The sequence below is a fragment of the Bacteroides caccae genome, assembly GCF_002222615.2.
Lineage (GTDB): Bacteria > Bacteroidota > Bacteroidia > Bacteroidales > Bacteroidaceae > Bacteroides > Bacteroides caccae.
This window is the reverse complement of sequence record NZ_CP022412.2, coordinates 2,537,547-2,595,217: the sequence shown is the minus strand read 5'-3', so window position 1 is coordinate 2,595,217 and position 57,671 is coordinate 2,537,547. Positions and strand designations below refer to the sequence as shown.

Sequence of the window (57,671 nt, the reverse complement as noted above, 5' to 3'; positions counted from 1 at the left end):
TCTTTTCAAGGACATAATATACACATGGGATAACCATCAAACTCATCAAAGTAGAAGTTATCAGTCCTCCAATCACAGCAATAGCCATTGGCGAACGAAGGGAAGCACCTTCACCAAATCCGAATGTCATTGGAAGCATAGCCAGAATCGTAGTCAACGTAGTCATTATGATAGGACGGATACGTTGCTGTCCTGCTTCTACAATGGCGTCAGTCAACTCCATTCCTGCCTGGCTAAGTTGGTTGATACGGTCTACCAGAATAATAGAGTTATTAACGGCAATACCTCCCAACATCACGATACCGATAACTCCCATCATATTAATCGTGGTTCCAGTAATGAAGAAAAGCAAGATAGCACCCACCACAGCCAGCGGAATAGTCAGCAGAATCGTAAAAGGATGTAACAACGATTCAAACTGTGAAGCCATGACCATATAAACAAGTACAACAGAAAGCAATAAAGCAAACAATAAGCTATGCATAGACTCCTGCCGTTTTTCTTCTTCTCCGGTCACTGTGATACTATAATTAGCAGGCAAATCAATATCTTTAACAGCCAAACGCACTTCTGCCGCCACTTTATCAAGTGATTTGCCAGTGTCCATATTAGCCATTATTTTACCTATACGGCTCTGATTGCGACGTAGAATCTCTTTAGGTGCCTGCCCATGAGTAATACTAGCGATCTCGTCCAACAAAAACTCTTGTGTACCACTTCTGATAACAAGTGATCCGAGAGCTCCTAAAGATATATCCGGTACTTTAATCACGATATCACGCATCTCACCGCGATACTCCATTTTACCGGCTTCCTTACCACTCAACTGTTGTTTCAACTGTTCAATCACTGTAGCAACACTCAGATTATTGATCCCGGCTATGGTACGGTCTATTGAAATCACTACTTCCGGAGCACCGTCTTCAATAGAAGTTACAACGTCATACACCCCATCCACTTCCTGCATTCTTTCCTTTACTTCTCCGGTAATCTTCGCTATTTCGTCCAACTCCTCTCCTTTCACTTCCACTACAATAGGAGCTCCTTCACTACCCAACAGAGAACTCAAAGAATTTTCATCCTGACGGATAGATAATTCCAGACCATCGGGATTCTTCGCTTCTTCAAGGAACCGGGCAATTACATTTTCTGGAGAAAGAATACACTCCGGAAAAAGAATAATTTTCATCATCGCCGTATTTTCTCCTTCAAATATGGCATTTTCCGAACCGCTTCCCTCTCCGACATGACTATATATCGTACACAGAGAATCGCCTCCGACAATAGTATATAATAAATCTTCGAGATTACCCACAGCCGCAGCAGTACGTTCCATTTGCGTACCTTCAGGCATTTTCACAACAGCAGTAAAAGCCTTACTTTCCGCCCTCGGCATAAACTCCGTACCAATGAACGGAGTCAGCAAACCTGTAACTACAAGTAATAACACTGCCATACCAATTACCCACCAACGATGTCGAACCAACTTGCGAAGTATCTTGCTATATCTAGTAATACGGATTGATTTCACTTCTTCCATTTTTACTTTCTTACCGGAAAGTTGAGTATATAACATCGGAATCACTAGGATAGCAACAAACAAGGAAGATACAAGTGAGAAAGTAACTGTCCAAGCCTGATCTTTAAACAGTTCACCCGAAGCTCCATGAAGATAAACAATCGGAAGAAATACCACAATAGTCGTCAAAGTAGAAGCAATAACCGCATTTGCCACCTCCGCAGTTCCGGTGACCACTGCCTCCTTAACACTCACTCCTTTTTCCTGATTCCGGAAAATACTTTCTATAACTACAATGGCATTATCTACCAGCATACCCGCTCCGAGAGCCAACCCTCCCAAAGTCATAATATTCAGCGTAAGCCCATTGAAAAACATCAAATTGAAAGTTGCTACAATAGAGATTGGAATAGAAAGACTGACAATCAACGTTGTTCCCATTCGACGAAGGAATACAAACAATACAATGACAGCAAGGACAATACCCAATATAGCACTGCTTTTCACTTCACCGATAGCACTTTTTATAAAAGTCCCCTGATTGGAGATTACCTGAAAATGATAGCCGGGCAAAGCATCTTCTATCACTGCCAACCGACTAGTTACTTCGTCTACCACCTTCACCGTATTGAAACGCATTTCCTTATAAATAGACAAACCGATACTACGTTTTCCATTAATACGTACAATGTTTTCGGGACGTGCATTCACAAACTGCACAGTAGCTACTTCTTTCAAAAAGACGGGAGCCTTGTTGAGATCTGTCACAGTTTCAGAAGAACTATTCCCTGAAGTCTCCTGCTGTACCGGTTTATATCCGACGATCAAATTTTCAAAATCGGCTTCTGTGGAAAACAGACTCGAACTTTTCACTAAATACTGCAATCCCAATTCACTTACCCGTCCTCCGGATATGCTCTGATTATTAGACTCAATACGCGAAGCGATATCCTCTATCTTTAATTGGAAAGCATTTAATTTATAAGGATCAGTCTGAACGGTAAGGGTAGTCACTTCCTCTCCCGAAAGAGTCACTTCGGCAACACCTTCCAAGCGAATCAGCTCGTTACGGATATAACTTTCCGCAATCCTTCGCAATTCCGCCATATCCGTAATATTCTGATGAGACATCCCCACCAGGACAACTGGCGACAGATTCGCGTCGTGTTGCGTTATTTTTAGTTCCGTAATCTCCTTATTCTGGGCAAACGGATTCATAGCTTTCTGCAAATCGAGAAAAGCTTCATCCATATCCTTTGTCCAAGTATATTCTACGGTAATCCGTGCCGTTCCCGCTTTAATCACCGAAGACACCTGTGTAACGTCACTCTGCCGAATAGCCATGGATTCCATGTTTTTCACAAATTGTTTTTCGATCTCTTCAGGAGGACGTTCTCCTACCTTTAGTTCGATAAACAAGCGGGGATTATTCAGATCAGGCAATAAGTCGACACTCAACTGATCGTATGACACCTTTCCCAACAATAAGAGGGCAAATACAATCATACAAATTGTAACCGGATTGCCTACTGCAAATTTGACTATATTCTTCATAAGTATTTCCTATTTTCAAAAGGCACGTTTATTCGTCATACGAATAATTTACTTTTGAATTTTTACTTTAGCATCTTCCTTCAATGTTTCAAACCCCTTCACTACCAGATTGTCATTTACTTTGAGTCCGGATATGATTTCAATGTTATATTCATCCTCTAAGCCTGTTTCTAAATTACGTATCTTTGCGGTATTCTTCTCAACGACATATACATATTTGCGACGACGGTTCGACAGAATCACGTCCTTGGGGATAATAATGGAGCTGTCTGCTCTGTCTACCACAATATCTGCTTTAGCAAACATACCCGGACGCAATTTTAGTTGATTGTTATCAACTAAAACCTTTCCTTTATAGGTACGCGTTTCCGAACTGATTGCGGGAGATAATTCGCTGATTTTCCCTCTCAAAGTATCACCCGGTATGGTGTAATGAGTAATATATACCGGTTGTGCTTCCTTGACATAGCGGATGCTGCTCTCCGGCAGATTGATATCCATATACATTTTATCATAAGCCATTAGACTTACTACCGGCTTACCCTGCTCTACCCTGATATCAGTTGTATAATGGGGCAGGTCAACAATCACACCATCAAACGGAGCTTTTACCTTCATTTTCTCCAAATTGAGTTGTGCGTTTTCATAATCATAACGGGCATTCGTCACCTTAACTTCCGTATTCCGCATCTCACTCATCGTCACCCCTCCCTTTTCATAAAGCGCTTTTTGTTTCGATTGCTCCTGTTCGGCTATTTCGAGACTGAGCTTTTTAGCGTCGATAGCAATGCCGTTTTCATATTCTTTGTCTTCCAACCGGACAATTATCGTACCTTTACTCACCCTATCTCCCATTTTGAAAGTTTTTCCTGTCTTCGGATTAATTTGAAGTTTATAAAAGCCGCTCATTTCAGAGTTCAGAGACACCCCATAAGTAGGCTGTACTGTTCCTGTTGTATTTATCAGTTTACTGATCGAACCTTTTTTCAGTTCGACAACAGATACCGGAGTAGCAATGTTATTGGGTGCGTTTTGTGGTCTGTCACCACAGCTTGTCAAGCCTATAGTTGCTAATAAAGAAAATGCTATTAAAATGTGATACTGTTTCATGGTCTGCTTATTTTTTATCGATTATATCTTTCATCGGAACAATAGGAATATTCTTGTCGAAGTCATACAATGAAAGAATTTTAAGATTAAGTAATTCTATTCTGTAGTTGATTAATGCTTGCGTATAAGTGATTTTCTTATTTGAAAGTTGTGTCTGGAACTGACTCATTTCCATACCGGTAATATCGCCTTCCCGATAACGTGTCTGGTTCAGATCATAAGTTAATTGAGCATTTTGCACATTCTGCTCGGCAATTTTGATCTGAGTACGGAGATTCTCAAGACTACGCCATACCTGACGGATATTCAGTTCAATATCTACCTTTTCTTCATGAAATTCAAGTTCATTAATTTGTTGTGCAACCTTTTGTGCTTTGATTCGTGCTCTCTTTTCTCCCCAATCGAATATAGGAACAGTAAAACTGATAGAAACACGTGGATTTTGTGTCGGATTATTAAACATTTTATTCAAATGACGGTTATCTCCCATTAATCCGAATGACAAAGAGATATCCCCTTTGAACTCATTCAATGCTTTCGTCTTAATCATTTCAAACTCAAGTTCTTTACTTTCTATTTCACGCTGACGAAGTTCCAACCGTGAGCCTAATCCATGTGTGATAGCTTGTTCCAAATCTACTTGAATAGGTTTAATATCAACTTCGGCAAATACTAAAATATCCTCATCCAATCTCATTCCAAGTGTTTGTTTCAACTTATCTTTCGCATTTTCCAAACTCACCTTACTCTCGTCTACCGACGAACGAGCTGTCGCTAGATTCAACTCAGCCTGAAAAAGTTCGTCTTTGGCTGCTAAATCCGCTTCTACCTTATTTTTTATAATATCATAGCTTTGCTGGGCATTGATTAGTTCCTCACGGCTGATTTCCAAATTACTTTGCGCCATATAAACAGCATAAAATTGGTCTGTTATACTTTTTTCCGTATTCAACCGCTGCAGAGCATAACTAATATCAGCATTTTCATAATCATATTCAATCTGTTTCAATTCCATTTTCCGCTTGTTGTAAGTGAAGATAGGTTGAGTCAATTGCAAATAGAGGTCATTGCTGAATGCCCGGTCGCTGGTTTTATTCCCTTCCAAAATGGAATTATTGTCTTGCCAACCGAACTTGTTGATTAACGAAATCGTACCGTCCGTCCATAAGATGGGTTGCTCAATTTGAAAAGTCCCACTACTGTTGAGCGTTTCATTAGTATACCATTGCGACAGCCGGTTATCGAAACGCCTGTTTTTGTTATAATCTAACGGATTCAGGTTTAACGAGAACCGCGATTTCAACGAAGCCTTCTGAGCAATCAGGTTCTGTTTATACCTTTCCAAATTCATATAGGAACGGCGGAGAGAAGGACTGTTTTCCTGCGCAATTTCCATAGCCTTGTCAATCGTTAAGGGAATTTGCCCTTGCGAGGGTAATGTAATTCCCATGAAAACAACAATTGCCAGTAGCATTCTTTTTAATAGTAGTAAGTCAATTTGCATATAGTTTGCTGTTTTAATTAATATCGTTTCACTATTTTCACTGCGTCGGCTGTTACAGACCGCAGTTTACATTCATCTGTCAGTACCACCCGGACCGTATCTGAGTCAAAGTAGTAACTACCCAGTTGTTCCCACCCCTCATTTGCTTTTCTCAGGTTAACATAGGCATCTTCTACCTCACTGCCATACTTTACTTTAAAATGATATTCCCCCTGAAGATTATTGTTCCAACGAAGTTCATCATCCTTGAATACATGATAATACAAGTCATACTGACCGACTTCCGGTACAGGTACTTTCCATGTAGCAGTCTGGCTGCCGTCCCCACTTTTAATCACAAAAGCCGAACGAATATATTTTCCATAATATCTGTCATTGGTAGTAGCCGTCCATTGTAAAGGCGGACGCCACCAGGATATACCCGAATATTTAAAAGGTGTTTCCTCCACTTCGTCCAACCACTTAGGCAAGAGCCCCACAATGGGAGGAGCGGAAAGAATAAAAAGAGTAGAATCTTCATTATCCACAATAATTTCCCCCGGCAAATCGAACGAAGATTCCGGCAATATATAAATACTGTCTTTGACTATTTTGTTTCGTTCCTGTTTGACATTATTTATGTCTTGACTAATTATATTCGGAAGATTCCCCGAAACCATAGTATTAATCTCAACATTACGGATCTGATCTTCCCAAACCGAAACAAATTCCTTACTGGTATGAGCAGGCATCTCTATTTTTGTTTTGGCTCTGGGGTCTTCCAAAGGCTGATACCACCAACCGTCTTTACGAATATCCATGTGAATAATCCCATCATAATCCGAATTATTACTTATCAGCATTTTCAATACAAAAAATTCTTCTCCACCCTTATTGGTAATTTTAGTCAATGTTGGTTCCCCTAACGAGTAAAAAGGAAGAGGTGTTGTTTTTTCCCATTCTCCCAACAATGAACGAATATCTGTCCGACTTATCTCTCCCAATGTATCGAGCATATTTTCAAACTTTATATTCAAAAAAGTATTACGTTTCAGCAATGAATATAATGAGTCCCTAAAGGCTTCTACGCCCATATTTATTTCTGCCCTGGCAAAAAGACGGCTTGCTTCCTGTCCGACGATATTATTCTGCAAGTTGCGCAGTTCCATATCGACCAGCAATTCTTTAAATGTACGCTTCTCCAGCAACAGAACAGCCTTTTCATTATTACTAATACCATTAATCTGACGCTCCCAACCTCCATTCTCTGATTTTTTTTGCAAATACAACTCAATCACCCGGTTGGCAACAGGCCATTCCGAAGAAAAAATATTATACCGGAAATTATAGATTTGTGGAAAAAGAAAATAAGGATTTGCCTCTGACGAAAGATTACCTTTTCCCCTGCTACCGGATGAAAAATTATAATTTCCTTCCGTTTGCGCAAATCTCCAGATAAAATTATTGAACGTACGCATCTGTGCTTCCTGCAAACTGATTTCATTCCTGTCTCCATATCTCGACCAACGTATATGGTTTTGAACCTGTTTCTTCATATCCATATCATCAAACAATGCCCCTTTTTCCGGAAATAAGACCATTTCCGGTTGCACGGTTTCCTGTGCTTGCGACCAAGCACGTTCATAACCCACAAATTGTATTGGTACTTCTATCAACGAAAACCGTTTGAAAGGATAATCCAATTTATAGTTTCGAGCCAGTTGGTCTTTAACATTACGTATTAATGAAGGGATCGTATCGTGGATAGAATCCAAAGCTGCCGAAAAGAAGTCATGTCCTTTCAGATGCCAGATACTATATAGGATGCTGTCTGCAGATATACTTTTCTGCTGATAATCTCCTATGGCCAGTGATATTGTTTGAGACGGAAAATCTCCCTTAAACGTATAAACCCCATGTTCATCGCTCTTACCTTCGCCTTGGGAAAGCGGAACCAACCCTGCTAGAGGCTTCACTTTCAAATGGTAATTGCTGAAATAAGTTTGTTGCCAGTCCGGATTTTCATCACTATAACCAGTTCCGGCACGAGGATACCAATATGTTTCGGGAGTAAGCAATAAATAATCCTTTGTCTGGAAACAGTATTGTTTATCAATATTGAACAGAAATTTCTTTTTAGAAGCCTGTAACACTTCCGGAGGAATATCCAGATAACAAAACGAATTATCTATTTGTCCATCATACTTAAATGTCACTGAGGCAGTGTCTCCCTTTGCCAGATTCGTACCGAAATCCACTAATACGATTTGCTTGTCACGCTTGAATTTAAGTGGTTGTCCATCCGAATCAACGGAACGTACGGTCAGCCCCGGATTCAGGCAAAACGTAAATACGGCAGACGAGTCCAAAGCTACCCCCCTCATGGTTACTTCGGATAGAAAGTCATCAAGACGTTGTTCTACCGAAAAATCATATTGATGAATAAACAGCTTCGGAGTAGCGACATATTGGTTGTTAACACGTGTATATGCAGCCCGTATATCGCCCTGATACAAAATGGAATGCACATGCCAATATCCGCAAGCTAAACTCAGCAAGAGTGTACACACAGAAAGAAAGACCCATGGATAATTGCTACGCGACGAGTGAGGCAGACGCCGGAATAGAGAGATAGTGAAAAAGACAAATGCCAGGCCGGCGAGAAAATAGATAGCCCGGTGATTCAAAATTACTTCCCAATTGGAAAATCCAACAATAGTAGATTTTACTAATGGGAGACTATACGCCATATAATCGAAAAGGTAATAAAACTTATCCTCAATATAAAAAACAGTCAATCCGATATACCCCAACAGAATAACAAAAGTGAGTGCCTGATTCTTCAGCACCAACATCAGAAAGATAGACAGGCCAATAATAAAAACGAGCGTAGGTACACTAATCAGCAGAAAATATAATAAATAAGCTATCCAGTCCACTTCTCCCACTGTCAGATTGAATGCCATTGTAATGCCCATAATAATAAGATTGAGCAGCAGAAAAACACGCAGATTCCCCCAGATCTTACCAATCACGTACTCGGCATTACTTAACGGACGGACATAAAAGACTTCCGACGTATCCAGTTTCTTGTCCCTTTTCAGAAAATCAGAGGCAAGAAAAATAGCAATGACAGCCTGTCCTGTATTCAGCAATAGCAGAATTAGATAAGGGATATTCGACGGAATGGACATAGCAATCCAAAATCCGTAAGTATCCTCCGATACAAATAGGAGAAAATTAAAAAGAGTAGTGATACCTATGGCGAGCACTGTAAACACCCGGAAGAACCAACTTCTTATTAATAACTTGCTTTCATACTTTGCTACCGATTGTATATTAGATAAAAAGGTCATATCAGCATATCGTGTTTAGTCGTTTGTCCAAAGGTTTAATTGATTCTCCATATAATATACATAGGCGTGTTCAAGATTAGGAGGAAATGGCTCCGCTTCGTATCCTTCTACTTTATCGGCAACCACCTGTACCTCCCAAGCTGTCCCTGAGGGAATAGTAGATATGACCGGATATTTTTTATCAATCTCATGCAATTGATCGCCACCGGCTCTGATCCTCCACACCTTGCCTTCGGCTTTCTTCAACATATCTTGCGGAGACCCATAGAAAGAAACTTCCCCCCGGTTCATCAACGCCATATTGTTACAAGTACTGGAGATATCTCCTACAATATGGGTAGATAAAATAATAGTGACGTCATTTTCACTAACTTCGGAAAGAAGGTTACGGAAACGAATACGTTCTTCGGGGTCAAGCCCGGTAGTAGGTTCATCTACAATAATTACTTTAGGATGATGTATCAATGCCTGCGCAATTCCCAACCGACGCTTCATGCCTCCTGATAATTTGTTAGCATACCGCTCACGTACATCAAACAATCCTACATTTTCGAGCATTTCATCCACAGCCTGCTTTCTTTGCCTGTTTTGAGTCATTCCCGACAGACGGGCTGCATAGTCCAAAAACTCATACGTTTTATATTTGGCAAAGAAACGAAAGTCCTGAGGGAGATATCCTAAAATACCACGAATTTCTTTCCGTTGTTTCATCAAATCGTATCCACAGATTTCAACCTGTCCGGAAGTTGGCTCCATTAGAGCTACCAGAATACGCATTAAAGTAGATTTGCCGGCACCGTTGGGACCCAATAAGCCAAACATCCCCGTAGGAATCTCCAGATTGACATCTTTCAATGCATGGTTTCCATTTGGATAAATCTTATTGAGGTTTTTAATAGTTATGCTCATGACATTTTGTTAAGCCTATGTTGTATTGGCTGATAAAGATAGGGTTTATTTATATTACAAGAAGCACAATTGTAAAGATTAACTTATATTAGCAGTCAATAGAAGATACTGGATTCATTCAAATGCAAAAGAGGAAGCCGCTTCACAGTGACCTCCTCTCTCTATACTCTATATGAATATGCCCCAAAGGGTTTATTAAAAAAGGAGCATACACAAAAGGGTTTTATCTTAAAAAATTAATTATTAAAAACTTATTCTACTGACTTCAATCAGACAGATAACATCAAAATCATATCAACGATCTTCACAGACAGTTGATATTAAGGGGAAATGTGCATCAAAATAAAATCTGATGCGTAAGCTAGATTAGATAAGATGTACCTCTGTACTTTTCCTAACCAGCATAGTAAAGTAGGGATTCACACGCTACGAATAAATCTAAGCCCCTACTATATATCTCAAATAAATATCTTAGATACTACCTCCCTTACCACCGCTGTGAGTAGGATTATAAGTTACCGTCTTATATTGCTGATCAGCACCTGTATAACGTATCGCAGAGACAGATATTGTTTTTTCGCTTCCGCCATACACTACTGTTGTAGATAATGTAGTTTTACGAGTCTTGGCATAACAAGTATAGTTCATCTCAGTATAACCATTTACATTCACTGTATTGTATGTACGTTCAGTTTCGGTTACTCCAGATGTTGTTCCCATTAATGAGTACATACGAGTTTTAAGATAAGCAGCCATTGCGTTTAGTGTATTTTCGGGAACGCTACTTCCTAATGCTTCTTTTATAGCCTCAACTACACCTCTACCTTTCTCGTAATCCCAACCTGTTTTTTCTTTATACTTCAACACGATACCTGTCAAGGCCTTTGCATTCTCGCTATTGTCACGACTTTCCTGTCCAAGGATTTCGTCTTTCTGAATTACTTCTTTTTCTACTTTACTATTTACTTGATTCTCTATAGCATAAGCAGAGAAGTGTGTAACAGGAGCTTTATAATTAGCCTCACCCACTGTAACTTCAGCAGCCTGTACTTCCCATTCCCCGTTATCCGGATTCAGATAGGAAAGTTGCATAGTTGCTTTAGGGAAAGTTACCCCCGGAATAGGATTAGGAATAGAAATATTTACAGGTTCGCTAAACTGCAAACCTGTCGGCTGAAATTGAGCAGCAGCCAAAGGTATACTTTTTACAGCTTCTACGACCTCAGTAGGCTTAACTTCAGTAACAACCTCTTTAGGAGCAGGAACAAATGTAGTTACACTGATATCAACTTTACCGTTTTTCACAAGGGTCGGATCCTCCTGCGCATCTTCTTTAATTACACCTGCCGGGATCACAATTTCCACTTTCGCAAGAGGCATATCTTCAACAACTTTGTCCGGCTCAACCTGTCCAAAGTCTTCTGTGGTTGTAGGAATCGCCTCATTTGATGTACTTTCATCCTCTACAGTAATTGGATCTGTCATTTCATCCAATACCACTTCTTTTACCGGACTTACTTCCGTCAAGGCAAAAGCAACTTTTACTACACTACGATTCTCAGCATTATCAGCAATTTTCACAGAAGTTTTCTGAGAAAGATAACCATTAGGAGCAACAGAAACCTCATAAGTTCCCGTATTACTTTCCGTTACAGAAAACTCACCTTTCGAATCCGTTATACAATCTTTATCGCCAACTTTCACTTTTACCCCACTTTTTCCTTCACCTTTTACAGTTACAGCACCTTTAATGTAATACTCTACCACCGGTTTCGGAGTTTCAATTACTTCTCCTTCTGCCGGTTTAGGATCGTCATCATCGTCATGACATGCAACTGTAGCAAAAGACAACATACCAAAGGCTATCGCCATGGCACTCACATACATCCATTTTACACTTTTCATAATGTTTCAAATTTGTTAAAATACTTATTCATATCAATCATGTTCAATTCTCACTCGTCCTAATTAAATAATAGCGAATATGATCCGGTTGCCAGAAACGTGAATTCTCGACAGACCTAGGCTCGGTATTATAACTTTCCCCCAAAGAACGGTGGGCGTATTCATTCCCACTACGCATATCATACTGAAAAGCAAAATATTCGGGAAGCATAATCCGCAATGCATGCCGTTTGCGTTTCTTCCCCGGCAACGGAATAGAGAAGTTAAACCCTGCATTCTTTGCCCCGTCCGTATACATACCATATATACCCACAATATATTCGCCGAAATAACGTGAAAGAGTTCCGCGTATTCCATAATCTCCATAAATAAAACGGGATCCTTCCACCTTCACCAGCGTGTTCACTTCCGGCACATAATATCCCACACTAAGCCGTCCATTGATTCTTTTCCACTTACTCATCTCCCACTTGCTACCGTAGAAATGAGAAGAACCGGTAATTCCTCCTTCACCTTCTACCGTCCACCGACCATTTGCAGAAAAATAACCGACTCCCGCAGCAACTCCCATACGATCATCTGAGAAATTACCGCCTGTCAGGTATCCTTTCCAATGATTAGCCAAACGAAAATCCTGACGTAAAGTCATGAATCCCAAGCGAACACAGTCCCACTTTCCTTCTTCATTATTTACGATAGGCAGACTGACTTGCATCCGTAGCGAAGCCCCCTTCCATAATTGCATTTCCAGAGCGGGTTGCAGATCAAGAGCCGCCTTATATAGTTTATAAGTTACATTATTGACTAACATCACACCAGGATATAACACCAAATCCACCTTACCGAAAGTACTGTCTTCCCTTTTTATTCCTTTCAAACGACGCATGGCGGTTCCTGTAGAAGTCGTCATCTCCATATTACGATATACCTCATCCAACGTGTATTCACCGGACTGATACTGTTGAACCAGTTTTGCCGGGAGAGTTATACACAGCTGGGGTAACGCATTATCTAATATAACCAATTGTAGAGTCGGCATTTCTGGCATAGCAACCAAATGACGTATGGCAATACCGATCCCATTATAAGCTCCTCTATACACAGAAGTCTCAAAAGCCGCTGTTATCGTGTCACTTTTCTCTACAACCGAGATATTCTCCATTTCCAGTTTTTTCAAAGTTTCGATCACACGAACGGACTGTGCATGTAACGAAATTCCCCAACAGAGAAAAACATATACTATACCAACTATTCTTTTCATCTTCATTTAATGTATTAATGTACATTCATACCGTAAACCGGCAGACACACATGTAAATTCGCGGGTAAACACGTTGACGGATAGATGCTTCCAAAAGCGCATAGCAGCACCAATGTTCCAACCATGCGTATCATATTCCGCCATGAATTTCAATTCCCGACAAAAAGAGGGAGTATAACGAACTCCGCCGAAAGGTCCTTTATTATATACAGGCTTATCACCCTGATGAAAATACCAACCCGCCGTAATTGCCAGTTGATGTCCCGAACGGAATCCGATTGTTTTAGTAAGCACACCATAGTAGGCACCCCAATATGGAGTTTTTCCTTCAGTCAGAAGATCATCCCCCCCAATCACAACAGCCGGAAAATAACGGCTTTCTTTTAACGGACGAATACGAATCGTATTGGAACGGTCTTGATTGTGATAACCTGTTCTTCCCGTAGCCGTTGTCATTTTGAGTAATGTCATTCGATAAGTAAATTCAATGAAAGAAAACAGTGTCATATCCACGAAATAATTCATTGTAGGAAAACTGAAAACAGAAGGGGTAACTTGCTCGGGTAGGTAGTTTGCTCCTCCTATAAACGTACCGGTTTCCTGCATCTCGGCAGTAGGTATCATTAATTGTCCTGTCGATCCCAAGGAGTATTGTGCACGAACCAAACTGGTCGTCAATATGAAAATCAGAAGTAGAATAATGCCTTTCAATAAAATAAATGGCTTATTCCTGAAAACAGCTTTAGTTTGTTCCATCTCAATTTGTATATTGTTCCCCAATAGCAATTTTCTCAAAGAATTGATTAATCTGCTATTTTTACTATTCATATTTCTGTTACTTCTTAGGTAACAGAACACACACAATCGAAACTAAGCGGAATGAAAATAGAGAAAAACATCGACAAATGTGGTACCAAAGGGCTTTCTGGCTTTAGTGAAAGAGGAAATCCTTTTGAATATAAACAAATTAGCAACAGAGCATGAAGACAATATTATTTCATGTTCGGATATTTTTTTGCCCTATGTTTCAGATAAAACGAAAAAAAATGGAGGATTATTTGTTTGCTATTTCTTTTTTTGTCTATCTTTGCGTCAAATTTAATTCTGTTACCTAAGAAGTAACACACATACCTCACTGCTTATTATCAGCATTTTACCTATTTACCCCTAGTTACATAGCAATTTCTAACGTAAGATAAATTCATTTTATTTACTTCTGTACGTTCTTGCAGATTGAAACCTTTCAGATAGATTTGTGTTGTTTTTATAGATTTGTGGCCTAATGATTCACTTATCATTTCAATAGGAACTCCGCGATATTTAGCTGTTGTTGCCCAAGAGTGACGAAGAGTGTATGAAGATACAGGCGAATTTAGATGAAGCACTCTTGCCAAATCCTTCAAACGATTATTAAACTTTCGAAGTGCAGACTGATATTCCCGATAAGCTCCTTCATCTTTCCGTTTTTTGTCGCCAGACAGGATATCAAACAGATAATCGGGACAGTCAGAAGGAGTCACTTGGTTACTTCGAAGCTGATTAATCATTTCCTTCGCAGTATCAAGTACTTCCACACTCATAGGAGTCTTAGTCTTGATACGATTATATCGTAGCACATTACTGTCTAAGGACGACTTTTCCAAATGAGCCAAATCGGCAAATGACATTCCACAAAACTGAAACATCAAAGCAGCAATAGTTTGTGTATGACGCAAGCGCTCCGATTTGGGATCATCATACAAAAGCCTGTGAAGCTCGGCAACCGGCAAGGCTTTCTTTTGCCGGATATCCACCCCTGTATAGACATCGTGAAATAATCGGTGCACATAAGGGGCACTCCCCGATTCTACTCCTCTATTATAAATGCTGCGAAGCATACGCATATATGTAGAAACCGTATTAGGTTTCAAGCCACATTCATATAGGTACTGCCCATAACAACGCAAACGTCCCCGGGTCACTTGCCTGAACGATACATTGAACGTACCGCAAAACGTAGTGAAAGATAAAAGGGCATTCTTATAGACATGCGCCGTAGAATACCGTCCTTCTTTCCGTAAACGCTCGATATACATCTCTGCACATCGGCTAAATCCATTTTTATTCATTTTTTGCATCACAAATAATTTTATAAATAATATAATGTATGAGAAAGAACAAAAATAAGCTACTTTATGATTTCGACCACTATAAAAATAAAAAGATAAAGGCTCGAATAATGTTTTTTCGATTATTTATTCGCACAAATCAAAGAAAGTGCCTATCTTTACCACAAGTATTTTTTATTATTCACCATTAAATGTAAAGATTATGGCAAGTAGAAGAGAACTAAAGAAAAACGTAAACTATATCGCAGGAGAGTTGTTCACCGAGTGTTTAATCAACAGCATGTTTATCCCTGGAACAGATAAGGATAAAGCAGATGAGCTGATGTCTGAAGTATTGAAGATGCAGGATGAATTTGTGACCCGTATCAGCCACACAGAACCGGGCAATGTGAAAGTTTTTTATAAAAAATTCCGTGCTGATTTTAATGCAAAGGTAAACGAGATTATTGAAGCTATCGGAAAATTGAACTAAAAACAGAATGAAGAAAGCAATTTATAGCTTTATCTATTACCGCCTGTTAGGGTGGAAAACAAACGTTACGGTACCTAATTATGATAAATGCGTGATATGTGCCGCACCACACACAACGAACTTTGATTTATTTATTGGAAAACTATTTTACGGTGCTTTAGGCCGCAAGACAAGTTTCATGATGAAAAAAGAATGGTTCTTTTTTCCATTAGGATTAATTTTCAAAGCTGTAGGCGGGATTCCCGTAGATCGTGGACGGAAGACTTCATTGGTAGACCAAATGGTTCACCACTTTAACGAATGCAAAAAGTTTCATCTGGCCATTACCCCCGAAGGAACCCGGAAAGCCAATCCAAACTGGAAAAAAGGATTTTATTATATCTCCCTCAAAGCGCAGGTGCCTATCGTATTGATTGGCATCGACTATGAAAAGAAGACGATTTCGGCAACCAAAGCCATTATGCCTTCGGGAGATATTAATAAAGACATGAGGGAAATCAAGCTCTATTACAAAGATTTCAAAGGAAAACATCCTGAGAACTTTGCTCTTGGAGAAATATGATTTAAGTATTAGACAATAAGTACTAACCATAATGGATTCCATTCGAGTTTCTATCATACAAACCGATATCGTTTGGGAAAATAAACAAGAAAATCTCCGTTTGCTCCACGAAAAGCTACAAAGCCTCCGTGGAACAACGGAGATTGTTGTTTTACCGGAAATGTTCTCGACAGGGTTCAGTATGCAAAGCCAGACATTAGCAGAGCCCAATTCCGGCAAAACAATCTCTACTTTGAAACAATGGGCATCCTTATTTCAACTGGCTATCTGTGGAAGCTATATTGCCACTGATAACGGACAGTTTTATAACCGTGCTTTCTTCCTCACTCCCGAAGGAGAATACTATTTTTACGATAAACGCCATTTGTTCCGCATGGGACGTGAAGCCGAACACTTTTCCGCAGGTAACAAACGGATCATCATTCCCTATCATGGGTGGAATATCTGCCTGCTTGTATGTTACGATCTCCGTTTTCCTGTGTGGAGCCGGAACGTCAAGAATGAATATGACTTATTAATATATGTAGCAAACTGGCCTATCCCCCGTCGCCTGGCTTGGGACGCTTTGCTCCGAGCACGTGCTTTGGAAAATCAATGTTATGTATGCGGTGTCAACAGAACAGGCATGGACGGATATCATCTTAAATATAATGGAGGAAGCAAAATCTATTCCGCTTTCGGAGAAGAAATAACCTCATTGCCGGACGAACAGGAAGGAATAGCTACGACAAGCCTCCAACTGGGTGCTCTCAACCGGCTCAGGGAAAAGTTTCCGGTTTGGAAAGATGCAGACGAATTTCATCTTTAGTATTTGCTATAAAACAAATGTTAAAAACGGCTTGATATAGCAACAATACCTAGATGTTAGTAGTTAAACATATAGACTTCTTTTGTATCTTTGTCGTGAAAATACAGTCGTAAGGACGCTAATCTTACATAACTTAATAAACAACTTTATGAAAACAAATCTTAGTTCTCAAATCAGCCTCCACCGGGTCTCCCCCAGATACTACAGACCGGAGAATGCATTTGAAAAATCAGTCTTGACAAGACTCGAAAAAATCCCTACGGACATCTATGAATCTGTAGAAGAAGGGGCTAACTATATTGCTCGAGAAATAGCACAGACCATCCGCGAAAAACAAAAAGCAGGACGTTTCTGCGTATTAGCACTTCCCGGAGGTAATTCACCCAGCCATGTATATCAGGAACTGATCCGTATGCATAAAGAAGAAGGCCTTAGCTTCCGTAACGTGATTGTATTTAATATGTACGAATACTATCCGTTATCTTCTGATGCAATCAACAGTAACTTCAATGCATTGAAAGAGATGTTGTTGGATCATATTGATATTGACAAACAGAATATATTTACTCCTGACGGAACAATCGCCAAAGATACAATCTTCGAATATTGCCGGTTGTATGAACAACGCATTGAAAGTTTCGGAGGAATTGACATTGCTCTGTTAGGTATCGGTCGCGTAGGCAATATCGCATTCAACGAACCGGGTTCCCGACTGAATTCTACCACCCGCCTGATTTTGCTGGATAATGCTTCACGCAATGAAGCATCTAAAATCTTCGGAACGTTGGATAATACGCCGATCAGTTCTATCACAATGGGAGTATCAACTATTCTCGGTGCAAAGAAAGTCTATTTACTTGCGTGGGGTGAAAATAAAGCAGCTATGATTAAAGAATGTGTAGAAGGACCTATCTCTGATACCATTCCTGCATCTTATCTGCAAACTCACAACAATGCCCATGTAGCCCTTGACCTCTCGGCTGCTATGAACTTAACCCGTATCCAACGCCCTTGGCTGGTTACTTCTTGCGAATGGAATGATAAATTAATCCGCAGCGCTATCGTTTGGCTATGCCAGTTGACAGGTAAGCCTATTTTGAAATTAACAAATAAGGATTACAATGAAAACGGTCTGAGCGAACTTCTGGCATTGTATGGTTCGGCATACAATGTGAATATTAAGATATTCAACGATTTGCAACATACTATCACAGGTTGGCCGGGTGGCAAACCGAATGCTGACGATACTTACCGTCCGGAACGTGCCAAACCATATCCGAAACGTGTGATTATCTTCTCTCCGCATCCAGATGATGATGTAATCTCCATGGGTGGAACACTCCGTCGTCTGGTAGAACAGAAACATGAGGTGCACGTAGCTTACGAGACTTCCGGCAATATTGCCGTAGGTGATGAGGAAGTAGTTCGTTTCATGCATTTCATCAACGGATTCAACCAACTCTTCAACAACAGCGAAGACCAGGTTATCAATGAGAAGTATGCAGAAATACGTAACTTCCTGAAAGAAAAGAAAGACGGTGATATGGACAGCCGTGATATACTTACTATCAAAGGCTTGATTCGTCGTGGTGAAGCACGTACCGCTTGTACTTATAACAATATACCACTAGAACGTTGTCACTTCCTCGACTTACCATTCTACGAAACAGGTAAGATTCAGAAGAACCCAATTAGTGAAGCGGATGTGGAAATCGTACGTAACCTGCTTCGTGAAGTGAAACCTCATCAGATTTTTGTAGCCGGTGACCTCGCAGATCCTCACGGAACACACCGTGTATGTACGGACGCCGTATTTGCTGCCGTCGACCTCGAAAAAGAAGAAGGTGCAAAATGGTTGAAAGACTGCCGTATCTGGATGTATCGTGGTGCATGGGCTGAATGGGAAATTGAAAACATTGAAATGGCAGTGCCTATCAGTCCGGAAGAACTTCGTGCAAAACGTAACTCTATCCTGAAACATCAGTCACAAATGGAAAGTGCTCCGTTCCTGGGTAATGACGAACGTTTGTTCTGGCAGCGCAGTGAAGACCGTAATCGTGGCACAGCTACTTTGTACGACCAGTTAGGTCTGGCTTCTTACGAAGCTATGGAAGCATTCGTAGAATATATTCCGCTATAAATAGAAAAGCTCTTAATTAAGAGAATATAAAACAATGAAAGAAGAGTGGGAAGTTTCGATACTTCTCACTCTTTTTTGTTTATTTTTGCGGGGAAAACCTAAAAGCATTGAATGATGAAAAAAATAATAGTGTTCTTCATATATCTGACAATGGGGATTAATATTCTTTTTGCCCAAGACATCGAAAGTAATATAAAAGAGCGGCTAACGGATTATTTCAATAAATATACCGCAACTGCCAAAATCAGCACCCCAAAACTGAATAGCTTCGACATTGATTATGACCGCAAAACAATTGCTGTTTATGCCTCTGAAAGCTTTGCCTACCAACCTTTTCGGTCGGAAACCGTAGAGACTATTTATAATCAAGTAAAAGATTTACTTCCCGGTCCGGTTCATTACTACCAGCTCACTATTTATGCAGACGGCAAGCCGATTGAAAATTTAGTGCCCAACCTTTATCGAAACAAGAAAAAAGATAAGGAACGGATGTCTTTGGACATTGATTATAAAGGAGTTCCCTGGGTGAAAAACATCTCACGCCCCAATGAAGTATCACGCGGGTTACAAGACCGCCATATCGCTGTCTGGCAAAGCCACGGTAATTATTTCAAAAACGATAAAAACGAATGGGGCTGGCAACGCCCCCGCTTGTTCTGCACAACAGAAGATCTGTTCACTCAATCTTTTGTTCTTCCTTATGTAATTCCGATGTTGGAAAATGCAGGCGCCGTTGTCTACACGCCTCGCGAACGGGATACGCAAAAGAATGAAATCATTGTGGATAATGATACGCCTAACGCTTCTCTCTATCTGGAGGTAGGCAGTAAAAAAGCTAAATGGGACAGAGCCTCGGTAAGAGGATTCGCCCAAAAGAAAACAATCTACCAAGATGGGGAAAATCCTTTCGCAGACGGTACTTGCCGAATGATCTCCACAGAAAGAAAGAAAAAGAAGAACAAGGACCAAGCTTTTGCCGAATGGGTACCTACCCTGCCGGCAACCGGAACATACGCTGTTTATGTTTCTTATCAGACATTACCCAACAGCGTAAGTGACGCCAAATATCTTGTCTTTCATAATGGAGGGGTTACGGAATTTAAAGTAAACCAAAAGATAGGCGGAGGAACTTGGGTATACCTCGGCACCTTTGAATTTGACAAAGGCAACAACGATTATGGCATGGTGGTATTGAGTAATGAAAGCAGCGAACATGGTGTAGTATGTGCCGATGCGGTGCGTTTCGGTGGAGGAATGGGTAATATTTCCCGCGGAGGAAAGATAAGCGGATTGCCGCGCTATCTGGAAGGGGCACGCTACTCTGCCCAGTGGGCGGGAATGCCTTACGATGTATATGCCGGGCGTAAAGGCGAGAATGATTATGCGGACGATATCAACACACGCTCCAATACAATCAATTATCTATCGGGAGGTTCTGTTTATAATCCTACGCAACCAGGGCTAGGAGTACCATTGGAAATGACAATGGCACTTCACAGTGATGCCGGATACAGCAAAACGGACGAAATCATCGGTTCGCTCGGCATTTACACTACTGATTTCAATAACGGCAAACTGAATATGGGAACGGACCGGTATGCTTCACGTGATTTGGCGGATATTCTGCTCACACAAATTCAAAAAGATATTCGTTCAAGCTATAATCTCCCTTGGACACGGCGCAGTATGTGGAACCGGAATTATAGCGAGACACGGCTTCCGGCTACGCCTTCCACCATTATCGAGCTGCTTTCACATCAGAACTTTGCCGATATGCAGCTCGGCCATGACCCCAACTTCAAATTCACGGTAGGACGCGCCATTTACAAAGGAATTTTGCAGTTTATTACCAGCCAACATGATAAAGATTATGTGGTACAACCGCTTCCTGTTAGCAACTTTGCTATTCGTTTCGGCAAAAAAAAGAATACGCTGGAACTTTCGTGGAAAGGAGAAGATGACCCGCAGGAGCCTTCAGCACGTCCACGGGAATACATTGTATATACACGCATTGGTTACGGAGGTTTTGACAACGGAACTTTAGTCAGCAAGTCTTCATACACTGTTAAGATAGAGCCGGGACTGGTTTATTCATTCAAAGTAACGGCCGCAAACAGAGGTGGAGAGAGTTTCCCTTCTGAAATACTCTCAGCCTACAAAGCAAAACGTGAACGTGAAAAAGTTTTAATCATCAATGGATTTGATAGGATCAGCGGTCCGGCCGTCATCAATACTCCGGATAAAGCAGGATTCGACTTAGAGCAGGATCCGGGAGTTCCGTATCTGTCGAATTTCTCATTCTGCGGAGTACAAAGCGGATTCGACCGCACACAAGCGGGGAAAGAAGGGAAAGGAAGTTTGGGGCACAGCAGTAGTGAATTGGAAGGAATGAAAATAGCAGGAAATACATTTGATTATCCATTCATTCATGGGAAAGCGATTCAGGCAACCGGAAAATACAGTTTCGTATCATGCAGTGACGAAGCGGTAGAAAACGGAATCGTCACGTTGGAAGATTATCCGATTGTAGATTATATCTTAGGACTTGAGAAAGAGGATGCGTCAACTAAGGCTTATTACAAAACATTTTCTTCGGCAATGCAACGCATTATCTCCAGTTATTGCCAATCCGGCGGAAATATACTTGTGAGTGGTGCATACGTAGGCAGTGACATGAATGGCACGCAAGGAAACAGGGAATTTACACAAAGAGTTCTGAAATATGGGTATCAAGGTAGTCTGACGGACAAAAATTCTAATCGGATCAACGGACTCGGACGCACAATCAGTATTCCCCGATTGCCCAATGAGAACAACTATGCGATCCCCGCTCCGGATTGCATTGTCCCGGTAGATTCCGCATTTCCGGTATTTACTTATGCGCCTGGCAATCAAAGTGCAGGTATTGCCTATAAAGGAAACTATCGTACCTTCGTACTGGGTTTCCCTTTTGAAAGTATCCTGTCGGAAGCAGACCGTGCAATCGTTATGGCAGGCATATTGGGATTCTTTACTCAAAAATAAGAGTTCATTGCAGGGAAACAAAAAATATCCCTTTTTATAGCCTGTTTTTCATTTTAAATTCTATCTTTGCAAGAAACAATAACTCTTAAAACTAAAGAACAATGTATACTATACAAGCAAATCCCAGCGGTACACGCAGCATAGAGGTATCTACTGAAAATCTAAGAACAATTGAAAAATATTCTCTGTTCCGTCACCTGATTGACAGTACAGGTATTGTAGACGAACCGGTGCTGGACAAACTGAAATTGAATGTCCGCTCTCTTATCGCCAGTCAGGAAGAAGACAGTAAAGATTTGCTGGATCTTTGTATTGATGTGATTTATCACAATAATATGAAAGCGTTCGGCCTGCAACAGCTTATCAAGCTCTATCTGACCTGGCTCTCCAGTCCGGAAGCAGAAGAAGAGGAGGAAGAATGATTACGGTGGATACCCGGGGAACAACGGCATACAGTCCGTTAATTCCCGCAATCAAAGCCATGTGTAACGCTGTTCCCGGCGAAACGCTAGAAATCATCATGAACCATGCCGACGCATTTCAGGATTTAAAAGAATATCTGTCAGAGCAAAGCATCGGCTTTCGTGAGATCTATGACGGCGAACAGTTGACTGTGCAATTTACAATCGCAAAGAAATAACTACAAAGCGATAAAGCATAAAGTTATAAGGTGATAAGAGGCGTGGCTGAACTTTATAGCCCTATCATCTTATAACTTTATAAGTTTATCCGTATCTTTGCGGCATGAAAGATTTTCGACTGACTGACTGGTTACCTACAACAAAAAAAGAAGTAGAACTTCGCGGCTGGAATGAATTGGACGTCATTCTTTTCAGCGGTGATGCATACGTAGACCACCCTTCCTTCGGAGCGGCTGTTATCGGACGTATCCTCGAAGCAGAAGGATTAAAAATTGCTATCGTTCCCCAACCAAACTGGCGCGATGACCTGCGTGACTTCAAGAAATTGGGACGCCCCCGTTTATTTTTCGGCATTTCCGCCGGAAGCATGGATTCAATGGTCAATAAATATACTGCCAACAAACGCTTGCGCAGCGAAGACGCTTATACACCGGACGCCCGCTCGGATATGCGCCCGGAATATCCTTCTATCGTTTATAGCCAAATTCTGAAAAAGCTATATCCCGATGCCCCCGTAATATTAGGAGGTATCGAAGCAAGTATGAGACGCTTGAGCCATTACGATTATTGGCAGGACAAAGTACAAAAAAGCATTTTATGTGACAGTGGCGCAGACTTGCTGATCTATGGTATGGGCGAAAAACCTATTGTAGAATTAATCCGCAAAATGAAAAACTTGCTCCCCACAGAACAAGCCACGTTGACAACCAACGAATTTAAAACGATCGTCGGAACAATTCCTCAAACAGCCTATCTTTGCCGTGCAGCAGAATGGACGGCAGCCGAAGAAGACATTCAACTTTATTCTCACGAAGAATGCCTGGCAGACAAGAAGAAGCAGGCAAGCAACTTCCGGCATATTGAAGAAGAATCCAACAAATATGCAGCTTCACGCATCACACAGGCGGTAGGAAACAAAGTGGTAGTAGTCAATCCTCCATACCCTCCGATGAGTCAGGAAGAACTCGACCATTCGTTCGATTTGCCTTATACCCGGCTGCCTCATCCCAAATACAAAGGGAAGAGAATTCCTGCGTATGATATGATTAAATTCTCCGTCAATATTCACCGGGGCTGTTTCGGTGGCTGCGCATTCTGCACCATCTCGGCACACCAAGGGAAATTCATTGTCAGCCGTAGTAAGGCATCTATCTTGAAAGAAGTAAAAGAGGTGATGCAACTACCTGATTTCAAAGGATATTTAAGCGATCTCGGCGGTCCTTCTGCCAATATGTATCAGATGAAAGGAAAAGACGAGGCGATTTGCAAGAAGTGCAAACGCCCCTCATGCATACATCCTAAAGTTTGTCCGAACTTAAATTCAGACCACCGTCCCCTATTGGATATTTATCATGCGGTAGACGCTCTGCCCGGTATTAAGAAATCCTTTATCGGCAGTGGAGTACGCTATGACCTGTTACTACATCAAAGCAAAGATACGGCAACCAATCGCAGTACGGCCGAATATACCCGTGAATTGATAGCCAGTCACGTCAGTGGGCGGTTAAAGGTAGCTCCGGAACATACAAGCGACCGTGTATTGTCCATCATGCGCAAGCCTTCTTTTGAACAGTTTGAAACATTCAAGAAGATATTCGACCGCATCAACCGGGAAGAAAACCTGCGTCAGCAGCTCATTCCCTATTTTATATCTTCACATCCCGGATGCAAAGAAGAAGATATGGCGGAGCTTGCCGTTATCACCAAACGCTTGGACTTCCACTTGGAACAGGTACAGGACTTCACCCCTACTCCTATGACAGTAGCGACTGAGGCTTGGTATACCGGATTTCACCCGTACACACTGGAACCTATCTTCAGTGCTAAAACACAGCGGGAAAAACTTGCCCAACGACAATTCTTCTTCTGGTATAAGCCCGAAGAACGGAAAAACATTATCAATGAGTTGAGACGTATCGGACGTCAGGACCTGATAGATAAATTATATGGAAAGAAGAAATAATTCTTCTTTCCATATAAACAAAAACGATTAAAAGAGTTCCTCATTAACAATATATCATTCTTTCACCGGCAACGCCACAACTTCTTGCAACACACTCACCGCAGTTTCCACATTAGTCACATCTTTTATCAGCATACTTCGCTTGCCGTTCTGTTCACGCAGGTCACAACGGCGGGTATATTTCATCATATAATCTATCACTTTACCGAAAGCCTGACTTTGATAGAACGGACTATCCGGGTTGGAGACAAAGAACAACGTCATCCGACCACCTTTCAGGAAGATCTTCTCCGCTCCCAAGCGTGCTGCCAGACGGCGGAGAGGAACAATACGAAGCAATTCTTCCGTTTCCGGCGGAACAGGTCCGAAACGGTCCTCCAGACGGGAACGGAATGCCTCTACGTCTTTATCCAGCATCAAACCGTCCAATTCACGATAAAGCAACATACGTTCGCTACTGCCCGTCACGTAATTAGCAGGCAATAACAGTTCAAGGTCACTTTCCACCTGACATTCATCCACAAAACCTTCACCGCTAATCTGCCCTTCACCTTTGATTTCATCCGCATACAAATCTGCAAATTCATCATTCTTCAATTCGTGAACAGCTTCGGAAAGAATCTTTTGATACGTTTCATATCCCAGGTCGGCGATAAATCCGCTTTGCTCGGCTCCAAGCAAGTTACCGGCACCGCGAATATCCAAATCCTGCATGGCGATATGGATACCACTGCCCAAATCACTAAAATTCTCAATTGCTTGTAACCGACGGCGTCCCTCTGCTGTCAGGCTACTCAACGGAGGAGCCAACAAATAACAGAACGCTTTCTTATTGCTGCGCCCTACACGGCCACGCATCTGATGAAGGTCACTCAAACCAAAATTCTGCGCCTGATTGATGATGATCGTATTGGCATTCGGAATATCAATGCCACTTTCAATAATAGTAGTTGCAAGGAGTACGTCATAGTCATAGTTGACAAAATCAAAAATGATTTTCTCCAGTTCGGCAGGTTCCATCTGCCCGTGTCCAATTGCCACACGACAGTCAGGGATATGGCGTTCAATCATCGCTTTTAATTCGGGCAGGTTTGCTATCCGGTTGTTGACAAAAAACACCTGTCCGTTACGACTCATTTCAAAGTTGATAGCGTCCGTTATCACTTCTTCATTAAAGGTATGCACTTCGGTCTGAATCGGATAACGGTTAGGCGGCGGTGTAGAGATCACACTCAGGTCTCGCGCACCCATTAATGAGAATTGCAGCGTCCGGGGAATGGGCGTGGCAGTCATAGTCAATGTATCGACATTTACCTTCAACTGACGTAACTTCTCCTTGACGGAAACACCGAATTTCTGTTCCTCATCAACAATCAGTAATCCTAAATCCTTGAACCGGACATCTTTTCCCAAAATACGATGAGTACCGATAAGTATACCGACATCACCTTCCTTCAATTCTTTCAGCACCGCTTTTGCCTGTGCGGCCGTACGTGCACGGCTCAGATATTCCACCCGGCAAGGCAATCCCTTCAAACGTTCGCGGAAGGTCTGGAAATGCTGATAAGCAAGCACCGTGGTCGGCACCAGAACTGCAACCTGCTTATTGTCCGCCACCGCCTTAAAAGCTGCCCGGATAGCCACTTCCGTTTTTCCAAAGCCTACATCCCCACAGACGAGACGGTCCATTGGGCGGTCACTCTCCATATCGGTCTTCACATCGACAGTAGCTTTGCTCTGATCGGGTGTATCTTCATAAATAAAAGACGCTTCCAACTCACGCTGCAAGAAACTGTCGGGACTATAAGAAAAGCCTTTCTCCTGACGACGTTGCGAATACAACTTAATCAAATCGCGGGCAATATCCTTGATTTTGGTTTTTGTACGCTCTTTCAGTTTCTCCCATGCCCCCGTTCCCAACTTATTAAGGCGGGGAGCTTCGCCCTCCTTACCTTTATATTTAGAGACCTTATGCAAAGAATGAATCGAGACAAACACCACATCCTCATTTTGAAAAACCAGTTTCAGAACTTCTTGCGTAGTATCTCCATTCGGAATACGCACCAATCCGGAAAAACGTCCGATACCGTGGTCCGTATGCACCACATAATCACCCGGAGTAAACTGATTCAGTTCTTTCAAGGACAGGGCCACTTTACCTGAACGAGCCTTATCGCTTTTCAGATTATATTTATGGAAACGGTCGAACAACTGGTGATCTGTAAAGAAACAGAGACGCAATGTGTTATCAACAAAACCTTCATGCACAGTACGTTCTACAGGAGTAAATTTGATCTTATCCCCTCGGTCTTCGAAGATTGCCCGGATACGATCCGTCTGCTTCATGCTGTCACTACAAATATAAAGGGTATATCCTTTTTCCAAATACTCCTTGAAAGAGCCGGCTACCAAGTCGAAGTTTTTATGAAAGATAGGCTGTGCGGAAGTATCAAAAGTGACGCTGGCATTCGGAGTACCGGTCGGCTTGTTACCAAACTCCAGCCGGCGGAAATCAAGTGCACGCACGGTAAATTCACTGCCGTCTATCAGTTTGCCTTCCAACGTAATACCGCCATTTTCTTCGACTTCCTGTACGGCTATCGCCTGCGGTGTCAACGCCTCATCGTGCACGACCTGAATCCGTTCACGCAACCAAAGGAAGTCACGCATTGCCAAGGTAGTCTCTTTCGGTATGAAATCCAAAAACGAGGTAGTAACATCTCCCGTCACAGCCAAATCGGGCACGATAGACACTCCTTCTTTCTTCTCCCGAGATAGCTGGGATTCAACCTCAAAGGTACGGATACTCTCTACTTCGTCTCCAAAAAAGTCAATGCGGTAAGGATATTCCGAAGCAAAAGAAAAGACGTCGATGATGCTACCACGAACGGCATACTGCCCCGGCTCATATACATAATCCACATATTCGAAACCATAACTATGCAACACATCCGTGATAAAGGTCGTGTCTACCTTCTCGCCGACATTCAGTTTCAGAGTCTTATCGCTCAATTCTTTACGGGATACGACTTTCTCCGCCAATGCATCCGGATAGGTGACGATGCACAAGCCCTTCTCCCCTTTCTGCAAACGGCTCAATACTTCCGTGCGGAGAATCTCATTTGCCGCATCTTTTTGCCCGTACTTAATGGAACGGCGGAACGAAGAAGGAAAGAAAAGTACAGTTTCTGTCCCCAACACTTGCGTCAAGTCGTGATAAAAATACCCCGCTTCCTCCAGATCGCCCAGAATAAAGACAAAAGGACAACCTCCCTCCTGCACCAATATAGAAGAAAAAAGCGAAGCAGCAGACGCATATAATCCTCCACAAAAAATAGTTTGAACAGAAGTATCCTTCAACAAACGCTTCATCATTGCCATGTTAGGATGGGCAGCATATAGTTGTTGCAACTCAGTTATCGTCATACCTATAAAAATTTCCCCGCAAAAGTACAAAAATAACGCGAGCACCTTGTACATTACCGTTAGAAATTAAAGGCAGTACCGCTTGAATTTAATTCTATTTCCCCATTCGTTTACTTCTCAATATACTATCCTTTATTCGTTTGACAGCTGTTGAGTTTTCGTCTAACAGCTGTCAAACGAAAGTTCAACAACTGTCAAACGCAAACTCAACTATTGTCAGACAAATAGAATCTTGCATAAAAGAACTTAGTCCTTAAGGGCAAAAACATCTAAATACTAGTACTAAAAAGCTAAACTTACCATATACTTCCACGTTAAATTATCCTTAGTCCGTTCGTAACTAAAGGAAAAGAACTACTTTTGTTTCTAAAATTTATAGTATTTATATGCAAATATCGGATAGCATTGTAATTATCCCTACCTATAATGAACGGGAGAACATAGAAAATATCATCCGTGCCGTTTTCGGACTTCCTAAGATATTCCATATTCTGGTAATAGAGGACGGTTCGCCGGACGGAACGGCAAACATCGTCAAGACTTTGCAACAAGAATTTCCCGAACGTCTTTTTATGATTGAACGCAAAGGAAAGTTAGGGCTGGGCACTGCCTATATCGCCGGATTCAAGTGGGCACTGGAACATTCGTACGAATATATTTTTGAAATGGATGCTGATTTCAGTCATAATCCGAATGACTTGCCCCGTCTGTGTCAGGCGTGTGCGGAAGCAGGAGGAGATGTAGCTGTCGGCTCCCGCTACGTCAGCGGAGTGAATGTAGTCAATTGGCCTATGGGCAGAGTACTGATGTCTTATTTCGCATCCAAATACGTGCAGTTCATTACAGGTATTCCTATCCACGATACCACTGCCGGATTTGTTTGTTACCGCCGACAGGTACTCGAAACGATTGATCTAGAACACATTCGTTTTAAGGGATATGCCTTCCAGATCGAAATGAAATTTACCGCTTATAAATGTGGTTTCAAGATTATCGAAGTTCCCGTTATCTTCATCAATCGCGAGTTGGGTACTTCGAAAATGAACAGCAGTATCTTCGGAGAGGCCGTATTCGGAGTGATTAAATTAAAAGTAAATAGTTGGTTCCACAAATTCCCCCAAAAGAAATGAAACGTACACTGATTCAAAATGCCGTTATAGTCAACGAAGGAAGAAAAGTTCTGGGTTCGGTTGTTATCGAAGGCGAGAAGATTGCCGAAATACTGACCGGAGAAGAAAAAACAACTACACCTTGCGATGAAATCATAGACGCAACCGGATGTTATCTTTTGCCGGGCGCAATTGACGAACACGTGCATTTTCGTGACCCGGGACTGACTCATAAAGCGGATATAACTACCGAAAGCCGTGCTGCGGCCGCCGGAGGCGTTACCTCTATCATGGATATGCCGAATACGAATCCGCAGACGACAACGTTAGAGGCTCTGGATGAGAAACTTACTTTATTGGCCGGGAAGTCGGCCGTCAACTATTCCTGTTACTTCGGGGCAACCAACAATAACTACCCGCAGTTTGCCCAACTGGACAAACACCGTGTTTGTGGCGTAAAACTATTTATGGGATCAAGCACAGGCAATATGCTGGTAGACCGCATGGCGAGCCTGCGCAATATATTCGGCGGAACCGATTTACTTATCGCCGCCCATTGTGAGGACCAGGGAATTATCAAAGAAAATACAGACAAATATAAAAAAGCATACGGGGACGATGTGCCTTTGACCCTTCATCCGGTTATCCGTTCGGAAGAAGCTTGTTACCGTTCCTCCGAACTGGCAGTACAACTGGCACGTGAGGCAAATGCCCGCTTGCACATCATGCATATTTCCACAGCCAGAGAACTGGATTTATTTTCCGACGCTCCTTTGATAACGAAGCGAATTACGGCGGAAGCTTGTGTTTCTCACTTACTTTTCACGGAAGATGATTATCAGACTTTAGGCGCACGCATCAAATGTAACCCTGCCATTAAAACAGCCGAAGACCGGAAGGCTTTGCAGGAAGCTGTCAACAGCGGTCTGATCGACGCCATTGCGACCGATCATGCCCCGCATCTGCTAAGCGAAAAAGAGGGAGGCGCTTTGAAAGCGATGTCCGGAATGCCAATGATCCAATTCTCTCTGGCCAGTATGCTGGAACTTGTAGATAAAGGTATCTTCTCTATCGAGAAAATAGTAGAAAAGATGTCTCATGCGCCTGCTCAAATGTATGAAATAAATAATCGCGGATTTATCCATAAAGGTTATCAGGCAGACCTTGTATTAGTACGTCCCAACTCCAAATGGACAGTAACAACGGATTGCATTGTAAGCAAATGCCAATGGAGTCCGCTGGAAGGTCATACCTTCAACTGGAAAGTGGAGAAAACATTTGTGAACGGTCACCTGTTATACGATAACGGAAAAATAGACGAAACTTATCGTGGACAAGAATTAAGATTCAGATAAATATAATTCGTCATCGGCAAACTTATGAGCACTATTCTATCTTATAAAATACATACCGTTACCCCCTACATCAATTGGATTTACTTTTTCCATGCCTGGGGATTCCAACCTCGCTATGCAGCTATCGCCAATATTCATGGTTGCGATGCCTGCCGTGCCATGTGGCTGGCCTCCTTTCCGGTAGAGGAACGTAACAAGGCTTCGGAAGCCATGCAACTGTTCAAGGAGGCAAACCGTATGCTGGATGTACTCGACCGGGACTATGAGGTCAGAACAATCTTCAAGTTGTGTAAGGCAAACTCCGACGGGGATAATCTGGTAATTGAAAAAGCAGAGAATCAGTTCATGGTCTTTCCCTTACTCCGTCAGCAAACACCTAAGAAGGACGGAAGTCCTTTCCTTTGCCTGAGTGACTTCATCCGTCCGCTTTCTTCCGGCATTCCGGATACGTTGGGAGCTTTCGCTTCTTCCATTGACGCAGACATGGAAGGACTATACGAACAGGATCCTTACAAACATTTGCTCGTACAAACCCTTTCTGACCGACTTGCGGAAGCAGCCACAGAAAAAATGCACGAGTATGTGAGAAAAGAAGCGTGGGGATACGCGAAAGACGAAAATTTAGGCATGGCGGACTTATTAGTCGAGAAATATCAAGGCATCCGTCCTGCCGTCGGTTATCCTTCTTTGCCGGATCAGTCCGTCAACTTCCTGCTGGACGAACTGCTGGACATGAAACAGATCGGCATTTCACTGACTGAAAACGGGGCAATGTATCCTCATGCATCGGTGTGCGGCCTGATGTTTGCACATCCTGTATCCGAATATTTTTCTGTCGGAAAGATCGGAGAAGACCAACTCGAAGACTATGCCCGCCGCCGGAGAAGAAGTATTGAAGAAATGCGCAAATTCCTGGCAGCCAATCTGCAATAGCTTGCATCTTCGTGTGATTTTTCTCCTTTTCTCACGACTAACTAACCAGAAAAGCAATCCTAAAATCCATGAGAGAACCAACAACAGAGGCAAACAACCCTATTGAGCAAGAGTTCTTGTCGGTTATACGCGAATATGAGCGGGTAATCTACAAAGTATGCTATCTGTATACTCATCCCAACGCTCCGCTCAACGACCTCTATCAGGATGTAGTACTGAACCTCTGGAAAGCTTATCCTAAATTCAGGAAAGAATGTAAAATATCGACATGGATTTACCGTATCGCCCTGAACACTTGTATCAGTTTTTATCGTAAAGAGAAGAATGTACCGGAAATTATCAGCCTCACCAAAGACATTGACCGGACAATAGAAGCACATGACCCTATCAATGAAATGCTGAAGCAACTCTACCAGATGATTAACCAACTGGGACAACTCGACAAGTCAATCATCCTGCTATACCTTGAAGATAAAAGCTACGAGGAAATAGCGGAAATTACCGGCTTGACGGTGACTAACATAGCTACCAAACTAAGCCGTATCAAAGACAAACTTAAAAGAATGAAAAAGGAGGAATAAGATATATGGAACTGGAAGAACTGAAAAAATCATGGAACGCCCTCGATGAGCACTTAAAGGACAAAGAACTCATCAAAGAAGACGAACTTGAAAGGCTGATAGGACACGCCGACAAAGGTATCCATGCCATTGCCCGCCTGAACATCAGGCTAATCCTGATTTCCCTGCCGATATTAATCTTATTTTTGACGGAAGTGATACTGCACAACAGATTAAACCCGATCTACATCATTATCCTTCTGGCATGGATTCCCGCTCTTTGCTGGGATATCGCCACCACGCGATTTCTTCAACGGACTCAAATAGACGAAATGCCTCTTGTGGAAGTGATTGCCCGTGTCAACCGCATTCATCACTGGACAATCAGAGAACGGCTGATTGCCACCGCTTTCCTCCTGATACTTGCCATTCTTTCTTTCGTCTACTGGCAGATATGGCAATACGGAATAGGTATGATTCTGTTCTTCATCCTGTTGTGGGGAGGAGGTCTTATACTCATTCTATGGATTTATCGCAAGAAATTCCTGAACCGTATCCACGAAATCAAAAAGAATTTAAGTGAATTAAACGAATTAATGTAAATATCCATTATAACTAAAGACACATATGTTGCAACGCTTATTTATATTCCTCCTACTTTTTCTGGTACTTCCGGACCTCTATCTTTACTTGAGATTCATTGTTCGTCTCACCGCAAAATGGTGGTTACGCGTTCTTTACTGGGTACCCAGTTTCTTGCTAACCGCAGGGCTTCTTTACTTGGTTTACTTTGCCAACAATGCTTTTGCGGAACGCCATACACAGGACATCGGGTGGTTCTCTATCATCTTTTTCCTGTTTACAGCTCCCAAACTATTGCTGGTCTTATTTACCGTACTCGGAATCCCTTTTCATAAATGGCTTCGCTGGCCGCGCACACCGTTTATATGCACCGGACTGACACTGGCCGTACTTAGTATTGTTATGATTCTCTACGGCTCTTTTGTCGGACGAACCCGGTTTGAAGTAAAAGAAGTCACTTACACCTCTCCCCGACTCCCGCAGGCTTTCGACGGTTATCGTATTGTACAGTTATCCGACCTTCATATCTGCAGTTGGCAAGGAAACACTCCTGCTATTCGGAAGTTAGTGGATTTAGTGAATGCCCAGCAACCCGACCTGATTGTTTTCACCGGAGATCTGGTAAATCACCGGGCTGTCGAGCTGAATGATTTCCAGGAAATACTAGCCGGCCTGAAAGCCGGAGATGGAGTTTATTCCATACTTGGAAACCATGATTACGGACCTTATTTTCATTGGAAAAGCAAACAAGATCAGGACAATAATCTGATCGAACTTAAACAAAGGCAGGCAGCTATGGGCTGGAAGTTATTAAACAACGAACATACATTTCTGATTCAAGGCAATGACAGCATCGCCCTTATCGGAGTAGAAAACCAAGGAGAACCTCCCTTTTCGCAACATGGCGACCTTCCAAAAGCGAAAGCAGGAATCGAAGGAATGTTCAAGCTACTTTTAAGCCATAACCCGACACATTGGAGACGGGAAGTACTTCCGGAATCGGATATAGATTTAATGTTGGCAGGACATACCCACGCCATGCAGTTGCAACTGGGCAATTATTCCCCTTCCGTTTATATTTATCCGGAATGGGGAGGGATGTATTTGGAAGGTACTCGCGGGCTTTACGTCAATGTAGGAATCGGCTACGTGGGATTACCTTTCCGTTTCGGCGCCTGGCCGGAAATCACTGTGCTTACCCTACGACGGTAAGCACGCTCTTTCCATTGACTTTCTTATGCACCTGCACCTGGACGGAGATCCGTTCACTCATTTCCTGTACATGAGAAATTACTCCTATTTTCCTTCCTTGCATCTGTAATTGTTCCAACGCTTCCATAGCTGTCCGCAAGCTATCGGCATCCAAAGAGCCGAATCCCTCGTCAATAAAAAGAGATTCTACTTTCAGGTTGTTGCTCGACAGCGAGGACAGTCCCAGTGCCAATGCCAAAGATATCAGAAACGACTCTCCTCCGGAAAGAGAATATACAGTCCGTATTTCATCACACATATCACAATCAATCACCTGAAGCGCCAAAGTGCCGGGTACTTGCTGCAATTTATAGCGTTTGGATAGATAAGACAAATGCTTGTTGGCATGAAGTAACAATAAATTCAATGTATAGCTTTGTGCTATAACTTTGAACTTTGCTCCGTCGGCACTACCGATCAACTTGTTCAGTTTAGCCCAACGTTCGGCAATCAATTGCTTTTCGGCCAGCTCTTTAGCTATCAGTTCGGCTGTTACTTTATTTTTTGCCTGTTGCAACAGGCGGACTTCGATAGCAGAAAGGCTACGTTCCGTATTTAGATTGTCTTCCTGCTGTTGCTTTATTATTTCGGGAAGTTGTTCGGGAGATTCAATCTTTTTCTGTTGCTCCTGCAATTCCCCGACAGTTGCGGCAATCTGTTTCATTTCCCCTTGTAAACCTAAAAGACGGTTGTGCGAAGTTTCTACTCCCAACCGAGCCCCGTCTAAAGCATGAGTCAGCTCTTTTTCCCTTTTGGCTACAGCGGCTTCCGCTTCATCCGCACTCTTTCCTTTTAATAATTGCGACCGTTCCTGACGAAGTGTATCCAACGCTTTCTCTACTACTTCAAAGCGTTTCTGTTCGGCAGAAGCAGCGTTTTGTAATAGTGCCAACTGTTCTTTAGCGGACGAAACTTGCTGCATAGTCAAACGACATTGGGAAACATTTTCACGCAAAGCCTCACTATGGACACGTATCTTCTTTATCGTCTCATCATTTTGTTGCCACTCCGTATAGAGACTACTATACTCCTGAATACGTTTTGCCAATTCCTGTAAACGGTTCTGTATCTGTTCTTCGTTTCCTGCATGAATTTCTTCTTTCTGCCATATTGATAACTGTTCTTTGATCTGTCCGGCAACAGTTTTTTGATGCGCCAGATCACGTTGCAGGGCTATATGCTGATTATTTGTTTGCTGACAGGCAATCACCACCGTATTATACTCCTGCTCTATATTTCGGAAAAGAATATCCACTACTTCCTGTTCCCGGTGATAAGGATGTGACGTACTGCCGCAAACCGGACAAGCTTCTCCTTCCTGTAACTGTTGACGCAATGCTTTCACGTCTTTTCCCACTGCCATACGGGCATTTTCATAAAGACGCTGAATCGTTTTTCGTGTCGCTTCCTGTTCTGTTAACTGCGTCGAACAATCAACCGTTTCTTTCTCCAGTCTTACTATTTCTGTTTTCACTTTCTCCTGCGACTCAGTCAACTGCCGGACATTCTGTTGACGAACCAGTTCTTTTTGTAGTTTCTTCTGTTCTTCGTCTAATGATACATAATCAAAAGCATTTAGCCGGACCAGTCGTTCCTCATTGGCTTTTATGGCGGCTTTCAGTTTATCTTCTTCCTGCTGTAGAATATCCTCTACTTGTTCAAGCGGCAACGACTCCGTTTCCGTATTCGTCAACAAACGGTTTAATGAACGATAAGCCCCCTGCAACTGTTTCGTTGCCATCCGCATCTTCTCTTCCTGCTCCGCCACCTGCCCGCAAGCTGTTTCCAATATCTGCCGCAACTGATTATAGCCTTCCTGTTGAGACTGTATCTGCACATCCAACTGACGGGCTTTCTTCAAATCCGGTTGTATAGCTTCCCATTGTGCTTTAAAACGTACCAACCCTTCTTCCTGTGAAGCCAGTGTTTCCTGCAGGAGTCTCAACTTTGCCTCTTCGCCTTGTTCTTCCTGTTGCTTCTTTTTCCAAAGTTCCTCCTGCATCTTTAACGAACGGACAATGTTCAACCGGGCATTCTGTTCCGCCAGTAATTGAATCCCCACTGCACGTTTCGCAATCAGCAATTCTTTTTCTTTCTGTAAAGCAAGAAGTTCTTCCTCCGGCAAGAGGTCGATTACACTCATTCTATTTCGAATCGTAGTCACTTCTTCCTGTACCAACTTGTTTCGTAAAAAAACTTCCTGAGAAATACGGGAATAAACACCGGTTCCCGTCAATTTTTCAAGCAGTTCGGCTTTTGCGACTCCCTTCGATTTCAAGAATGTAGAAAAATCATTTTGAGCCAATAAGACAGTCCGGGTAAACTGCTCATACGTCAAACCCACCAATTCTGTCAGTTGAGCCAGCAGTTCCTTTTTGGTTCCTTGAAACTCTTTCCCTGTATCCAGCTCTTTCACTTCCATCGTTTGTGGTTGCAAGGAACCGCTCACCTTATTTCTTGTCCGTCTCACCGACCAGCGAGAACGGTATCTATGACCATCGACTCCTAAGAAATCAACCTCTGCATATCCGTCGGTCGTACCACGACGAAGCAGATTCCTTACATCCGACTGATTAATCTGATTATCTCCTACATCCGCCAAATTTATACTTTCTACCGAATTTGCAAAACGAGGTGCTTTATCATACAATGCCAGACACAATGCATCTAATAAAGTAGATTTGCCAGCTCCCGTAGCACCTGAAATCGCAAATATTCCTGCCGAGTTCAACGGCTCCATTGCAAAATCAACTTCTACCGCTCCTTCTATCGAAGTAAGATTTTTCAATCGTATCGCTAATATCTTCATTCTTCCTCCTCTTTACGTGTAGCAGCCAGGTAGGCTTCCTGAAACAAGTCCGTCAACTCCTCAGGCATTTCCACCTGATAAATCTTTTCAAATGCAGATTGAGCGATCTGCAACGGAGACATTTCCTGTAATCCTCTTTTCCAATTCTCATTTTCCTTCTCTGCATTTCCCGTTTCATTACGATAAGTAGAGACAATACGCGCCAACCGATAATTTTTATCAGCCAATGCTTCCTCAACTTCCTGCCGGAGCATTGGCTCCGGTTCATCCAACAACACTTTTACCTCCAGATAAGGTTCTGCTCCTTCCGTTACCGGCAACTCTTTCAAGATTTCCAACACAATTTCCGGAGACGCAGGTTCTCCATTCGGCACGCTCATCAAAGGTATTAACCTCGGGCATTCCACCCGCATTATATCTACCGCACACCCTCCGTCGAAAGTCACTTCCACGACCCCGTGATGATAATGCTTCTCTGCAAAAGACATCGGAATGGGACTTCCGGCATATCTCACATTCTCCCTGCCGGATACGCGTTGCGCCTTATGAATATGACCAAGAGCCGTATAAGCAATTTGTTCGGAAAATGCATCAGGTGACACACATTCCAAACCACCAATCACTGTACGTTCGCTATAATCTTTCTCCGCAATCTCCGAACCGATAGCCTGTAAATGGCCGATAGCAAGTATAGATTGATTCTCTTTCCGTCGCTTCCATAGCCTTTGCAAAAGCTGCGTATAAAGCTCCCGGACTCCCTCCGCATACGGATTACCTTCTGTCGGGACTGTCGGATAATCTCCCTGCCGCAAAAAAGGAACTGCCATACAAAGCAATTCCACCTCCCCGTCACGGTTCTTTAACTCAACCGTCAAATGATCGTAATCAATTTCCCCATCGTCCGACTTGCGTACTACCCCCCGAACCTCCGTCCGCATCGCTTGCAGCAAGGGTAAAGGAGCTTCCAACCGCGCCGCAGAATCATGATTGCCGGCAACAATCACAATCTGAAGAGTGGGATTCTCCGCCGTCACTCGATAAATAAAATGATAATACAGGCTTTGAGACGCAGCAGAAGGATTGGAAACATCAAAAACGTCTCCGGCTATAATCAGTGCATCAATCTCCCTTTCACGAATTTCTCCGGCCAGCCAGTTCAAAAAGACTTCATGTTCACCGGCACGGTCATACCCGAAGAAAGTTTGCCCCAAATGCCAGTCGGCAGTATGTAATATACGTATCATATTTTTGTAACTATCTCATATAATAAGATACAAAAATAGTACAATCAAAAAGATTATATCGTATCCACCTCTCTTTTTTACCAAATAATCATGTATATTTGCAGGATAAAAATCCAACCCTATGAAGATACTGTATTATATTTATCAAATTTGTATTGCTTTGCCTATTTTATTGGTATTGACTATCCTCACGGCAATCGTCACTATCGTAGGTTCTCTCGTGGGAGGAGCTCACTTTTGGGGATATTATCCAGGAAAAATATGGTCACAATTAATTTGTCTTTTTCTATTAATTCCTGTAAAGATTCGTGGACGTGAAAAGTTACACGGCAAGACATCCTATATTTTCGTACCTAATCATCAGGGTTCATTCGATATATTCCTTATTTACGGTTTCATCGGAAGAAACTTCAAGTGGATGATGAAAAAAAGTCTGCGTAAACTACCGTTTGTAGGAAAAGCCTGTGAAAGCGCGGGACATATCTTCGTAGACCGTTCGGGACCGAAAAAAGTGTTGGAGACCATTCAACAGGCTAAAGCCTCGTTGAAAGACGGTGTTTCTCTGGTTGTTTTCCCCGAAGGAGCACGTACTTTCACAGGACACATGGGATATTTCAAGAAGGGAGCTTTTCAGTTAGCGGATGATTTACAACTAGCTGTTGTACCTGTCACCATTGACGGTTCGTTTGAAATCCTGCCACGTACCGGAAAATGGATACACCGCCATCGCATGATCCTGACAATTCACGATCCTATTCCTCCCAAAGGAAAAGGAATGGAGAATATCAAAGCTACTATGGCCGAAGCCTATACTGCCGTAGAGAGTGCACTTCCGGAGAAATATAAAGGAATGGTAAAAAACGAAGACCAAGACCGATAATATATGTATTATATGTGGGCAGACTCCAGCATTACTCTACCATGATACAAGGCTGTATCGCGGGCTACGTATTCATCAACTTTTCTATTTCAGAAAAAGTCGTATTAAAATCACCCGGATCTCCCTGACAAGAAACCGATAACACAGAAATAAAAAAGAAAGCGGCGAATACACTAACAGTCGTTTTCATTTTATCTGGAGCTTTTGCACAAATATACAAAAAAAATCTCCTGACTTATTTATTCGTTGATGTATTTTGCTCCAACCGTTGATGTTCTTCTATCAACTTCATATTTTCTTTTGCTTTAGACAAAAACTCTCTCACAAGTTTATTACTCTTAAAAGAATAAGGAGCATCTTTGATGATATCATCAATCTGAGGTGTCATAATAGGATATGGCAAAGAACTACAAAGCATCATAAATACGCTAGGTCCCAACACATTCTCATAATTATCTGAAATGAACGTCTTCACATACTGGTTCATTGCCGTCATCAGCGAATCACCTTCCACCATCAGCTGTGCATGAATTTCTTCCAAATCATTCCCTTCCATTACCATACGAGTTTCCTTTTGTTCCAGCTCCCCAATACTTTCTTCCAATGCATTTCTTTTGTCAATGAAGTCATACAGTGCTGCATTCAAGGAAGTTCCTGCTGCTTTTAAATCCGTATTGCTAATGGTAACTTTAATCTTACCGCTTTCCAATACAATCGGCATGATACTCTCATCATCCATATAAAGCGTCACCATTTGTACGGAGTCTACTTTTCCTTTCATAGAGAACAGTCCATGCACTACCTCAGCAGAGTCCAGCTTCACCCATTCCCCGTCACGCATGGTCTTTAGATACAGCATTTTTCCATCCAGACTGTTTACTGAAGATGTTCCTTCTATCCTATACTTACTAGTACACGAAGCCAGAAACGGAAGCAGAAGTAAAAAAGGCAAAATTTTATTCACGTTCGTCCATTCATTAAATTCCGAGTACAAAGGTACAACTGATTCGGACTTCAAAGAAACATTTTATCAATATTTAAAACTTGTAAGAGTCTTTTCTTTAATAATCCTTATAAACATAGGTATAAGGCGCTTTTTTTCATTTAGTTTATCTAATTTTGCAGCTATGAAAACATCAACTTATGCTCCTTTTGCCAAACCGCTTTACGTTATGGTAAAGCCAGTAGGTGCCGTATGTAACCTTGCATGCGATTATTGCTACTATCTGGAAAAAGCGAATCTATACAAAGACAACCCGAAACACGTAATGAGCGATGAACTTTTGGAAAAATTCATCGACGAGTACATCAACTCTCAGACCATGCCACAGGTACTTTTCACCTGGCACGGAGGAGAAACACTTATGCGCCCGCTCTCCTTCTACAAAAAGGCTATGGAACTGCAAAAGAAATACGCCCGCGGACGAACGATCGATAACTGCATCCAAACCAACGGAACCATGCTGACCGATGAATGGTGCGAGTTCTTCCGAGAAAATAACTGGCTGGTAGGCGTTTCGATTGATGGACCTCAAGAATTTCACGATGAATATCGTAAAAATAAAATGGGGAAGCCCTCCTTCGTCAAAGTGATGCAAGGGATTAATCTTCTGAAAAAACATGGTGTAGAATGGAATGCAATGGCGGTTATTAATGACTTCAATGCTGACTATCCACTGGATTTTTATCATTTCTTCAAGGAGATAGACTGCAAATATATCCAATTTGCACCTATCGTTGAACGTATCCTTGAACATCAGGACGGCCGCCACCTCGCTTCTCTTGCAGAAAACCAAAAAGGTGAACTGGCAGATTTCTCTATCACCCCCGAACAATGGGGTAAATTTCTCTGTACCCTTTTCGATGAATGGGTGAAAGAAGATGTAGGCAAATACTACATACAGATATTCGACTCCACCTTAGCAAACTGGGTAGGTGAACAACCTGGCATTTGTACAATGGCGAAGACCTGCGGACACGCTGGTGTTATGGAATTCAACGGGGATGTTTATTCTTGCGACCACTTTGTATTCCCTGAATATAAACTGGGAAACATATACAGCCAGACACTTGTAGAAATGATGCATAGCGAACGTCAACACAAGTTCGGAAACATGAAATATCAATCTCTACCCACCCAATGTAAAGAATGTGATTTCCTTTTTGCCTGCAACGGAGAATGTCCCAAGAACCGTTTCAGCCAGACAGCCGACGGCGAACCCGGGTTGAATTACTTATGTAAAGGATACTATCAGTTCTTCCAACATGTAGCTCCCTACATGGACTACATGAAAAACGAACTGATGAACCAACGTCCGCCCGCCAATATTATGGAAGCATTGAAAAACGGAGAATTGGAAATTGAAGACTAACAATCATATATTCAAATTTTATCATTAAAAAATGAACAGACTAAGACTTTATTTATTAGCGCTGACAGCGCTCATCGTGTGCTCCGCTAAAGCGGATGAAGGTATGTGGTTATTGCAATTAATGCAACAGCAACATTCCATAGATATGATGAAAAAACAAGGATTGAAACTGGAAGCCCAGGACTTATATAACCCGAACGGCGTCTCTTTGAAAGATGCAGTCGGTATCTTCGGAGGAGGATGTACGGGGGAAATTATCTCACCTGAAGGTTTAATTCTGACAAATCATCACTGTGGTTATGCTTCCATCCAGCAGCACAGTAGCGTAGAACATGACTACCTGACAGACGGTTTCTGGGCTACATCCAGAGACAAGGAGCTTCCGACTCCGGGATTGAAGTTCACATTTATCGAACGTATCGAAGATATCACGGATATTGTCAATGCAAAGATTGCCGCTAAAGAAATTACCGAATCTGAATCTTTCAGTAGTGCTTTTCTTCAGAAACTGGCCAACGAGCTTTACAATAAAAGCGATCTGAAAGATAAAAAAGGAATCGTTCCACAAGCACTTCCATTTTATGCCGGAAACAAATTCTATCTATTTTATAAGAAAATATATCCGGATGTACGTATGGTTGCCGCTCCCCCCTCCTCTATCGGTAAGTTCGGTGGCGAAACGGATAACTGGATGTGGCCCCGTCACACCGGTGATTTCTCCATGTTCCGTATTTATGCGGATGCTAACGGAGAACCGGCAGAATACAGCGCAAACAATACTCCTTTGAAAACAAAAAAACATTTGTCTATCTCGCTCAAAGGTTTGAAAGAAGGAGATTATGCAATGATTATGGGATTCCCCGGAAGTACAAGCCGTTATCTGACCGTATCGGAAGTAAAAGAACGCATGGAATCGGAAAACGACCCGCGTATCCGTATCCGCGGTGCCCGTCTGGCTGTATTGAAGGAAGTGATGAATGCAAGTGATAAAATCCGCATCCAGTATGCAAACAAATATGCCGGTTCCAGTAACTACTGGAAAAATTCTATCGGAATGAACAGGGCAATCATCGACAACGATGTATTGGGTACGAAAGCTGCGCAAGAAGCTAAATTTGCAGAATTTGCAAAGGAAAAGAATAATGCTGATTATGCAACGGTAGTGAAAAAAATAGATGATCTGGTAGCTAAGACAGCACCTCTCAACTATCAGTTCACCTGTCTGAGAGAAACGTTCTTCGGAGCAATCGAATTTGGAAGTGTCATGCTGGCTAAGACACGTGAAGCATTGATAGAGAAGAATGATTCTCTGATAAAAGTACGTATCGAAGCGCTGAAAGATACGTATGAAAGTATTCACAATAAGGACTATGACCATGAGGTAGACCGTAAAGTAGCTAAAGTTTTATTTCCCCTTTATGCAGAAATGATTCCGGCAGACCAGCGTCTGTCTATCTACAAAGTCATTGAGCAGAAATATAAAGGTAACTATGACAAGTTTGTCGATGATATGTATGACAACTCTATTTTCTCTAACCGTGAGAACTTTGAGAAGTTTGTCAAGAAACCGTCTGTAAAGGCTATCGATAATGATTTGGCTTTGCAATACTGTCAGTCTAAATATGACCAATTTGAGAAAATTGTTTCTCAATTAGAAGATATGGATAAAGAGTTGACTTTACTTCACAAGACCTATATCCGTGGTCTTGGCGAAATGAAACAGCCAGTTCCTTCTTATCCGGATGCCAACTTTACCATTCGTCTGACATACGGTAACGTGAAACCTTACGATCCGAAAGACGGAGTACACTACAACTACTATACGACAACTAAAGGTATTCTTGAAAAAGAAAATCCGGAAGACCGCGAATTTGTAGTACCCGCCAAACTGAAAGAGTTGATCGAGAAGAAAGATTATGGTCGCTATGCATTACCCAACGGTGATATGCCTGTCTGCTTCCTATCTACAAACGATATTACCGGAGGTAACTCCGGAAGCCCAGTATTGAATGAGAATGGGGAACTGATCGGTTGTGCCTTTGACGGCAACTGGGAATCATTGAGTGGCGATATCAACTTTGACAATAACCTGCAACGTTGTATCAACCTGGATATCCGTTATGTATTGTTCATCCTTGAAAAACTAGGAAACTGCGGACACCTGATTAATGAAATGACAATCGTAGAATAAATGAGAAAACAAATCCTATTTGCTATTTTTTCTCTGGCAACTCTTATCATCCACGCCGACGAAGGTATGTGGATGCTACCTGATCTGAAAACTCAGAATGAGATTGCCATGCGAGAACTAGGTCTTGAGATTCCCATTGAAGAAGTATACAATGCGAACGGGCTTTCTCTGAAAGACGCTGTCGTACACTTCGGAGGAGGATGTACGGGAGAAGTAATCTCTTCCGAAGGGCTGGTGCTGACTAATCATCATTGCGGTTATGGAGCTATCCAGCAACACAGTAATGTAGAGCATGACTATCTGACAGAAGGTTTTTGGGCAATGAACCGCGACGCAGAACTTCCTACACCAGGACTCAAGGTTACTTTTATCGACCGTATTCTTGATGTAACCGACTACGTCAACGAACAACTAAAGAAAGACAAAGACCCGGAAGGAACTAATTATCTGTCTCCGACTTACCTCAACAAAGTAGCAGAACGTTTTGCAAAAGCAGAAAACATTGAAATAACTCCTACTACCAAGTTGGAACTCAAAGCCTTTTATGGAGGAAATAAATATTATCTGTTTGTAAAAACCGTGTATAGCGACATTCGCATGGTAGGTGCCCCTCCTTCTTCTATTGGAAAATTTGGAGCGGATACTGACAACTGGATGTGGCCGCGTCACACCGGCGACTTTTCCCTTTTCCGTATCTATGCGGATAAGAACGGAAAACCGGCAGAGTATTCCAAAGACAATGTTCCTTTGCACGTAAAGAAACACTTGACCATTAGCCTTGCCGGAGTACAGGAAGGTGATTTCACTTTTGTCATGGGATTTCCCGGACGTAACTGGCGGTACATGATTTCCGACGAAGTAGAAGAACGGATGCAGACAACTAACTTTATGCGTCAGCACGTACGTGGTGCCCGTCAGAAAGTTCTTATGGAACAAATGCTTAAAGATCCTGCTGTGCGTATTCATTACGCCAGCAAATATGCATCATCAGCCAACTATTGGAAGAATGCTATTGGCATGAACGAAGGGCTGGTGCGTCTTAAAGTATTGGATACCAAACGTGCGCAGCAAGAAGAACTATTGGCCCGCGGCCGTGAAAAAGGAGATAACTCTTATCAGAAAGCTTTTGACGAGATTCGCTCTATTGTAGCTCACCGACGTGACGCATTATATCACCAACAGGCTATCAACGAAGCACTTGTCACAGCGCTCGACTTTATGCGCATCCCCTCTACAACAGCACTGGCCACCGCACTAAAATCAAAAGATAAAGAGAAAATAAAAGAAGCTGCCCAAAACTTGAAACAGGAAGGTGAAAAATATTTTGCTTCTGTTCCTTTCCCGGAAGTAGAACGAATGGTAGCTAAAGAAATGCTCAAAACTTATGCTAACTATATTCCGGCAGAACAAAGAATCAATATATTCGAAATCATTGACTCCCGCTTCAAAGGCAACATAGATGCATTTGTAGATGCGTGCTTTGATAACTCAATTTTCGGTAATCAAAAGAATTTTGAGAAGTTCATCAAAAAGCCTAGTTTATATAAAATCGGATATGACTGGATGATCCTATTCAAATATTCAATTACCGACGGCATTCTGAAAACTGCCATTGCCATGAAAGAAGCCAATGAGAATTATGATGCCGCTTATAAAGTATGGGTAAAAGGCATGATGAATATGAGACAAGAAAAGGGAATACCTATTTATCCGGACGCGAACTCAACCTTACGACTGACTTACGGACAAGTGCTTCCTTATGAACCTGCAGACGGTGTAGTGTATGATGCTCATACCACTCTCAAAGGAGTTATGGAAAAAGAGGATCCGGGTAACTGGGAATTTGTAGTACCGCAAAAGTTGAAAGAGTTGTATAACTCTAAAGACTATGGACAGTACGGCAAAAACGGTGAGATGCCGGTCTGCTTTATTGTAAACACCGACAACACAGGAGGTAACTCCGGTAGTCCGGTTTTCAACAGTAAAGGCCAGTTGATAGGAACTGCTTTTGACCGTAACTTTGAAGGACTGACAGGTGATATCGCTTTCCGACCTTCATCACAGCGCGCTGCCTGCGTTGATATTCGTTATACTCTGTTTATCATAGATAAATTTGCGGGAGCATCCCATATCATTGATGAACTGACTATCTGTGAACAATAGAAAAATCATTTATTGAAAACGGATAATGAAACCGGGTTCTGTTTCATTATCCGTTTTTCATTTCACATTATTCATTAGACAAAATCTTCCACCATATACATTTCATCAATTATCTCATTCATTGATTCTTCCAGGTTCCGAATAGCCTCATCAGGAGACTCTCCATAAGCATTACATTGCATATTTACAGTCAGCCAAGCATAATAGCCACCGTCTGATGCACGTTCAAGTACATAATCTGTTTTATTCAGTTTCATATTGGTAAATAATTAGTATATGTTGATATTGAAGTTATTTCTGATTGTGAAGCAGCCAGTTTTTCCAATTCAAGAATAATCCGACGCTCGCAACTGCGTGCCCAATAAATGAAATCACAATTTGGAATATATTTTCCCGCAAAACGAAGCAAGGACTCCAGTTCAAACGAATCACCGATAATTCCTGCCCCTGCTATCATAGCATCATAAGCATTACAATCCTGTTCGATATGCGCCGGAACCATTAATACCGGTTTGCCAAGATACATCGCTTCACAAATAGACTCGAAACCAGCCGTACTGGCATAAGCCCTGCAGTTCGCCATTCCATTAAGAAACTTCACATCATCAATCTGATGATAACTCAATGTTTCGTCCACCCGTACTACTTCCTCTGTCTCCGTCTTATCCCAGAAAAATCTTAAAGGAACTTCCGGATGCATTGTGTGAAAACTCTCCACTGTATCTGCAAAACCGGCATTTACCATATATCCATGAATATAATTTCCTTCTTCCGGCTGGATTGCCGTTATTTCCCGGCGAATCAAAGGAGGTACCACAACAATCTGATGTTCATCATCCCGTTCTATTTCCCTGAAAGATAGAGCTAACTTCTTTGATGATCTAAGAGCCGTCATTCGTGTAAAGAAACGCAACATCCATAACTGGACCGGACTCTTATCCGGAAACTGAAAATCACGATGTAGAAACAAATATTGATGTCCAATACAAATATACGGAACAGAGGGACGGAAGAACGCATAGGTAAGTCCGGTCAGAAGTTCGTAGAAGTTGATGACGACTTCCGCCCCTGTCTCCTTAATCCGTTGATTTATATAGTACATACTACGGAAATATTCCGGTAGTTTCAATAAATTATAAGCTAAACTTTTCTTTAGATTCACTCGCTTATTATCTGTCGTAGGCAGAAAATTCGGACTGATAAAACGCTTCACCGGTGCATGAATACTCCGATTGAAAAAACCTGGTAATGTGCGTGAGGAACTTTTACCGACTAATACTTCTACAACCTCATGCCCATTACGCTGCAACATATCTTCGAGGGTGATAGCCTGTGTCAGATGTCCTCTCCCCTCACCTTGAACAATAAATAAGAATTTCATATAGCGATTATTATTTAGTTCATAACTTTAACTCCCGTTACTTTTCGATATGCAAAACTCCCGTTTTCAGATTACAACAAAATGACTCTCCGGTTACTATTCGATGAACAAAAACAGCATTTTCCCGTTATATTAATAAAATAGAATCTATATTTGCAGTCTTCAATGACTGTCATTTAATTTTAAGAAAGGAAAGATTATGGAGAAATTTGAAGATTTAATACAATCACCGATGCCCGTTTTAGTTGATTTCTTTGCAGAATGGTGCGGACCATGTAAAGCTATGAAACCCGTTCTGGAAGAGCTCAAATTAGTTGTAGGTGATAAGGCCCGTATTGTCAAGATAGACGTTGACCAACATGAAGACTTGGCTACAAAATATCGTATACAAGCTGTACCAACCTTTATCCTGTTCAAAAATGGAGAAGCGGTATGGAGACATTCCGGTGTAATTCATAGCAGTGAATTACAAGGGGTAATAGAACGGCATTATACATAAAAAGATAAATAACGAATGAAGAAAGTATTAGTCATGGTAGCACTCGTCATGGTAAGCGTAATCGTATACGCGTTCAATGACAGAGCTGAAGCCAAACAAGGTAAAAAAGAAGTAACAGGTAACAACGGAGAAGTCGTCGTAATGAATAAAGAAATGTTTCTGAAAGACGTCTTCGATTATGAAAAGTCAAAAGAGTGGAAATACAAAGGCGACAAGCCTGCCATTATCGATTTATATGCCGACTGGTGTGGACCTTGCCGCCAAACAGCTCCTATTATGAAAGAATTGGCAAAAGAATATGCCGGGAAAATTGTAATCTACAAAGTAAATGTAGATAAGCAGAAAGAACTGGCTGCCCTGTTCAATGCAACAAGTATTCCGTTGTTCGTATTCATCCCCATGAAAGGAGATCCCCAGCTTTTCCGCGGAGCTGCAGACAAAGCAACTTACAAGAAAGCAATTGATGAGTTTTTATTGAAGTAGAAAAAAGAGTGTCGATATCCGGTCAGGATTATGACGCCATAAGAAGCAAAGAGTGACGTTATCCGTATGTGATAGCGTCACTCTTTTTTATAACTAGTCAAGAGATTCTTAAGAAGTGTAAAAATACGGCTATTTTTCTTTTATTCAAAAAGAAATTGTACTTTTGTCAAATGGGAAACACGATATCCTTTAGAATATGAAAACATCCTTTTTATTAAAAAGCTCATTACTTGCGACTACGGGAGTTTATATCCTTCCGCAACTTCTTTTTGCCCAAACTTCAACACGTCCTCATATCATTTTAATTGTATCCGACCAACATCGTGGAGATGCCATGAATTGTATGGGAAATACTTCTGTCATTTCTCCGAATATGGACGCTTTGGCAGAAGACGGTACACTCTTTACAAACGGTTATTCTTCTACCCCTAGTAGTACACCGGCACGTTCCGGATTATTGACCGGACTTTCTCCCTGGCATCATGGTATGCTAGGATACGGCAGGGTAGCCAGCCAATACCGTTATGAGATGCCTCGTATGTTGGGAGACTTAAACTACTACAGCTTTGGTATTGGTAAAATGCACTGGTATCCTCAAAAGGCTCTGCATGGATTCCGGGGAACATTAGTTGATGAAAGCGGACGCGTAGAAAGTCCCGATTTTATCAGTGACTATCGATTATGGTTCCAAATGCAAGCTCCCGGCTTAAACCCAGATTCTACTCATATCGGTTGGAATGACCATGGAGCAGCTACTTATAAACTTCCGGAACGATTGCATCCCACAGCATGGACAGGAGAAATGGCTTGCGAAATGATTCGCAATTACGAAGGTATCAATAACCAACCATTGTTCTTGAAAATATCCTTTGCCCGTCCACATAGTCCTTATGATCCTCCCCAACGTTTATTGGACGAATACGCGAACCGGGATATACCTGCACCTTGGATAGGAGAATGGTGTAAAGATAAGCCGTATGCCAAACTAAAGGATCCTCAAAAAGTGAAAAAAGATGCTCCTTATGGTAATTTCGGTGACGAATATGCAAAAGACTCACGGAGGCACTATTATGCTAATGTGACATTTATTGACGAAGAGATAGGTAAAGTAATTAAAACTTTGAAAGAAAAAGGTATATATGACAATGCACTTATCTGCTACATTTCTGATCACGGTGATATGTTAGGAGACCATTATCATTGGCGTAAAACGTACCCTTACCAAGGTTCGGTACATGTTCCTTATATCGTTAAATGGCCAGCTAGCTATCACTTTACTAAAGGAAACAAAATTACCCAACCGGTAGAATTGCGTGATTTATTACCAACTTTCCTTGAAATAGCCGGAAGTTCTATCCCGCAAGATATGGACGGTCAATCTTTACTCCGGTTAATGGAAGGTAAAACCGATCAATGGAGGAAATACATAGATTTAGAACATGCGACTTGCTATAGTCCTGACAATTATTGGTGTGCATTAACCGACGGAAAAATAAAATATATCTGGCGTTTTCACACCGGGACAGAAGAGTTGTTTGATCTCTCGAAAGACCCTCATGAACTAAAGAATGTAGTAACAGATAAAAAATACAAACAGCAATTAAATGAGCTTCGTCAAGCTATGATTGATCATCTTTCCGAACGTGGTGAAAAGTTTGTGAAAGACGGTAAGTTACAGGTATTAAAACAGACAATTCTTTATAGCCCGTTATTTCCTGATAAAAGTCCGGTAGATACCGGAATTTAAAAATTAACATCTATGCAAATTCAAGACGAAAGTTATATTAAATGGAAACTTTTTCTCGAAGGCAATGATGAAGCTTATAGTTGGCTTTATACACACCATATTCAATTACTGTATCAATATGGATTACAAATCACTCCTGACACAGAAGTGATAAAAGACTGTATACAAGATGTATTTATAAGAATATACAAGAATAAAAATAAATTAAGTATACCCCAAAATGTAAAAATCTATCTGATGATTTCTCTTAAAAACAGTATCTATAATGTTTTCAGTAAAGAGCGTTCAGAAGAATCCTATGCCTTCAACTTCTACTCTATGGAAGAACAATATATAACAGAGAATGACTTTATCAATGAAGAAGAACGTCGCGAACAAATTAATGAAATCAAAAAAATACTCCATGTGCTAACTCCCAGACAACGAGAAATCATATATTATCGTTTTATAGAAGAAATGGAATATGATGAAATATGTCAGATTATGGACATTAATTATCAATCAGCCTACAATTTACTTCAACGCTCACTACAAAAAGTAAGAGATACTTTCGGAACACCTGAATGCATCGCATGGATAAGTATCTTGACCACTTTCTTCAGAGAAACACAAAAAATGCATTTTCTTTAAAAAAAATACAAGTTCAGTGAGTAGATTCCATTTTTTGAGTTGTCCTTATATAAACAACGCATAAAATGGATTCAAAAATAGACTATAATAATTATAAAGCAGACTCATTACTCAATGATGCTTATTTTTTAGAATCGGAACAACATCCGACTCCGGAAAGTATTATGTTTTGGGATAAATTAGCTCAAGAAAACAAGCAGTTAGCTAAGGAAATAGCTATTGCGCGTAATTTTCTACATATTCTCCGTCATGTTCCTAAACCCTATCTGCCTCAACAAAAAGTAGATTCCATTTGGAAATGTATATCCGATCAGAATCGTTTGGAAATACAGAACAAAAGAAAGAGACGCATTCTATACCGCACTTTAGCTGCAGCTTGCATTGTTGTCTTCCTTGTAAGTGGTTGGTATCTGCAAAATATTTATCAGACAAGCGAGTGCATGGAAAAATCTGATATAGTCGCAGTAAAGAAACCTGATGTCTCTACCAATCAAACCCTTTTGATTCTATCCGAAAAGAAACAGATAGCTATACAAGGTAAAGAAAGTAAGCTACATTACAACCAACAGGGAAAATTAAATGTCAATTCTCAAACCATTAATCAGGAAACTGAAAACGATAAGAAAAAAGATACTTATAATCAATTAATAGTGCCGGCCGGAAAACGCTCGTCAATTACTTTTTCCGACGGGACACGTATTTGGCTAAGCGCCAGTTCACGAGTTGTTTATCCGGTTGAATTTATGAAGAACAAACGGGAGATTTATGTAGAAGGTGAAGCCTTCCTAGATGTTTATCACGACAAAAGTCGACCATTTATTGTAAAAACGAATAAAATGGACATACAGGTATTAGGTACTACTTTTAACGTTTGTGCATACGAAAAAGAGAATATACAAACAGTAGTACTTGTCACTGGAAAAGTAGAAGTAAAGACTAACAATAACGAAACGAAAACTTTATCACCAAACAATTTACTTGCATATAATGATCAGCAAGGTATCAGCGTACATCCTGTAGATGTACAAGAATACATAGCTTGGAAAGATGGATTTTACCAATTCAAAAAAGAGAGGTTGGAAATTATTACAAAAAAACTCAGCAAGTACTATGGTAAGACAATCATTACCGACAAACAGCTTGCTAATATTACTTGTAGTGGTAAGCTAGATCTGAAAGAAGAACTAGATGATGTGTTGCATACGCTGATTCAAACCGTCCCGGCTCAAATAACAGAATCAAATGAGAAAATCTATATTAATGTCAAATCTAAATAAATTAATAGCCTATGAAAATATGACTTCCTAGAAAATGATAAGGCCGGATAATACCCGCATATCACCCGACCTTAAATTAAATTACTTACACGTTTAAATATTAATAATCTAATTCGTTATAAAAGTATGGAAAAACACCAATTATTCAGTCTAAAAAAGACTGAAGAAAAACAATTATTGCTAATTATGAAGTTCTTTTCATTTTTTCTACTGATAGGAATAGGGCATTGCTTGGCAACAAATTCGTATTTGCAAAGCAAATTATTCACAATGAAGACCTCTCAAAAGACTGTGAAACAAGTCTTTCAAGAAATTGAAAAAAATAGTGAATACATAATTTTCTACATGGACCAAATCATCGATACGAATCGTAAGGTAAATATTGATGTAAAAAATCAGCAAGTGAGCGCTATTTTGGACCAGCTATTTCTCGGTACAGATAATACTTACAGCATCAACGACCGACAAATCACAATTTACCATAAAGGCGAACAACCAAACAGCCAACAACAAAGTAACAAATTTACAGTCACCGGTGTAATAACCGATGCACAAGGAGAGTCCATGATTGGCGTTTCAGTAAAAGTAAAAGGAACAACATTAGGAGGAATCTCAGATATGGATGGACGATATTCCATTAGTGTCCCTAACAAAAATGATATTCTTATAGTTTCTTTCCTGGGCTACGCAACAGAAGAAATCAAGATTAACGGACGGCGCAACATTAACATCCGGTTACGCGAAGACACCAAAGCATTGGACGAAGTAGTTGTCATCGGTTATGGACAACAAAAAAAAGAGAGCGTCGTGGTATCCATGAGTTCGGTAAAGCCTTCGGAAATCGCTGCCCCGACTCGAAATTTGACCAACAATCTGGCAGGACAAGTATCCGGTTTAATTGCCGTACAACGTTCCGGTGAACCAGGATACGATGATGCAGAATTCTGGATTCGCGGTATCAGCACATTCGCATCTAACAGTTCCGCATCAACCCCTTTAGTCTTAGTAGATGGTGTTCCTCGTAAAATCACCGATATTGAACCGGATGAGATTGAAACATTCTCAGTATTAAAAGATGCTGCCGCAACTGCTATTTATGGTGCTGAAGGAGCAAATGGCGTTATATTAGTTACAACCAAACGCGGTAAGGACGAAAAACCTAAAATTACATTTAAAACAGAACACTCCATTTCAAGTCCACAACGTCTGCCTGAATTTGTAGGTTCTGCTGATTATTTAAGTTTATATAATGAAGCATTAAATAATGACGGGGAACCCGATTTATTCAGCGCTGAATTAATAGAAAAGTTTCGTACTAGTACAGACCGTGATCTTTATCCGGATACAGACTGGATAGGTGAACTGCTTAGAAAGAATACACATAATCACCGGTATACATTGAATGTGCGTGGCGGTTCGGCACGTTCCAGATATTTCGTATCTGGTGCCTATTATACAGAAAGTGGTATATATAAAGGTAATCCTACAGAAAAATACGATACCAATATTGGCTTGGACCGTTTTAATCTGCGTTCAAACATTGATATGGATGTCACCTCTACAACACTAGTATCTATTGACTTAGCAGGACAATACTTGATAGGCAATTATCCGGGTGAATCTTCATCTACTATTTTCCGCTCTATGTTGATTACTCCTCCTTATTGTTTTCCCGCAGTATATAGTGACGGAACAGTAGCTACTTACGAACAAGAACGAGGTGTAAATATGAGGAACCCATACAATCAGTTGATGAATTCCGGTTATACCCGCCAATGGAGAACAGGTATTCAATCCAAAGTTGGCGTTAGACAAAAACTCGATTTCATCACCAAGGGACTTAGCGCCAAAGTAAATGTCAGCTATGACTTTGATGCAACATTCAAATCCATACGTTCATACAATCCTTCCCGTTATCATGCAACAGGTAGAGATGAGAACGGTAACTTAACATTCATCCAAGTTGTATCAGGAACACCGGATTTGAGCGATTTGAAGGACAATGGTATTGAAGCGCAAAAGAAAATATATATTGATGCAGCTATCAACTACAAACGTATTTTTGCAGAGAAGCATGATGTAAGTGGTATGTTGCTATATATGCAAAAAGAAACACAACTCAAGACTCAACCTCTCCCCTATCGCAAGCAAGGGTTAGTAGGGCGTTTTAGTTACTCTTATGACGGACGTTATTTCCTTGAAGGAAATTTTGGATATACGGGTTCAGAAGCATTTGCCAAGAATCATCGTTTCGGTTTTTTCCCGGCTGTAGGACTGGCTTATTATTTGTCAAATGAGCCTTTTTACCCCGGAGTTTTAAAAAACTATATAAACAAAATCAAATTAAGAGCTTCTGTCGGTAAAACTGGTAACGACACTACCAGTGACCGTTTTATCTACCGTCCTACTTTCTCTATGAATGCAGGTTCATGGTCACAAGGAATAGGTAGTAACGGAGGTACTAATTCTATAGGACAAGGTATCATCGAAGGATTTCCGGAAACGTTAGATATTGGTTGGGAAATTGAGAAAAAACAAAACTATGGTTTCGACTTAGGACTTTTCAACAACAAGATAGATATTGTATTCGACTATTTCCGTTCCGAAAGAAGCAATATCCTGATGCAAAGAAAAACGACACCAACATTAAGTGGTTTTCGTGTCAACCAATATGCTAACTATGGAATCGTATCCAACCATGGTGTAGATATGTCTTTGAATGCTCATCATCAAATTGGTAAAGTAAAACTAAGTGCAAGAGGGACATTTACATTTGCCAGAAATGAGATAAAAGAATATGATGAATTACCACAAAAATATCCATGGATGGAACGAACAGGTAAACGAATTAATGAAAATAACCTCTATATAGCCGAACGCTTATACACAAAAGAAGATTTCATCATCAATAAGAACAGTAATGGTATTGAAAGCTATACATTACGCCCGGAACTGCCTCAAAGCACTCTAGGTGGATTGCTTGGCCCCGGTGATATTAAATACAAAGATGTGAATGGTGACGGAGTTATCGATTCCTATGATAAAGTAGTAGGCGTGGGACATCCTAATGTACCTGAGATCGTTTACGGATTTGGATTAAACATCGAATATAAAGGATTTTATGCTAGTGTATTCTTCCAAGGTACCGGAAACTGTTCTGTTTTATTAGGAGGAAATACTCCGGAAGGTTGGTATCCATTTGCATGGGGAGTAGACCAATCCAGTTATCGTACTTTCGCATTGGACCGTTGGACTGAGAGTAATCCAAGTCAAAATGTATTAATGCCACGCCTACATAAAGATAATGCCAACAACGCCAATAATCAAGTGGCAAGCACATGGTGGCTTCGTAATGGAGGTTTCTTACGATTAAAAAACATGGAATTCGGTTATCAACTGCCCAAACAATTCTTGAAGAAATTTAATGTTCAGGCTGCCAGAATTTATGTAATGGGATATAATCTTGCTTTGTGGGATAACCTTAAGTATTTCGATCCGGAAGCAGGAAATGCAAATGGAGGAAACGTATACCCTAAGAATCGTACCTTTACCTTAGGAATAGACTTTACATTTTAATTAAATCTATAAAATATGAAAACAATGAAGAAACTATATAAGAAAATACTGATAGCTGCTTTTGCATTGTGCAATATTTATTCTTGCGATTATCTGAATGTATCTGATGAGTTAGCCGGAAATCTCCGTTCATTGGATGAAATTTTCGATAATGTATCTTATACCCGAAGATGGTATGCAAACATATTTACTTCTATTCCAGATTATTCAGGAATTACCGCAGCTGCTGGAAGTATCACAGGATTTAAAAATCCTTGGGCAGGTATGTGTGATGAATTAACTGTTGGATATGGAGATGCAAAACTCTATAACAAAACAGATAAAAATGCAGCTAACATGAGTTTTCACCGTTGGGGTACATGCTATAAAGAAATCAGACAAGCAAATATATTCTTGGCCCACGCCAAACCAATAGCGGCAAATGGAACCCATGTTGATGTACTGACGGAAGAAGAACTAACAGAGATGAAGGCTAATGTAAGATTCATGAGAGCCTATTATCACTATTTGCTTTTCGAACAATATGGTGCTATTCCTTTGGTAAAAGATTTAATTCTCGAAAGAGAAGATAATCTGGATCTGCCCCGAAATACCATAGATGAAGTAATCAGCTATTTGGACGAAGAACTAACAGCAGTAGCCAAAGAGCTGCCTCAAAAGGCATTACATGATGACGACCAGCATAATGCATGGCCAACCAAAGGCGTAGCTCTGGCTGTAAAAGCTAAAATGTGGGTATATGCAGCCAGTAAGTTATTCAATGGCGAATACAAAGAAGCGCTAGCCGTAACTAATTTGGATGGGACAAGACTTTTTCCTGATAAAGATCCTAATAAATGGAATAAAGCGGTAGCTGCTTTAGAAGAATTCATAAAATTTGCAGATGAGGAAGGTAATTATGAATTGCTGAATACGGGTAATCCTTCACAAGATATATACGATCTTTTCCAAACATATAATAAAGAAATTATATGGGCTACTGCAGCAACTTCATGGGGTGGAATGACAAATGACATGTTCGACCGTAGATGTACCCCAAGAAGTGAACAAAACGGAATGGGTTGCATTGGTGTCACACAAGAACTCGTAGACGACTTTTATATGAAGGACGGTCTCCCGATACAAGCAACAAGTTATTTACCACAATCCACATTATATACAACCGAAGGGTTTGACAAATACACTGAGACTGTTAAAGCCGGAAGCAAAGAAGTACAAGTGGCCAACAATGTCAGCAATCGGTTCCTCAATCGGGAAGCACGTTTCTATAATACAGTATTTTTCCAAAATAGGAGATGGCATGTAACAAACAACGTAACTCAATTCCACAAAGGAAGCCCCAATGAATTAAGCGGCACAATTTATACTCATACTGGTTATATGCTATACAAAAGATTTAACAGGGAAGTTAGCATGAAATCTCCGGGGGTTCAAAACAAGTTCCGCCCTTCTATCATCTTCCGTCTTGCAGATCTTTATTTATTGTATGCAGAAGCTGTTAATGAAATTGATCCTCAGGACGAACGTGTTCTGACCTATTTAAACAAAGTACGCCAGCGTGCCGGTTTGTCGAATATTGAAGAACTCAACCCTGCCATTGAGGGAAATCAAGAGTTGCAAAGACTCGCAATTCAACGTGAAAGACGCATCGAATTGGCAACGGAAGGACAACGTTATTTCGATGTTCGCCGTTGGATGATAGCAGACCAGGATGGAGAAGGGCGTCAATTCGGATATGTTCATGGCATGAATATGAATGCGGCAGAAGACAAATTCTACGAAGAAGTAGAAGCTAGCCCGATTGTCTTCAGACGTAAAATGTACTTATATCCTATCCCAGACGATGAAATGAAGAAAACTGAACTGCTTGTTCAAAATCCGGGATGGTAAATCAACATTATGTTTTATGACTTAAAATAAAAAAAGATGAAAAAAATATACTCCATACTGGTAACCATAGTATTTTTGATACTGACAGCAAGTTGTAACGAGAACTTTGAGATCGCAGATAAAGCAGATAGCCTAGTATCTGTTGCTATCAATACACTGAATATACAAAAATCATTCAATGTAGGAGAAAGTTATCAAGCAGAGCTTTGGGTACAACGAGGCGGATTAAGCGATATGTCAGGAAAAGTAAAATTCATGATAGATCCCAATTTACTAGACTCTCTGAACAGAGAAGACAGAACCAATTATCAAATGTTACCGGAAAACTGTTATGAATTGTCCAACATTGAATTTTTACTAAATAAAAATGAAATGTGCGGTTATATAACCTATCATCCTGAAAAAATAGTCGAATTGTCCGATTATGACCAGATTCAATATGTTCTTCCACTGAGGTTGGTTTCTAACGAACTAAATATCAACCCCGAAAGATGTGTT

Annotated in this window: 42 protein-coding genes (2 of these 42 cut by a window edge); 26 read left to right on the top strand and 16 right to left on the bottom strand. The window is 41.2% G+C overall.

Going from position 1 to position 57,671, the window contains the following annotated elements:
- The 9 genes from CGC64_RS10155 to CGC64_RS10115 form a co-directional block, all read right to left on the bottom strand.
- A protein-coding gene (locus tag CGC64_RS10155) for an efflux RND transporter permease subunit (RefSeq protein WP_005677823.1) crosses the window boundary here: on the bottom strand, positions 1 to 3,073 show its 5' portion. It extends 38 nt beyond the left edge of the window; 3,073 of the gene's 3,111 nt are visible here — the first part of the coding sequence; it begins with the start codon at positions 3,071 to 3,073; its stop codon lies beyond the left edge, outside the window.
- 48 nt (positions 3,074 to 3,121) lie between these two features.
- On the bottom strand, positions 3,122 to 4,183 hold the full coding sequence (locus tag CGC64_RS10150) for an efflux RND transporter periplasmic adaptor subunit (RefSeq protein WP_005677822.1): 1,062 nt from the start codon (positions 4,181 to 4,183) through the stop codon (positions 3,122 to 3,124).
- Between the two features lie 7 nt (positions 4,184 to 4,190).
- Positions 4,191 to 5,687 carry a TolC family protein gene (locus tag CGC64_RS10145; RefSeq protein ID WP_005677821.1) on the bottom strand — a complete coding sequence of 499 codons (1,497 nt, stop codon included), beginning with the start codon at positions 5,685 to 5,687 and terminating at the stop codon, positions 4,191 to 4,193.
- Positions 5,688 to 5,704: 17 nt separating this feature from the next.
- Complete coding sequence (locus CGC64_RS10140; RefSeq protein ID WP_005677820.1) at positions 5,705 to 9,022, bottom strand: golvesin C-terminal-like domain-containing protein; 3,318 nt, start codon at positions 9,020 to 9,022, stop codon at positions 5,705 to 5,707.
- 15 nt (positions 9,023 to 9,037) lie between these two features.
- Entirely contained in the window at positions 9,038 to 9,931 is an 894-nt protein-coding gene (locus tag CGC64_RS10135; protein WP_005677819.1) for an ABC transporter ATP-binding protein, read from the bottom strand.
- 471 nt (positions 9,932 to 10,402) lie between these two features.
- Positions 10,403 to 11,836 (bottom strand): hypothetical protein, encoded by a 1,434-nt coding sequence (locus CGC64_RS10130; protein ID WP_005677818.1) that lies wholly within the window; start codon positions 11,834 to 11,836, stop codon positions 10,403 to 10,405.
- A gap of 43 nt (positions 11,837 to 11,879) precedes the next feature.
- The gene (locus CGC64_RS10125; protein WP_005680616.1) at positions 11,880 to 13,097 is read right to left on the bottom strand and encodes a hypothetical protein; all 1,218 of its coding nucleotides are present in this window, start codon (positions 13,095 to 13,097) and stop codon (positions 11,880 to 11,882) included.
- A gap of 6 nt (positions 13,098 to 13,103) precedes the next feature.
- Positions 13,104 to 13,853 carry a YjbH domain-containing protein gene (locus CGC64_RS10120; RefSeq protein WP_032837640.1) on the bottom strand — a complete coding sequence of 250 codons (750 nt, stop codon included), beginning with the start codon at positions 13,851 to 13,853 and terminating at the stop codon, positions 13,104 to 13,106.
- 401 nt (positions 13,854 to 14,254) lie between these two features.
- Positions 14,255 to 15,214 (bottom strand): tyrosine-type DNA invertase cluster 3b, encoded by a 960-nt coding sequence (locus CGC64_RS10115; RefSeq protein ID WP_032855173.1) that lies wholly within the window; start codon positions 15,212 to 15,214, stop codon positions 14,255 to 14,257.
- Positions 15,215 to 15,407: 193 nt separating this feature from the next.
- Here CGC64_RS10115 and CGC64_RS10110 point away from each other — a divergent pair, with 193 nt between their 5' ends.
- The 8 genes from CGC64_RS10110 (at position 15,408) to CGC64_RS10075 (ending at position 24,815) form a co-directional block, all read left to right on the top strand.
- Positions 15,408 to 15,677: a hypothetical protein gene (locus CGC64_RS10110; protein ID WP_005677810.1), complete on the top strand. Its 270-nt coding sequence runs from the start codon at positions 15,408 to 15,410 to the stop codon at positions 15,675 to 15,677.
- A gap of 7 nt (positions 15,678 to 15,684) precedes the next feature.
- A complete protein-coding gene (locus CGC64_RS10105) occupies positions 15,685 to 16,239 on the top strand; it encodes a 1-acyl-sn-glycerol-3-phosphate acyltransferase (protein ID WP_005677808.1) in 555 nt (184 codons plus the stop codon).
- A gap of 31 nt (positions 16,240 to 16,270) precedes the next feature.
- On the top strand, positions 16,271 to 17,047 hold the full coding sequence (locus tag CGC64_RS10100) for an amidohydrolase (RefSeq protein ID WP_005677807.1): 777 nt from the start codon (positions 16,271 to 16,273) through the stop codon (positions 17,045 to 17,047).
- 148 nt (positions 17,048 to 17,195) lie between these two features.
- A complete protein-coding gene (locus tag CGC64_RS10095; RefSeq protein WP_005677806.1) occupies positions 17,196 to 19,187 on the top strand; it encodes a glucosamine-6-phosphate deaminase in 1,992 nt (663 codons plus the stop codon).
- Between the two features lie 114 nt (positions 19,188 to 19,301).
- Entirely contained in the window at positions 19,302 to 22,211 is a 2,910-nt protein-coding gene (locus CGC64_RS10090; RefSeq protein WP_032855206.1) for a golvesin C-terminal-like domain-containing protein, read from the top strand.
- A gap of 101 nt (positions 22,212 to 22,312) precedes the next feature.
- Positions 22,313 to 22,633 carry a hypothetical protein gene (locus CGC64_RS10085; RefSeq protein WP_005677804.1) on the top strand — a complete coding sequence of 107 codons (321 nt, stop codon included), beginning with the start codon at positions 22,313 to 22,315 and terminating at the stop codon, positions 22,631 to 22,633.
- Positions 22,630 to 22,851: a sulfurtransferase TusA family protein gene (locus CGC64_RS10080; RefSeq protein WP_005677803.1), complete on the top strand. Its 222-nt coding sequence runs from the start codon at positions 22,630 to 22,632 to the stop codon at positions 22,849 to 22,851. Before CGC64_RS10085 ends, CGC64_RS10080 begins: the two co-directional genes overlap by 4 nt.
- A gap of 104 nt (positions 22,852 to 22,955) precedes the next feature.
- On the top strand, positions 22,956 to 24,815 hold the full coding sequence (locus CGC64_RS10075; protein WP_005677802.1) for a YgiQ family radical SAM protein: 1,860 nt from the start codon (positions 22,956 to 22,958) through the stop codon (positions 24,813 to 24,815).
- A 54-nt stretch (positions 24,816 to 24,869) separates the two neighbouring features.
- Here CGC64_RS10075 and mfd read toward each other — a convergent pair whose 3' ends face one another.
- A complete protein-coding gene (gene mfd, locus CGC64_RS10070) occupies positions 24,870 to 28,241 on the bottom strand; it encodes a transcription-repair coupling factor (protein ID WP_032837632.1) in 3,372 nt (1,123 codons plus the stop codon).
- 386 nt (positions 28,242 to 28,627) lie between these two features.
- On the opposite strand from mfd, the gene CGC64_RS10065 reads away from it, so the two are divergent.
- The 6 genes from CGC64_RS10065 to CGC64_RS10040 all read left to right on the top strand — a co-directional run bounded on the left by CGC64_RS10065 (position 28,628) and on the right by CGC64_RS10040 (position 33,992).
- Positions 28,628 to 29,371: a polyprenol monophosphomannose synthase gene (locus CGC64_RS10065; protein ID WP_005677800.1), complete on the top strand. Its 744-nt coding sequence runs from the start codon at positions 28,628 to 28,630 to the stop codon at positions 29,369 to 29,371.
- Complete coding sequence (locus CGC64_RS10060; protein ID WP_005677799.1) at positions 29,368 to 30,705, top strand: dihydroorotase; 1,338 nt, start codon at positions 29,368 to 29,370, stop codon at positions 30,703 to 30,705. Before CGC64_RS10065 ends, CGC64_RS10060 begins: the two co-directional genes overlap by 4 nt.
- A gap of 24 nt (positions 30,706 to 30,729) precedes the next feature.
- Complete coding sequence (locus tag CGC64_RS10055; protein WP_005677798.1) at positions 30,730 to 31,638, top strand: vitamin B12 dependent-methionine synthase activation domain-containing protein; 909 nt, start codon at positions 30,730 to 30,732, stop codon at positions 31,636 to 31,638.
- Positions 31,639 to 31,706: 68 nt separating this feature from the next.
- Entirely contained in the window at positions 31,707 to 32,219 is a 513-nt protein-coding gene (locus CGC64_RS10050) for an RNA polymerase sigma factor (RefSeq protein WP_005677796.1), read from the top strand.
- Positions 32,220 to 32,224: 5 nt separating this feature from the next.
- On the top strand, positions 32,225 to 32,800 hold the full coding sequence (locus CGC64_RS10045) for a hypothetical protein (RefSeq protein ID WP_005677795.1): 576 nt from the start codon (positions 32,225 to 32,227) through the stop codon (positions 32,798 to 32,800).
- Positions 32,801 to 32,825: 25 nt separating this feature from the next.
- A complete protein-coding gene (locus CGC64_RS10040; protein WP_005677793.1) occupies positions 32,826 to 33,992 on the top strand; it encodes a metallophosphoesterase in 1,167 nt (388 codons plus the stop codon).
- On the opposite strand, the gene CGC64_RS10035 is transcribed toward CGC64_RS10040, so the two are convergent.
- A complete protein-coding gene (locus tag CGC64_RS10035) occupies positions 33,976 to 36,840 on the bottom strand; it encodes an AAA family ATPase (protein WP_005677792.1) in 2,865 nt (954 codons plus the stop codon). The two genes, CGC64_RS10040 and CGC64_RS10035, sit on opposite strands and share 17 nt — an antisense overlap.
- On the bottom strand, positions 36,837 to 38,084 hold the full coding sequence (locus CGC64_RS10030) for an exonuclease SbcCD subunit D (protein ID WP_005677791.1): 1,248 nt from the start codon (positions 38,082 to 38,084) through the stop codon (positions 36,837 to 36,839). The genes CGC64_RS10035 and CGC64_RS10030 overlap by 4 nt, the downstream gene beginning before the upstream one ends.
- Positions 38,085 to 38,205: 121 nt before the next feature.
- Between CGC64_RS10030 and CGC64_RS10025 the strand changes: the two genes are divergently transcribed.
- Positions 38,206 to 38,964: a lysophospholipid acyltransferase family protein gene (locus CGC64_RS10025; RefSeq protein ID WP_005677790.1), complete on the top strand. Its 759-nt coding sequence runs from the start codon at positions 38,206 to 38,208 to the stop codon at positions 38,962 to 38,964.
- Between the two features lie 64 nt (positions 38,965 to 39,028).
- On the opposite strand, the gene CGC64_RS19245 is transcribed toward CGC64_RS10025, so the two are convergent.
- The gene (locus CGC64_RS19245; protein ID WP_005680551.1) at positions 39,029 to 39,154 is read right to left on the bottom strand and encodes a hypothetical protein; all 126 of its coding nucleotides are present in this window, start codon (positions 39,152 to 39,154) and stop codon (positions 39,029 to 39,031) included.
- 45 nt (positions 39,155 to 39,199) lie between these two features.
- Positions 39,200 to 39,928, bottom strand: coding sequence for a DUF4369 domain-containing protein (locus tag CGC64_RS10020; protein WP_032838034.1), 729 nt, complete (start codon positions 39,926 to 39,928; stop codon positions 39,200 to 39,202).
- Between the two features lie 163 nt (positions 39,929 to 40,091).
- Here CGC64_RS10020 and CGC64_RS10015 point away from each other — a divergent pair, with 163 nt between their 5' ends.
- The 3 genes from CGC64_RS10015 to CGC64_RS10005 are packed head-to-tail and all read left to right on the top strand — an operon-like array spanning position 40,092 to position 45,690.
- Positions 40,092 to 41,336, top strand: a complete 1,245-nt coding sequence (locus CGC64_RS10015; RefSeq protein ID WP_005680548.1) for an anaerobic sulfatase-maturation protein — start codon at positions 40,092 to 40,094, stop codon at positions 41,334 to 41,336.
- Between the two features lie 31 nt (positions 41,337 to 41,367).
- Positions 41,368 to 43,527 carry a S46 family peptidase gene (locus CGC64_RS10010; protein WP_005677786.1) on the top strand — a complete coding sequence of 720 codons (2,160 nt, stop codon included), beginning with the start codon at positions 41,368 to 41,370 and terminating at the stop codon, positions 43,525 to 43,527.
- Positions 43,528 to 45,690 carry a S46 family peptidase gene (locus CGC64_RS10005; RefSeq protein WP_005677785.1) on the top strand — a complete coding sequence of 721 codons (2,163 nt, stop codon included), beginning with the start codon at positions 43,528 to 43,530 and terminating at the stop codon, positions 45,688 to 45,690. It begins immediately after the preceding gene.
- A gap of 74 nt (positions 45,691 to 45,764) precedes the next feature.
- Here the strand turns inward: CGC64_RS10005 and CGC64_RS10000 are convergent, their stop codons facing one another.
- Both CGC64_RS10000 and CGC64_RS09995 read right to left on the bottom strand, forming a co-directional pair.
- On the bottom strand, positions 45,765 to 45,947 hold the full coding sequence (locus CGC64_RS10000) for a type II toxin-antitoxin system HicB family antitoxin (RefSeq protein ID WP_005677784.1): 183 nt from the start codon (positions 45,945 to 45,947) through the stop codon (positions 45,765 to 45,767).
- The gene (locus tag CGC64_RS09995; protein WP_005677783.1) at positions 45,944 to 47,071 is read right to left on the bottom strand and encodes a glycosyltransferase family protein; all 1,128 of its coding nucleotides are present in this window, start codon (positions 47,069 to 47,071) and stop codon (positions 45,944 to 45,946) included. The genes CGC64_RS10000 and CGC64_RS09995 overlap by 4 nt, the downstream gene beginning before the upstream one ends.
- A gap of 199 nt (positions 47,072 to 47,270) precedes the next feature.
- Here CGC64_RS09995 and trxA point away from each other — a divergent pair, with 199 nt between their 5' ends.
- The 8 genes from trxA to CGC64_RS09955 form a co-directional block, all read left to right on the top strand.
- Positions 47,271 to 47,570, top strand: a complete 300-nt coding sequence (gene trxA / locus CGC64_RS09990; protein WP_005677782.1) for a thioredoxin — start codon at positions 47,271 to 47,273, stop codon at positions 47,568 to 47,570.
- 15 nt (positions 47,571 to 47,585) lie between these two features.
- The gene (locus CGC64_RS09985) at positions 47,586 to 48,053 is read left to right on the top strand and encodes a thioredoxin family protein (RefSeq protein ID WP_005677781.1); all 468 of its coding nucleotides are present in this window, start codon (positions 47,586 to 47,588) and stop codon (positions 48,051 to 48,053) included.
- A gap of 196 nt (positions 48,054 to 48,249) precedes the next feature.
- Entirely contained in the window at positions 48,250 to 49,800 is a 1,551-nt protein-coding gene (locus tag CGC64_RS09980) for an arylsulfatase (RefSeq protein WP_005677780.1), read from the top strand.
- A gap of 12 nt (positions 49,801 to 49,812) precedes the next feature.
- Entirely contained in the window at positions 49,813 to 50,430 is a 618-nt protein-coding gene (locus CGC64_RS09975; protein WP_005677779.1) for an RNA polymerase sigma factor, read from the top strand.
- A 65-nt stretch (positions 50,431 to 50,495) separates the two neighbouring features.
- The gene (locus tag CGC64_RS09970) at positions 50,496 to 51,707 is read left to right on the top strand and encodes a FecR family protein (protein WP_005677778.1); all 1,212 of its coding nucleotides are present in this window, start codon (positions 50,496 to 50,498) and stop codon (positions 51,705 to 51,707) included.
- A gap of 126 nt (positions 51,708 to 51,833) precedes the next feature.
- Positions 51,834 to 55,283, top strand: coding sequence for a TonB-dependent receptor (locus CGC64_RS09965; RefSeq protein ID WP_005677777.1), 3,450 nt, complete (start codon positions 51,834 to 51,836; stop codon positions 55,281 to 55,283).
- Positions 55,284 to 55,307: 24 nt separating this feature from the next.
- Entirely contained in the window at positions 55,308 to 57,173 is a 1,866-nt protein-coding gene (locus tag CGC64_RS09960) for a RagB/SusD family nutrient uptake outer membrane protein (protein ID WP_167562261.1), read from the top strand.
- 36 nt (positions 57,174 to 57,209) lie between these two features.
- A protein-coding gene (locus CGC64_RS09955) for a BT_3987 domain-containing protein (RefSeq protein ID WP_005677775.1) crosses the window boundary here: on the top strand, positions 57,210 to 57,671 show its start. It continues 864 nt past the right edge of the window; only the first 462 of its 1,326 coding nucleotides appear in the window; its start codon is at positions 57,210 to 57,212; its stop codon lies beyond the right edge, outside the window.

Coding starts and splice junctions, on each gene's coding strand:
- CGC64_RS10150 (WP_005677822.1), bottom strand. CDS start 4,183: ATGAAACAGTATCACATTTTAATAGCATTTTCTTTATTAGCAACTATA.
- CGC64_RS10145 (WP_005677821.1), bottom strand. CDS start 5,687: ATGCAAATTGACTTACTACTATTAAAAAGAATGCTACTGGCAATTGTT.
- CGC64_RS10140 (WP_005677820.1), bottom strand. CDS start 9,022: ATGACCTTTTTATCTAATATACAATCGGTAGCAAAGTATGAAAGCAAG.
- CGC64_RS10135 (WP_005677819.1), bottom strand. CDS start 9,931: ATGAGCATAACTATTAAAAACCTCAATAAGATTTATCCAAATGGAAAC.
- CGC64_RS10130 (WP_005677818.1), bottom strand. CDS start 11,836: ATGAAAAGTGTAAAATGGATGTATGTGAGTGCCATGGCGATAGCCTTT.
- CGC64_RS10125 (WP_005680616.1), bottom strand. CDS start 13,097: ATGAAAAGAATAGTTGGTATAGTATATGTTTTTCTCTGTTGGGGAATT.
- CGC64_RS10120 (WP_032837640.1), bottom strand. CDS start 13,853: ATGGAACAAACTAAAGCTGTTTTCAGGAATAAGCCATTTATTTTATTG.
- CGC64_RS10115 (WP_032855173.1), bottom strand. CDS start 15,214: ATGCAAAAAATGAATAAAAATGGATTTAGCCGATGTGCAGAGATGTAT.
- CGC64_RS10110 (WP_005677810.1), top strand. CDS start 15,408: ATGGCAAGTAGAAGAGAACTAAAGAAAAACGTAAACTATATCGCAGGA.
- CGC64_RS10105 (WP_005677808.1), top strand. CDS start 15,685: ATGAAGAAAGCAATTTATAGCTTTATCTATTACCGCCTGTTAGGGTGG.
- CGC64_RS10100 (WP_005677807.1), top strand. CDS start 16,271: ATGGATTCCATTCGAGTTTCTATCATACAAACCGATATCGTTTGGGAA.
- CGC64_RS10095 (WP_005677806.1), top strand. CDS start 17,196: ATGAAAACAAATCTTAGTTCTCAAATCAGCCTCCACCGGGTCTCCCCC.
- CGC64_RS10090 (WP_032855206.1), top strand. CDS start 19,302: ATGAAAAAAATAATAGTGTTCTTCATATATCTGACAATGGGGATTAAT.
- CGC64_RS10085 (WP_005677804.1), top strand. CDS start 22,313: ATGTATACTATACAAGCAAATCCCAGCGGTACACGCAGCATAGAGGTA.
- CGC64_RS10080 (WP_005677803.1), top strand. CDS start 22,630: ATGATTACGGTGGATACCCGGGGAACAACGGCATACAGTCCGTTAATT.
- CGC64_RS10075 (WP_005677802.1), top strand. CDS start 22,956: ATGAAAGATTTTCGACTGACTGACTGGTTACCTACAACAAAAAAAGAA.
- mfd (WP_032837632.1), bottom strand. CDS start 28,241: ATGACGATAACTGAGTTGCAACAACTATATGCTGCCCATCCTAACATG.
- CGC64_RS10065 (WP_005677800.1), top strand. CDS start 28,628: ATGCAAATATCGGATAGCATTGTAATTATCCCTACCTATAATGAACGG.
- CGC64_RS10060 (WP_005677799.1), top strand. CDS start 29,368: ATGAAACGTACACTGATTCAAAATGCCGTTATAGTCAACGAAGGAAGA.
- CGC64_RS10055 (WP_005677798.1), top strand. CDS start 30,730: ATGAGCACTATTCTATCTTATAAAATACATACCGTTACCCCCTACATC.
- CGC64_RS10050 (WP_005677796.1), top strand. CDS start 31,707: ATGAGAGAACCAACAACAGAGGCAAACAACCCTATTGAGCAAGAGTTC.
- CGC64_RS10045 (WP_005677795.1), top strand. CDS start 32,225: ATGGAACTGGAAGAACTGAAAAAATCATGGAACGCCCTCGATGAGCAC.
- CGC64_RS10040 (WP_005677793.1), top strand. CDS start 32,826: ATGTTGCAACGCTTATTTATATTCCTCCTACTTTTTCTGGTACTTCCG.
- CGC64_RS10035 (WP_005677792.1), bottom strand. CDS start 36,840: ATGAAGATATTAGCGATACGATTGAAAAATCTTACTTCGATAGAAGGA.
- CGC64_RS10030 (WP_005677791.1), bottom strand. CDS start 38,084: ATGATACGTATATTACATACTGCCGACTGGCATTTGGGGCAAACTTTC.
- CGC64_RS10025 (WP_005677790.1), top strand. CDS start 38,206: ATGAAGATACTGTATTATATTTATCAAATTTGTATTGCTTTGCCTATT.
- CGC64_RS19245 (WP_005680551.1), bottom strand. CDS start 39,154: ATGAAAACGACTGTTAGTGTATTCGCCGCTTTCTTTTTTATTTCTGTG.
- CGC64_RS10015 (WP_005680548.1), top strand. CDS start 40,092: ATGAAAACATCAACTTATGCTCCTTTTGCCAAACCGCTTTACGTTATG.
- CGC64_RS10010 (WP_005677786.1), top strand. CDS start 41,368: ATGAACAGACTAAGACTTTATTTATTAGCGCTGACAGCGCTCATCGTG.
- CGC64_RS10005 (WP_005677785.1), top strand. CDS start 43,528: ATGAGAAAACAAATCCTATTTGCTATTTTTTCTCTGGCAACTCTTATC.
- CGC64_RS10000 (WP_005677784.1), bottom strand. CDS start 45,947: ATGAAACTGAATAAAACAGATTATGTACTTGAACGTGCATCAGACGGT.
- CGC64_RS09995 (WP_005677783.1), bottom strand. CDS start 47,071: ATGAAATTCTTATTTATTGTTCAAGGTGAGGGGAGAGGACATCTGACA.
- trxA (WP_005677782.1), top strand. CDS start 47,271: ATGGAGAAATTTGAAGATTTAATACAATCACCGATGCCCGTTTTAGTT.
- CGC64_RS09985 (WP_005677781.1), top strand. CDS start 47,586: ATGAAGAAAGTATTAGTCATGGTAGCACTCGTCATGGTAAGCGTAATC.
- CGC64_RS09980 (WP_005677780.1), top strand. CDS start 48,250: ATGAAAACATCCTTTTTATTAAAAAGCTCATTACTTGCGACTACGGGA.
- CGC64_RS09975 (WP_005677779.1), top strand. CDS start 49,813: ATGCAAATTCAAGACGAAAGTTATATTAAATGGAAACTTTTTCTCGAA.
- CGC64_RS09970 (WP_005677778.1), top strand. CDS start 50,496: ATGGATTCAAAAATAGACTATAATAATTATAAAGCAGACTCATTACTC.
- CGC64_RS09965 (WP_005677777.1), top strand. CDS start 51,834: ATGGAAAAACACCAATTATTCAGTCTAAAAAAGACTGAAGAAAAACAA.
- CGC64_RS09960 (WP_167562261.1), top strand. CDS start 55,308: ATGAAGAAACTATATAAGAAAATACTGATAGCTGCTTTTGCATTGTGC.